General features: G+C 33.7%; 65 protein-coding genes and 5 tRNA genes (1 of these 70 only partly in view). 29 read left to right on the top strand and 41 right to left on the bottom strand.

The genetic code is table 11. From position 1 onward, the window contains the following. Positions 1-527: the 5' portion of a DUF177 domain-containing protein gene (locus tag MVE07_RS10545; RefSeq protein WP_297457402.1), read on the bottom strand. 10 nt of this gene lie to the left of the window's left edge; 527 of the gene's 537 nt are visible here — the first part of the coding sequence; it begins with the start codon at positions 525-527; the stop codon falls past the left edge of the window. A gap of 146 nt (positions 528-673) precedes the next feature. On the opposite strand from MVE07_RS10545, the gene MVE07_RS10540 reads away from it, so the two are divergent. Further along, a complete protein-coding gene (locus MVE07_RS10540; RefSeq protein WP_297457400.1) occupies positions 674-1156 on the top strand; it encodes a hypothetical protein in 483 nt (160 codons plus the stop codon). Between the two features lie 13 nt (positions 1157-1169). After that, a complete protein-coding gene (gene dcd, locus MVE07_RS10535; protein WP_297457397.1) occupies positions 1170-1712 on the top strand; it encodes a dCTP deaminase in 543 nt (180 codons plus the stop codon). Here dcd and MVE07_RS10530 read toward each other — a convergent pair. Genes MVE07_RS10530 through MVE07_RS10505 form a run of 6 tightly spaced genes read right to left on the bottom strand, consistent with a single transcriptional unit; the run spans position 1709 to position 8154 of the window. Beyond that, positions 1709-3118 carry a prolyl oligopeptidase family serine peptidase gene (locus MVE07_RS10530; RefSeq protein ID WP_297457395.1) on the bottom strand — a complete coding sequence of 470 codons (1410 nt, stop codon included), beginning with the start codon at positions 3116-3118 and terminating at the stop codon, positions 1709-1711. The two genes, dcd and MVE07_RS10530, sit on opposite strands and share 4 nt — an antisense overlap. Positions 3119-3131: 13 nt before the next feature. After that, positions 3132-3506, bottom strand: a complete 375-nt coding sequence (locus MVE07_RS10525; protein ID WP_297457392.1) for a RidA family protein — start codon at positions 3504-3506, stop codon at positions 3132-3134. 2 nt (positions 3507-3508) lie between these two features. Beyond that, positions 3509-4234: a 1-(5-phosphoribosyl)-5-[(5-phosphoribosylamino)methylideneamino]imidazole-4-carboxamide isomerase gene (hisA, locus tag MVE07_RS10520; protein ID WP_297457389.1), complete on the bottom strand. Its 726-nt coding sequence runs from the start codon at positions 4232-4234 to the stop codon at positions 3509-3511. Between the two features lie 8 nt (positions 4235-4242). Next, positions 4243-5829 (bottom strand): AarF/UbiB family protein, encoded by a 1587-nt coding sequence (locus tag MVE07_RS10515; RefSeq protein WP_297457384.1) that lies wholly within the window; start codon positions 5827-5829, stop codon positions 4243-4245. Next, positions 5822-6913: an FAD-dependent thymidylate synthase gene (thyX, locus tag MVE07_RS10510; protein WP_297457382.1), complete on the bottom strand. Its 1092-nt coding sequence runs from the start codon at positions 6911-6913 to the stop codon at positions 5822-5824. Before thyX ends, MVE07_RS10515 begins: the two co-directional genes overlap by 8 nt. Then, positions 6913-8154, bottom strand: a complete 1242-nt coding sequence (locus tag MVE07_RS10505) for an HDOD domain-containing protein (protein ID WP_297457377.1) — start codon at positions 8152-8154, stop codon at positions 6913-6915. Before MVE07_RS10505 ends, thyX begins: the two co-directional genes overlap by 1 nt. Before the next feature lie 39 nt (positions 8155-8193). Here MVE07_RS10505 and MVE07_RS10500 point away from each other — a divergent pair, with 39 nt between their 5' ends. The 5 genes from MVE07_RS10500 to MVE07_RS10480 all read left to right on the top strand — a co-directional run bounded on the left by MVE07_RS10500 (position 8194) and on the right by MVE07_RS10480 (position 11350). Further along, complete coding sequence (locus tag MVE07_RS10500) at positions 8194-8757, top strand: O-acetyl-ADP-ribose deacetylase (protein ID WP_297457374.1); 564 nt, start codon at positions 8194-8196, stop codon at positions 8755-8757. Then, complete coding sequence (locus MVE07_RS10495; protein ID WP_297457371.1) at positions 8747-9526, top strand: restriction endonuclease; 780 nt, start codon at positions 8747-8749, stop codon at positions 9524-9526. Before MVE07_RS10500 ends, MVE07_RS10495 begins: the two co-directional genes overlap by 11 nt. 32 nt (positions 9527-9558) lie before the next feature. Next, on the top strand, positions 9559-10836 hold the full coding sequence (locus MVE07_RS10490) for a pitrilysin family protein (RefSeq protein ID WP_297457368.1): 1278 nt from the start codon (positions 9559-9561) through the stop codon (positions 10834-10836). Next, positions 10837-10910, top strand: a tRNA-Arg gene (locus MVE07_RS10485). Between the two features lie 185 nt (positions 10911-11095). Continuing rightward, positions 11096-11350, top strand: coding sequence for a hypothetical protein (locus MVE07_RS10480; protein ID WP_297457364.1), 255 nt, complete (start codon positions 11096-11098; stop codon positions 11348-11350). 156 nt (positions 11351-11506) lie between these two features. On the opposite strand, the gene MVE07_RS10475 is transcribed toward MVE07_RS10480, so the two are convergent. The 3 genes from MVE07_RS10475 to bioF all read right to left on the bottom strand — a co-directional run bounded on the left by MVE07_RS10475 (position 11507) and on the right by bioF (position 14361). Next, positions 11507-12892 carry an MBL fold metallo-hydrolase gene (locus MVE07_RS10475; protein ID WP_297457361.1) on the bottom strand — a complete coding sequence of 462 codons (1386 nt, stop codon included), beginning with the start codon at positions 12890-12892 and terminating at the stop codon, positions 11507-11509. A 100-nt stretch (positions 12893-12992) separates the two neighbouring features. Further along, the gene (locus MVE07_RS10470) at positions 12993-13229 is read right to left on the bottom strand and encodes a hypothetical protein (RefSeq protein WP_029520524.1); all 237 of its coding nucleotides are present in this window, start codon (positions 13227-13229) and stop codon (positions 12993-12995) included. Further along, entirely contained in the window at positions 13222-14361 is a 1140-nt protein-coding gene (gene bioF / locus MVE07_RS10465) for an 8-amino-7-oxononanoate synthase (protein ID WP_297457358.1), read from the bottom strand. The genes MVE07_RS10470 and bioF overlap by 8 nt, the downstream gene beginning before the upstream one ends. Before the next feature lie 103 nt (positions 14362-14464). On the opposite strand from bioF, the gene MVE07_RS10460 reads away from it, so the two are divergent. Further along, positions 14465-16507 carry an EAL domain-containing protein gene (locus MVE07_RS10460; RefSeq protein WP_297457356.1) on the top strand — a complete coding sequence of 681 codons (2043 nt, stop codon included), beginning with the start codon at positions 14465-14467 and terminating at the stop codon, positions 16505-16507. On the opposite strand, the gene hisH is transcribed toward MVE07_RS10460, so the two are convergent. The 6 genes from hisH to tig are packed head-to-tail and all read right to left on the bottom strand — an operon-like array spanning position 16479 to position 21709. Then, a complete protein-coding gene (hisH, locus tag MVE07_RS10455; RefSeq protein WP_297457353.1) occupies positions 16479-17099 on the bottom strand; it encodes an imidazole glycerol phosphate synthase subunit HisH in 621 nt (206 codons plus the stop codon). The two genes, MVE07_RS10460 and hisH, sit on opposite strands and share 29 nt — an antisense overlap. Beyond that, the gene (gene trpA, locus MVE07_RS10450; RefSeq protein ID WP_297457350.1) at positions 17096-17866 is read right to left on the bottom strand and encodes a tryptophan synthase subunit alpha; all 771 of its coding nucleotides are present in this window, start codon (positions 17864-17866) and stop codon (positions 17096-17098) included. Before trpA ends, hisH begins: the two co-directional genes overlap by 4 nt. 39 nt (positions 17867-17905) lie before the next feature. After that, complete coding sequence (yihA, locus tag MVE07_RS10445; RefSeq protein ID WP_297457347.1) at positions 17906-18496, bottom strand: ribosome biogenesis GTP-binding protein YihA/YsxC; 591 nt, start codon at positions 18494-18496, stop codon at positions 17906-17908. Between the two features lies 1 nt (position 18497). Further along, positions 18498-19727 (bottom strand): ATP-dependent Clp protease ATP-binding subunit ClpX, encoded by a 1230-nt coding sequence (clpX, locus tag MVE07_RS10440; RefSeq protein ID WP_297457344.1) that lies wholly within the window; start codon positions 19725-19727, stop codon positions 18498-18500. 7 nt (positions 19728-19734) lie between these two features. Continuing rightward, on the bottom strand, positions 19735-20346 hold the full coding sequence (gene clpP, locus MVE07_RS10435) for an ATP-dependent Clp endopeptidase proteolytic subunit ClpP (RefSeq protein WP_297457341.1): 612 nt from the start codon (positions 20344-20346) through the stop codon (positions 19735-19737). Further along, positions 20333-21709, bottom strand: a complete 1377-nt coding sequence (gene tig, locus MVE07_RS10430; protein ID WP_297457338.1) for a trigger factor — start codon at positions 21707-21709, stop codon at positions 20333-20335. The genes clpP and tig overlap by 14 nt, the downstream gene beginning before the upstream one ends. A 576-nt stretch (positions 21710-22285) precedes the next feature. On the opposite strand from tig, the gene MVE07_RS10425 reads away from it, so the two are divergent. Beyond that, entirely contained in the window at positions 22286-24061 is a 1776-nt protein-coding gene (locus tag MVE07_RS10425; protein WP_297457335.1) for a S8 family peptidase, read from the top strand. On the opposite strand, the gene MVE07_RS10420 is transcribed toward MVE07_RS10425, so the two are convergent. The 7 genes from MVE07_RS10420 to lnt form a co-directional block, all read right to left on the bottom strand. Further along, entirely contained in the window at positions 24062-24730 is a 669-nt protein-coding gene (locus MVE07_RS10420) for a CDGSH iron-sulfur domain-containing protein (protein WP_297457334.1), read from the bottom strand. 81 nt (positions 24731-24811) lie between these two features. Further along, positions 24812-24895, bottom strand: a tRNA-Leu gene (locus tag MVE07_RS10415). A 5-nt stretch (positions 24896-24900) separates the two neighbouring features. Further along, positions 24901-24984, bottom strand: a tRNA-Leu gene (locus MVE07_RS10410). A gap of 26 nt (positions 24985-25010) precedes the next feature. Next, entirely contained in the window at positions 25011-25430 is a 420-nt protein-coding gene (locus MVE07_RS10405; protein WP_297457331.1) for a hypothetical protein, read from the bottom strand. Positions 25431-25487: 57 nt separating this feature from the next. Then, positions 25488-25563: transfer RNA gene (locus MVE07_RS10400), tRNA-His, on the bottom strand. A gap of 80 nt (positions 25564-25643) precedes the next feature. Continuing rightward, positions 25644-26153 carry a hypothetical protein gene (locus MVE07_RS10395; protein WP_297457328.1) on the bottom strand — a complete coding sequence of 170 codons (510 nt, stop codon included), beginning with the start codon at positions 26151-26153 and terminating at the stop codon, positions 25644-25646. Further along, positions 26129-27646: an apolipoprotein N-acyltransferase gene (gene lnt, locus MVE07_RS10390; protein ID WP_297457325.1), complete on the bottom strand. Its 1518-nt coding sequence runs from the start codon at positions 27644-27646 to the stop codon at positions 26129-26131. Before lnt ends, MVE07_RS10395 begins: the two co-directional genes overlap by 25 nt. 74 nt (positions 27647-27720) lie before the next feature. Here lnt and MVE07_RS10385 point away from each other — a divergent pair, with 74 nt between their 5' ends. Continuing rightward, complete coding sequence (locus MVE07_RS10385; protein WP_029522887.1) at positions 27721-28008, top strand: ferredoxin; 288 nt, start codon at positions 27721-27723, stop codon at positions 28006-28008. Here MVE07_RS10385 and MVE07_RS10380 read toward each other — a convergent pair. The 5 genes from MVE07_RS10380 to fetB form a co-directional block, all read right to left on the bottom strand. Further along, positions 28005-29276, bottom strand: coding sequence for a M48 family metalloprotease (locus MVE07_RS10380; protein ID WP_297457321.1), 1272 nt, complete (start codon positions 29274-29276; stop codon positions 28005-28007). The two genes, MVE07_RS10385 and MVE07_RS10380, sit on opposite strands and share 4 nt — an antisense overlap. Then, a complete protein-coding gene (locus tag MVE07_RS10375) occupies positions 29276-30133 on the bottom strand; it encodes a YicC/YloC family endoribonuclease (protein ID WP_297457318.1) in 858 nt (285 codons plus the stop codon). Before MVE07_RS10375 ends, MVE07_RS10380 begins: the two co-directional genes overlap by 1 nt. A gap of 10 nt (positions 30134-30143) precedes the next feature. Then, positions 30144-31226, bottom strand: a complete 1083-nt coding sequence (locus MVE07_RS10370) for a VIT1/CCC1 transporter family protein (protein ID WP_297457315.1) — start codon at positions 31224-31226, stop codon at positions 30144-30146. After that, on the bottom strand, positions 31219-32352 hold the full coding sequence (locus MVE07_RS10365; RefSeq protein WP_297457312.1) for a glycosyltransferase N-terminal domain-containing protein: 1134 nt from the start codon (positions 32350-32352) through the stop codon (positions 31219-31221). Before MVE07_RS10365 ends, MVE07_RS10370 begins: the two co-directional genes overlap by 8 nt. A gap of 65 nt (positions 32353-32417) precedes the next feature. Then, positions 32418-33155 carry an iron export ABC transporter permease subunit FetB gene (gene fetB / locus MVE07_RS10360; RefSeq protein WP_297457309.1) on the bottom strand — a complete coding sequence of 246 codons (738 nt, stop codon included), beginning with the start codon at positions 33153-33155 and terminating at the stop codon, positions 32418-32420. A 77-nt stretch (positions 33156-33232) separates the two neighbouring features. Here fetB and MVE07_RS10355 point away from each other — a divergent pair, with 77 nt between their 5' ends. Further along, the gene (locus tag MVE07_RS10355) at positions 33233-33958 is read left to right on the top strand and encodes a CsgG/HfaB family protein (protein WP_297457306.1); all 726 of its coding nucleotides are present in this window, start codon (positions 33233-33235) and stop codon (positions 33956-33958) included. A 14-nt stretch (positions 33959-33972) separates the two neighbouring features. Beyond that, entirely contained in the window at positions 33973-34407 is a 435-nt protein-coding gene (locus tag MVE07_RS10350) for a hypothetical protein (protein ID WP_297457303.1), read from the top strand. Here MVE07_RS10350 and lpxB read toward each other — a convergent pair. Next, positions 34370-35536, bottom strand: coding sequence for a lipid-A-disaccharide synthase (gene lpxB, locus MVE07_RS10345; RefSeq protein WP_297457301.1), 1167 nt, complete (start codon positions 35534-35536; stop codon positions 34370-34372). The two genes, MVE07_RS10350 and lpxB, sit on opposite strands and share 38 nt — an antisense overlap. Before the next feature lie 120 nt (positions 35537-35656). Between lpxB and MVE07_RS10340 the strand changes: the two genes are divergently transcribed. Then, the gene (locus MVE07_RS10340) at positions 35657-36322 is read left to right on the top strand and encodes a Rad52/Rad22 family DNA repair protein (protein WP_297457299.1); all 666 of its coding nucleotides are present in this window, start codon (positions 35657-35659) and stop codon (positions 36320-36322) included. Positions 36323-36846: 524 nt separating this feature from the next. On the opposite strand, the gene MVE07_RS10335 is transcribed toward MVE07_RS10340, so the two are convergent. The 12 genes from MVE07_RS10335 to MVE07_RS10280 form a co-directional block, all read right to left on the bottom strand. Continuing rightward, a tRNA-Pro gene (locus MVE07_RS10335) sits at positions 36847-36922 on the bottom strand. Further along, positions 36913-37218 (bottom strand): HU family DNA-binding protein, encoded by a 306-nt coding sequence (locus MVE07_RS10330; protein WP_297457297.1) that lies wholly within the window; start codon positions 37216-37218, stop codon positions 36913-36915. Before MVE07_RS10330 ends, MVE07_RS10335 begins: the two co-directional genes overlap by 10 nt. A 33-nt stretch (positions 37219-37251) precedes the next feature. After that, the gene (locus MVE07_RS10325) at positions 37252-37770 is read right to left on the bottom strand and encodes a gamma carbonic anhydrase family protein (protein ID WP_029520498.1); all 519 of its coding nucleotides are present in this window, start codon (positions 37768-37770) and stop codon (positions 37252-37254) included. A gap of 117 nt (positions 37771-37887) precedes the next feature. Next, positions 37888-38352: a PIN domain-containing protein gene (locus MVE07_RS10320; RefSeq protein ID WP_297457292.1), complete on the bottom strand. Its 465-nt coding sequence runs from the start codon at positions 38350-38352 to the stop codon at positions 37888-37890. Beyond that, a complete protein-coding gene (locus tag MVE07_RS10315; protein WP_297457289.1) occupies positions 38327-38539 on the bottom strand; it encodes a hypothetical protein in 213 nt (70 codons plus the stop codon). Before MVE07_RS10315 ends, MVE07_RS10320 begins: the two co-directional genes overlap by 26 nt. An 18-nt stretch (positions 38540-38557) precedes the next feature. Next, the gene (locus MVE07_RS10310; RefSeq protein ID WP_297457285.1) at positions 38558-39043 is read right to left on the bottom strand and encodes a 6-carboxytetrahydropterin synthase; all 486 of its coding nucleotides are present in this window, start codon (positions 39041-39043) and stop codon (positions 38558-38560) included. Between the two features lie 12 nt (positions 39044-39055). Then, positions 39056-39835 carry a dihydroorotate dehydrogenase electron transfer subunit gene (locus MVE07_RS10305; RefSeq protein ID WP_297457282.1) on the bottom strand — a complete coding sequence of 260 codons (780 nt, stop codon included), beginning with the start codon at positions 39833-39835 and terminating at the stop codon, positions 39056-39058. Positions 39836-39942: 107 nt separating this feature from the next. Beyond that, entirely contained in the window at positions 39943-41652 is a 1710-nt protein-coding gene (sdhA, locus tag MVE07_RS10300; RefSeq protein ID WP_297457278.1) for a succinate dehydrogenase flavoprotein subunit, read from the bottom strand. Between the two features lie 106 nt (positions 41653-41758). Beyond that, the gene (locus MVE07_RS10295; protein WP_297457275.1) at positions 41759-42241 is read right to left on the bottom strand and encodes a DsrE/DsrF/DrsH-like family protein; all 483 of its coding nucleotides are present in this window, start codon (positions 42239-42241) and stop codon (positions 41759-41761) included. 21 nt (positions 42242-42262) lie between these two features. Continuing rightward, complete coding sequence (rseP, locus tag MVE07_RS10290; RefSeq protein WP_297457272.1) at positions 42263-43597, bottom strand: RIP metalloprotease RseP; 1335 nt, start codon at positions 43595-43597, stop codon at positions 42263-42265. Beyond that, the gene (gene dxr, locus MVE07_RS10285) at positions 43590-44711 is read right to left on the bottom strand and encodes a 1-deoxy-D-xylulose-5-phosphate reductoisomerase (protein ID WP_297457269.1); all 1122 of its coding nucleotides are present in this window, start codon (positions 44709-44711) and stop codon (positions 43590-43592) included. Before dxr ends, rseP begins: the two co-directional genes overlap by 8 nt. Continuing rightward, positions 44711-45316 (bottom strand): thioredoxin family protein, encoded by a 606-nt coding sequence (locus MVE07_RS10280; RefSeq protein WP_297457267.1) that lies wholly within the window; start codon positions 45314-45316, stop codon positions 44711-44713. Before MVE07_RS10280 ends, dxr begins: the two co-directional genes overlap by 1 nt. Positions 45317-45390: 74 nt before the next feature. Between MVE07_RS10280 and glmS the strand changes: the two genes are divergently transcribed. From glmS to MVE07_RS10200, 16 genes are all read left to right on the top strand, one after another. Further along, entirely contained in the window at positions 45391-47202 is a 1812-nt protein-coding gene (gene glmS, locus MVE07_RS10275) for a glutamine--fructose-6-phosphate transaminase (isomerizing) (RefSeq protein ID WP_297457264.1), read from the top strand. A 75-nt stretch (positions 47203-47277) separates the two neighbouring features. Next, a complete protein-coding gene (locus MVE07_RS10270) occupies positions 47278-47598 on the top strand; it encodes an Ada metal-binding domain-containing protein (RefSeq protein ID WP_297457260.1) in 321 nt (106 codons plus the stop codon). A gap of 41 nt (positions 47599-47639) precedes the next feature. Beyond that, positions 47640-48959 (top strand): nucleotide sugar dehydrogenase, encoded by a 1320-nt coding sequence (locus tag MVE07_RS10265; protein ID WP_297457257.1) that lies wholly within the window; start codon positions 47640-47642, stop codon positions 48957-48959. After that, on the top strand, positions 48959-49261 hold the full coding sequence (locus MVE07_RS10260; RefSeq protein ID WP_345781552.1) for a nucleotidyltransferase domain-containing protein: 303 nt from the start codon (positions 48959-48961) through the stop codon (positions 49259-49261). The genes MVE07_RS10265 and MVE07_RS10260 overlap by 1 nt, the downstream gene beginning before the upstream one ends. Next, complete coding sequence (locus tag MVE07_RS10255) at positions 49258-49713, top strand: hypothetical protein (RefSeq protein WP_297457251.1); 456 nt, start codon at positions 49258-49260, stop codon at positions 49711-49713. The genes MVE07_RS10260 and MVE07_RS10255 overlap by 4 nt, the downstream gene beginning before the upstream one ends. Before the next feature lie 58 nt (positions 49714-49771). Beyond that, positions 49772-50944 carry a nucleotide sugar dehydrogenase gene (locus MVE07_RS10250; RefSeq protein ID WP_297457414.1) on the top strand — a complete coding sequence of 391 codons (1173 nt, stop codon included), beginning with the start codon at positions 49772-49774 and terminating at the stop codon, positions 50942-50944. A gap of 139 nt (positions 50945-51083) precedes the next feature. Next, positions 51084-51356 carry a hypothetical protein gene (locus tag MVE07_RS10245; protein ID WP_297457248.1) on the top strand — a complete coding sequence of 91 codons (273 nt, stop codon included), beginning with the start codon at positions 51084-51086 and terminating at the stop codon, positions 51354-51356. Positions 51357-51362: 6 nt separating this feature from the next. After that, the gene (locus MVE07_RS10240) at positions 51363-51698 is read left to right on the top strand and encodes a hypothetical protein (RefSeq protein WP_297457245.1); all 336 of its coding nucleotides are present in this window, start codon (positions 51363-51365) and stop codon (positions 51696-51698) included. Beyond that, the gene (locus tag MVE07_RS10235; protein ID WP_297457242.1) at positions 51698-52018 is read left to right on the top strand and encodes a nucleotidyltransferase domain-containing protein; all 321 of its coding nucleotides are present in this window, start codon (positions 51698-51700) and stop codon (positions 52016-52018) included. The genes MVE07_RS10240 and MVE07_RS10235 overlap by 1 nt, the downstream gene beginning before the upstream one ends. Continuing rightward, positions 52015-52188 carry a hypothetical protein gene (locus MVE07_RS10230; RefSeq protein WP_297457239.1) on the top strand — a complete coding sequence of 58 codons (174 nt, stop codon included), beginning with the start codon at positions 52015-52017 and terminating at the stop codon, positions 52186-52188. Before MVE07_RS10235 ends, MVE07_RS10230 begins: the two co-directional genes overlap by 4 nt. Positions 52189-52407: 219 nt before the next feature. Next, entirely contained in the window at positions 52408-52611 is a 204-nt protein-coding gene (locus MVE07_RS10225) for a DUF2281 domain-containing protein (protein ID WP_297457235.1), read from the top strand. 3 nt (positions 52612-52614) lie between these two features. After that, the gene (locus tag MVE07_RS10220) at positions 52615-52806 is read left to right on the top strand and encodes a hypothetical protein (protein WP_297457233.1); all 192 of its coding nucleotides are present in this window, start codon (positions 52615-52617) and stop codon (positions 52804-52806) included. Further along, positions 52803-54092 carry a flippase gene (locus MVE07_RS10215; RefSeq protein WP_297457230.1) on the top strand — a complete coding sequence of 430 codons (1290 nt, stop codon included), beginning with the start codon at positions 52803-52805 and terminating at the stop codon, positions 54090-54092. The genes MVE07_RS10220 and MVE07_RS10215 overlap by 4 nt, the downstream gene beginning before the upstream one ends. Next, positions 54085-55227, top strand: a complete 1143-nt coding sequence (gene glf / locus MVE07_RS10210) for a UDP-galactopyranose mutase (protein WP_297457226.1) — start codon at positions 54085-54087, stop codon at positions 55225-55227. The genes MVE07_RS10215 and glf overlap by 8 nt, the downstream gene beginning before the upstream one ends. Continuing rightward, a complete protein-coding gene (locus MVE07_RS10205; RefSeq protein WP_297457223.1) occupies positions 55224-56006 on the top strand; it encodes an ABC transporter permease in 783 nt (260 codons plus the stop codon). The genes glf and MVE07_RS10205 overlap by 4 nt, the downstream gene beginning before the upstream one ends. Positions 56007-56017: 11 nt before the next feature. Beyond that, a partial coding sequence (locus MVE07_RS10200; RefSeq protein WP_297457220.1) for an ABC transporter ATP-binding protein occupies positions 56018-56742 on the top strand: 725 nt, incomplete at its 3' end.

Raw genomic sequence — 56742 nt, 5'->3', positions numbered from 1 at the left:
TTTTCCAGAAGGGTTTGGAGTTTTGCGAAAGGAGACATTTCTCTTTTTAATTTTTTCTCACAATCACATGGATTTTCATTTTTGTTTGCACCGCATATTGGGCAGATGCCCTGGCAATTTTCATCACAGAGAGCTTTCATCGGTGTTTGAACAAGTATTTCTTCCCTTAAAAGCTCTGATACATTAAATTTTTCTTCATCCTCAAGATACCTTGCTATTAAATCGTCTTCGTGGAGCTCGCCACCTTCAAGTTTCTTCTTAGAGAGGAAAATATTACTTGTTCCTTCTAAGTTCATGTTAAAAGGCTCAAGGCATCTGTCACATTCCATCTGGATATCGCTTTTTATGGACAAGGATACAAGATATCCATCTTTTTCTTTAAAAATAAACATATGCACTTTTACATCTTTTTCTTTTGAAGAATATTCTTCAGGTAAATCTAAGCTATCAAATGGGACAGAAAAGTCCCTTTCAATATAATCCTCATTCTTAAGCTCATTTTTTAAATTTATAAATAACTCAGACACTTTCCTCACCTCTCTATATTAATTTTTCGGCTTTAATTTATGCTGTAATAATTTTATTGCAATAGGAAAGAAATTTAAGTGAAATGATTTGTCATCAGGTTTGAGACTTATCAATTTAATTATAAATCAATTTAAGGGGATTGATTATGAGATTCTCAAAAATTTTACTTATTTTTTTAGTTTTCTCAATTTTTGCATTTGCAGGAAGTTATAAAGATTTGTATCCTCTGCTTGTTGATATCTCAGGATGGGAAGCAGAAAAGGCTAAAGGGGGAGAGTTTGTATCTCCTCAAGGAAAAATAATTTCTGTTGAGAGAAGCTATCAAAAAGGTGAAAAAAGTTTAACAGTTACAATCTTAAAGGGTCCAGTAGCTTCTGCAATGGGTTCAACTTTTGCGTATGTTCAGGAAATAGATACTCCGGAAGAATATGTAAAAGTGTTCAAAATTGGAAAATATAAAGCAGGTCTGTCCCATAATAAAAGAGATAATTCAGGTAGTATAGTAGTTATCTTAGGAAATAGTAGCGTTATAAATATGGAATACCACAACATATCTTATAAAGATGCTGAGGAACTCATCAAAAAATTTCCTCTGGACAGGATAGCCCATAAGCTATCCCAGTTGTGATATCATAATACTTATGATACTGAGTGATAGGAAAATAAAAGAGCTTTTAAATAAAAAAGAACTTGTAATAGAACCTCTTGATGAGGTTCAGATACAGCCTTCTTCTGTTGATTTAAGGCTTGGAAACGAATTTTTAATCTATCCTGAGGAAATTGAAATCCTTGATGTTAAAAATCCTGACCTTGGAAATCAGTTAAAAAAAGTAGTTGCAGATGAGGAAGGATTTATTATTCAACCAAAACATTTTATACTTGCAACCACCCGTGAATACGTAAAACTACCTGATTATCTGACCGCCTTTGTTGAGGGAAGGTCTTCTCTGGGAAGATTAGGGCTGTTTATAGAAAATGCAGGATGGGTTGATGCCGGTTTTGAGGGGAATATAACACTTGAGTTTTATAATGCAAATTCAAGACCTTTAAAAATCTATCCGGGGATGAGAATTTGTCAGCTTGTTTTTGCCAGAATGGAAACCCCTGCAGAAAAGCCATACAGAGGGAAATATCAGGGACAGAGAGGCACAACGGCCTCCCGTATTTATATGGATAAAGATTAAGGTTGTGTCATCTGCCAAGGCGGAGTTCCGCATTTATCCTGTCCGTATTCATTTACACATAAAGAATAAATCAAATAGTTATATGCAGGTGTAGCACAGTGTGGATGGTCAAGTTGACCTGTTCCAAATAACTCTTCAGGATTTACAAACTCTGTAGTTACCCCATGATTTTTGAAATTTTCATAAGTAAGATATGAAAGCTGGTAAGGTAGTATGTTATCTCCCTCACAATGGACAAATGTTACAGGAAATTCCGGAACCCAGTTATCAACATTATTATTTCTCAGGTCTGTTCTGAATGGATTATTTCCATTGGTGAGAAAATCTTGAATCATATTTTGTTTGAATAAGTAGGATACTTTAAAGTTAGGAATAATACTTGGATTTGAGCAATAAGCAGGAGGAGGATTTATTATTCCGCATACGGTAACTAACATATCTTTGTAAATAGTTTCTCCATCTTTAGTCTTATCAAAATATAAGGGTATTTTCTGGTCAAATGGAGGATTTACAAGGTCTGAAAGTGTTATATTGTCATATGTTTCTGCATAAGAATAAGCAACATCTGCTATAAATGGAGGAAATGGCATATTTTCTTGCTGAAGTAGTAATAAAGCAAGTGTTTCTAAGTTATATGTTCCACCCATAGGGAAAACAGCTTTTACCTTAAACCTTTGATTTGTTTCCTGTATTTTCTTGGCTGTTGCTAAAGTTGCATATCCACCTTCAGAATATCCTGTTAGATAAACCTCTCTTTTAACTGCTTCTCCGTTTTGTTCTGCATAATCTATAGCTGCATTTATAAGGTCTATTGCTGAATTTGCAAGGGAATTGGCTATCATATATGGATGGTAATGGTCTTTTGAAACACCAAATCCTATATAATCAGGCATAACTGTTACAAATCCAAGTCTACCTGTATAACTGAGGGCTATTACTGTTTCAGGATTTATCTGTGGAAGAGTACCCTGTGGATTTTTCAGATAAGCTACAATTTCCTGTATGTTTTTAGGAATCACATTAGAAGGGGCTTCAGTATCCAGAAAGATAGTTCCATGCTGGTCTGATACAATAGGTGCTGAATAAAGGTCTTTTATTGCCGGGTCTTCTACCACAGGTAGCAGCATTACTCCTGAGGCTTTTACTCTGTTGCCTTTATCATCTGTTGTCCAGTAAAGCACTTTATAGATTTTTGCTCCGAATTTGGCTATTTGCTCCTGTGCAGCAGTAGGTTGGATATTCCTTGCAGCCAGTAAGATTGTATTCACGCTGTTACTATCAAGTGTGGCTACTTCCTGAGCATGAATAAGAGTAGACTCTTTTTTACTACTTGTATCATTATGACAGCTCATAAATGATAAAACAGCAAACACCAGAAATAGAAAAGAAAAATACCTTTTCCTCATAACTCCCTCCTTTTTATATTCCTGCGATTACTTCTATTTCTACCAGAGCTCCTTTTGGCAAATTACTTACCTCAACAGTAGCTCTGGCAGGTTTATGTTCTGTAAAATATCTGCCGTAAACCTCGTTTACCTTCTCAAAATCATTTATATCCTTCAGGTATATTGTCGTTTTTACGACATGGTTCATATTAAGTCCTGCCTCTTCCAAAATAGCTTTTATATTTTCCATTACCCTCTCTGTTTGCTTTTCTACACTTCCACCGATAAACTCCTGTGTTTCAGGGTTAATGGCTATCTGGCCGGATACAAACACAAAACTTTCATATTTTATAGCTTGTGAGTAAGGGCCTATAGCCTTTGGTGCTTTGTCTGTTTCTATTATTTGCATTTTTAGTCCTCCAACTCCTCTAATTTTATTTTTCCTTCATAAAGGGCTTTACCTACAACAACACTGTAAACCCCGTATTTTTTAAGCTGATATAATTTTTGGACATCTTCAATACTTCCAACTCCACCTGACGCAATTACAGGATGCTTAAGGTTCTCTGCCAGTTTTTTTGTTCCTTCAATATTGGGACCTACCATAGCCCCGTCCCTGTTAACATCTGTGTATAAAAATCCCCATATATTAAGCTGGTCATACTGCTGAGCAAACTCAAGGGGAGTATACTGGGTTTTCTCAAGCCAGCCTTTTATTGCCACTTTGCCGTCTTTGGCATCTATTCCAACCACCACTTTATTAGGAAAGGCATCAATTATTTTCATAAATTCATCTTTATTGGTATATGCAAGGCTGCCGATAACTATTCTCGCTACGCCTATATCAATCATTGTTTTCGCAGCCTCAAAACTTCTAAGACCTCCCCCAAACTCAACAGGAATAGAAACTGAAGCCACAATTTTCTCAACTATTTTGTAGTTTTTCGGTTTTCCTTCAAATGCACCATCAAGGTCAACAATATGAAGATGCTTTGCCCCTTTTCCTTCCCATTGCTTTGCCACAGAAACAGGATCATCTCCGTAAATGGTAACAGCATTAGGATCCCCTTTGAAAAGTCTCACAGCTTTTCCATCTTTTATATCAACTGCAGGTATGATAAAGGATTTCAGCCCCATATTTCCTCCTAAAATCTAAAAGCTCTGTATAAAGATATTATTCCTGTTATAAAAGCTAAAATCAAAAAGATTAATCCTGTTGTTTCCTTTTGGACACTATAAAAAAGGGCAGAAGCTATTAAAAGTCCCACAAATAGTATTGCAAAAGCTATTTTGCCTGTCTGGAGTTTATAAAAAGTCTGGAGTTCTTCTAAATCTTTAAAAACAATCTGGAAGGTCATTCTTTCCCTTAGAATTAGCCTGTATAAATGTTCAATCTTAAAAATCAGGTAAAAGTATAACTCTGCTGCATCCCTAACTTCTGATATTTTTTCAAAAATATAATCCTTAGTGGGAGTTCCTATGAAATTTCTAAGTCTTTCTGTCGGATTAAATGCCGGGTCAAGCTTTCTTACTGTGCCTTCAAGGTTTAAGGCTGCTTTTCCCAGATAAGCTACATCATTAGGCAGTCTTAATCTGTTTTCCCTTACAAACTCAATAATATCCTCAATCATTTCTTTCAGGTCTATCTCTTCAAGCTTTTTGTTGTGGTATTTTTCAAGGAAAAACTGCAGGTCTGTTTCAAATGTGTTGAAATCTGTATATGGGGTAAACATGTTAAAGCCTTCATAAAACTGAATTGCAAGATTCAAATCCAGTGTAATAACGGCAATGATATAATCAAAAAAGTATTTTTTCTTTGTTTTGGAAAGAAAGCCAATCATACCAAAATCAACTGCTACAATGGTGCCATCGTCTAAAACGAATAGGTTTCCCGGGTGAGGGTCTGCATGGTATACACCATCTTTGAAAACCATTTTGAAATATGCATCTGTTAATCGTTTTGCCAGTTCTACCCTGTCAAGACCTTTTTTATCAAGGGTTTCTATATCAGATATTTTTGTTCCTTCTATGAACTCTGTTATCAGGACTTCAGGGGTTGATATATCGTAGTAACACTTGGGAATTTTAAAACCTTCATAATCTTTAAAGTTTTCTTGAAATATTTTTATATTCTGGGCTTCAATAGAAAAATCAGCTTCTTGAAGTGTAACCCTTCTAAACTGGTGTATTACTCCTTTAAGATTAAAATCCTTAACAGATGGAAAATGTTTTTCCAGAAAATTTACAACCATTTCCATAAGCTGGGCATCAAGTTCTATTAGCTCTTCAAGTCCAGGTCTTCTTACCTTAACGGCAACCTTATCCCCATTTTGTAAATATCCGGTATGCACCTGTGATATTGATGCTGAGGCAAGAGGCTTAGGGTCTATATCAGAAAATATTTCATAAAGTCTATCTCCGTAATTTCTTTTTAAAATTTCCTCGATAATTTCAAAATCTATCGGTGCAACTCTGTCTTGGAGCTTTATCAACTCATCTATTATGTAAACAGGAACAATGTCAGGTCTTGTGCTGAGAATCTGCCCCAGTTTTATAAAAGAGGGTCCCAGTTTTTCCAGTGCTTCCCTGATTTTTCTGGGTTTTACCCCCGGTTCAACCTCAAGACCGAAAAGGAGTTTAAAATATTCATAAATATTATAAAAACCTAATTTTGAAAGGGTTAAGGATATCTCTTTAAATCGCTTAGCCAGTTTTATTTTTTTCTTAAACATCTATTCCCTGCTCATTGAGAAGCTCTTTCATCTGCCTTGCTACTTTCTGGATTTCCCATTGGGCATGGGGGTCTGTTCTTTTTGTTATGAAATCTTTTATCCAGCTTAGTGTTCCAGAAACAACTATTGTTGTTTTTCTTCCATGGGGTAATATAAATCTGGCATCTTCCCTTTTTATTTTGCCATTATAAACAGCAAAATCATAAACAGCCTCAGAAAGCTGGTCTGTAAGGAGAAATAAATCCTTAAGGGATATATCCTGTTTATTTTTAAACTCTTCTAAAAATCTATTTATACGCTCTACAGCCTGAGATTTCAGGCTTTCTTTTGCGTCGCTGTTGTTTATCTGCTCTTTCAGGTATGAGATGATAGATAAAAAGCTATCTTTTAGATTGTTTCCATTAACAGAAATTTCAGACTGCTCAACAGATGGAGGAATTATAAGCAAATTCTGGTCTTCCCGAACATACCTCTGGCTTCTCTGGCTGTAATTTAATGCTGTATGTCTTACAAGCTGATGGGTCATTGTTCTGGAAACATTGTCTATATAAAAAACTGCATAGCCGTCATATTCCCTGAGCAGTCCTATAAGGGTGGTATTTTCCCTTTGTCCAAGTGGCTGTATCGGTATATCAAACTCTGCCATTTTCTCAAAAGTTTTAAAATATTCATCTTCGCTTTTTTCCAGCATGTCTTCAAGGTAATGTCTCAGGGAAACCCCAATAACCGTTGGATATTCAGGATTGTAATAGGATTTAAATTTCGTTGCGGCAATTAAAGTGGCAAGTACCCTTGCCTTTTCTTCTTTTGGAAGATTTTTTACTGTAGCCGGTATATATTTGTTTATCAGTTCTTCAGGTAGTTGGGACAAATCCTTATAGGCAAAAGAATGTCCAAAAACGCTAAAATGCTTATAGTTTCCAAGCTTTGACAAAAATTTTGCCCTGTCTTCACGGCTAACTACCCGTGGGTCGTTTAGCAGATAATTTAAGTCCCCTGAGGAATAGCATGTTCTTGCCCCTATAGCAGTAAAAGGAATACTCTCCCTGAAATCCTCCAAAGAAAAAATTTCTGTTATTAGCATCAATTTACTCCTTTTAAGACCTGTCTTTTTATATTTTCAACAAAAAATATTGCTTTTTCTTCTGCTTTATAAAAATCCTTTAGGCTAATATTTTTCTGTTTTAGGTTTTCTTTCAGTTCATCAAATTTTTCCATTTCCAGTAGATAACATAATTTTAGCATTTCTCCCAGATATCCTTCCTCATTAATAAGAGCTTTTTTGATTTCTTCATCAATATTAAGGTCTGAGAGAACCTCTTCTTTAGGTAATCCTAAAAGAACATCAAGCAAAGATAAAACCCCTGTTAAGAATGCCATTTCTGATAGATTATTATCTTCAGATTTTAGTTTTGCTAAGGTTTCCAGTAATTTTCCCCTCAAAAGTGCCGTTTCCAATAATGGACTGTCTATTCCTCCGATTTTTGCGTCTGCATAAAGCATTAACAACACCCACATTTTTAGGTGGTGTGCCCCAAGCATCATAATGGCATGTCTTATATTTTTAATTTTTGATTTCAAAGAAAAATAAGCAGAGTTTACAAATTTCAGGAGATTATAGGTCATATGAACATCGGCTTTTATTATATTTTCTATTCTATCTATTGATGGGTTTTCTGTGTTAAGTTCTTTTAAAAGATTTAAAAGTGTAACTTCATAAGGGTCAAATCTTTTGTGGGAGATTATCATAGGTTGGGCAAAGAAATAACCTTGAAATAAATCAAAACCCATATGGTATGTTTTATCAAATGTTTGATAGTCTTCTACTTTTTCTGCGATAAGTTTTTTGCTGTATTTTCGTAAGAACTCTACTGTTTCTTCTAAATCTGTGCTATATGTTTGGAGAAGGTCTATTTTTACATAATCTACATAAGGCAATAGTTTAACGCTATCAGAAGTAATTAAAAAGTCATCCAGGGCAAATTCAAATCCTTTCTCTTTAAGGTCTTTTATTCTTTCTATTATTTTTTCATCGGCAGGGGTGTTTTCTAATATTTCTAAAACAATGTTTTCTGATGGTATAAAATCGAAAATATCATAAAAAAGCAGATCATAATTCACATTAATAAATGTTTTTTTGCCGGAAGAAAGTTTCTGTATGCCTATATTATTGAAAATATTAATCAGCACCCGTGAAGTTGCCACATTATCGCTTTCTATCTGTGCAAAATCCTCAAAACTTTTCCTGTAAAGGATTTCATAAGCTGCTATTTTCTTTTTTCTATCTAAAATAGGTTGCCGTCCTATGAATATAAAATCTTCCATACAGCTAACCACTTTTTAAAATTGATATAATTATAATTGATGGAAGAAATCAAGTTAGGCAATACAAAAATAGTTTTAAAAATAGGAGATATCACAGAGGAAGATACTGACGCAATAGTTAATGCTGCAAATTCCACCCTTATGGGTGGTGGCGGTGTTGATGGGACTATTCATAGGAAAGGGGGACCCCAGATATTAGAGGAATGTAAGAAAATTCGTCAGACACAATATCCTGATGGACTGCCTACAGGAGAAGCAGTTATTACTACAGGCGGAAATCTAAAAGCAAAATATGTGATACATACTGTTGGTCCCATTTGTGGTGGAAAATTCAATGATACAAAAAGTAAGCTTCTATATAATGCATACTACAATAGTCTTAAATTAGCTAAAGAAAATGAAATAAAAACAATTGCTTTTCCTTCAATAAGCACAGGTGCTTATAGGTGTCCTGTAGATGAAGCCGCAAGAATTGCATTAAAAGCAGCTGTTGATTTTATTAAAAATGAAAACTTTATAGAAGAGATTAGATTTGTTCTCTTTACTCCGGATATTTATGAATATTACAATCAAGCATTGAAGGAAGTTTTGAATGAAACCTGATATCGTTGATATATCTATAGTCCTTATAATAGCCGGTATTGTCAGCTATTATATCTATCTAAGATACAGAGAAGAAAAAAAGAAAAAGGAGGAGCAGCTAATCCCAACCCTTAATTATTACAAAGATAAGTTCAGCAAAGAAAAGGTAGAGTATTCAGAGAAAGCAAAAAGATTTCAGGAAAAAATTCAGGAATATAAGAATAAACTCAAAGAGATAAAAGAAAGCATATACAGATACAAATGGAGTGAAGATGAAAAACAACTCCTCAGAAGGCTAAAAGGAACAGATTTTGAATGGACATTTACAGAACTACTTAAAATTCTGGATTTTAAAGTATACGAACCACCTGTTTATAAAGACCATAATATAGATTTGTTGCTAAAGGTTAATAATAACCTGATTTGTCTTGATTTCGTTGATTACCAGCAGGCAAAAAAGATAAATGAGAGATATATTGATACCTTAATAGAAGGTAAGGAGAAATATAATTGTCAGGGTATATGGATTATAAGTAATGGATTATTTGACCAGAGAATAAAAAATTATATGATAAATAAAGGAGTCCAATTTTTTGAGTATAATCAAATTATAAAATTTTTCCCGTCTATACGAATTGTTGAAGATTTTTACGAAACGGAGACAAAACTGAATAATTATGAATTACTACACAAGGAAACGGCAGATGAAGTAATAAGAAGGGATACATGGATTAAAGAGGTGGAGGAGAAACTACAAGAGGCTTATCAAAAGCAAAAGGTGGAAAAATGAAAAGGATATTAATAATTTTTGTGGGGTTAATTATGAGTGTAGCTATTGCAAAAGCGGACAAACTGCTTGAGGAAAAACATATATATATAGAAAAACTGGATAATGGTGCAACAGCAATAATAAAAGAGAGAAAAGATACACAGGCAGTTGCACTACAGGTATGGTTTGGGGTTGGTTCTGTATTTGAAAAAGATAATGAAAGGGGATTATCCCACTTCCTTGAACATATGCTTTTTAACGGAACCAAATATACAAAACCTGGTGAAATAGAAAAAGAAATTGAGAAAAAAGGCGGAAGCATAAATGCAGCCACCAGCTATGATTTTACTTTTTATCATATAGAAATAGCAGCACCGTTCTGGGAAGAATCTCTTCAATATCTTTATTACATGACTACAGCTCCCACCCTTTCCCAAAAAATGATAGAAAAGGAAAAACCTATTGTTTTAGAGGAGTTAAACAGACATCTGGATAATCCAAAAAGTGCTTTATGGGATACTTACAACAAGCTTGCATATAAAGTAAGCAATTATAAGCATCCGGTAATAGGATATAGAGAAACAATAGAAAAATTTGATGAACCACTTGTAAAACATTATTTCTATTCGTATTACGTGCCTTCTAATACTTATATTGTAGTGGTTGGAAATATAAATAAAGATGAGGTGCTTAAAAAAATAAAAGAAACATTTGGAACAGTAAAAGGTAAATACTACAAACCACCTAAAGTTCCTCTTGAACCTCCTCAAAAAGAAGTCAGAGAAAAAATCCTTAGAAAACCTCAAATAACAAGGGCTTATGTTGCTATAGGATGGCAGGCACCACCTATAAAAGATAAAGATAGCTATACAGCACGGGTTCTGGAAGAGATTTTTTCAGGTGGTAGAACATCTGTTCTTTATCAGAAGCTCAGAGAAACAGGTTTGGTTCAGGCAATTTATGGCGGATATTTATCTCATAGGGGAACAAGCCAGTTTATATTCTTTTTTGTAACGGAGCCGGAAAAGGTTGACAAGGTAAAAAAAGAATTGTTCAAAATAATAGATAACTATAGGAAAAACGGTATTCCAAAAGAACTTGTAGAAAATGCAAAAGAGAAAATAATAAATAGTGAAGTTTTTTCCAGAGAAGAAGTTGTTCATGATGCAGAAGCACTTGGATATGCAGCTTCTGTTGCCGGTGATGTAAAATATGATATAGAGTATCTGGATAATATTAAGAAGGTTACAAAAAGGAAAGTAGATAACTATCTGAAAAAATATTTCGGTGACAATAACTACACAGAAGTTCAGCTCTTACCTGAAAAATAAGTCCCCGTAGCTCAGAAGGATAGAGCGCGAGATTCCTAATCTCGAGGTCGGCGGTTCGAATCCGCCCGGGGACATTTTAATAATTTCAAAAATACATAATTTCCTTCAACTTGTTAACCAATAACAGAATTGTTATATTTATTGCAACATAACTTATTGACAATAAAAAGGATAAAACTTTGTAAATAATATGTATCCAGCCTTTAGTTAAACTTTGATTTTTAAGAATTAACCTACTAAGAAATTATGAGAAAGAAAAATGAGTAAAGACCAGAAAGAACTTGAGTTGAAGAAATTAGAGATTGAAAAACTGAAAATTAAAGAGGGATTATTTAGAACTTTGATTATAATTATTCTAACTGCAAGTGCAGGATTAGGCACTTTGCATCTTAAAATATTTGGAAGTAAATTCAATAAAGAATTGTATGTATTTTTATTATTCGTAATTATTGTAGTTTCCATATTTGCTTTATGGTTATGGCTATCTATAAGAAAGAAATTAAAGGAGATTTAATATGTTCTTAGAAATTTTACTTTTTATTACAATGTTAATAGTTTTATTAGTTTTCGGCACAATGGCATTCTTGACAATGAAGGATTACTTTGAGGAAAGAAAACAGTAATTTATAATCATCAGAAATTAAACCAAGGGGCATTTACCCCTTGGAATTTATCTCCCACAAACAAGAGGAGATTTCTTATAATTACTCCATCCTGTAAAACCGCCAGCAAGAACAGATATATTTTCAAATCCAACTTTTTCCAGTAAACTTGCAGCCAGTGCACCTCTTGGTCCTAAACCACAGTAGATAATTATCTCTTTATCTTTATCTTTATCAAGTTCAATATATCTTTCTCTAAGTTCAGGTAAAGGAATATTTATAGAGTTTTCTATCTGGCCACTTCTAAGTTCAGATTTTGACCTTACATCTAAAAGAAGAATATTTTCATCATTAAGCCTTTCTTCTAATGTATCAGGAGATATGGCTTTAAATGATTTTATTGGCTTTCCTGCTTTTGTCCATGAAAATGTATGATTTTCAATATATCCTACAATATTATCTATACCAACTCTTCTCAGCTTAATAGCTATATCGTCAACTTCATTGCTGTTGTCTATAACAAGTAAAATCTCTTTTTCGGGGTCAAGTATCCATCCAGCAAATAAAGAAAATGGCATAAATTTGTAATCCATACTTAGAGAATTAGGAATATGACCTCCAATCCATGTGAGATAATGTCTTGTATCCAGAACAATTCTATCATCATCTATGAGATTTTCAAACTCTTTAACAGATAAAGGTTTTGGAGAACTAAGTTTAGAAAGGAACATTGCACCTTCTTCATTTATCTTAGAGCATCTTTTAAAATGGTCTGGTGCAGGTGGCATTCCTTCAAGAAGACTTTTTATAAAATCCTCTTCTGAAAGGGATAAAAGTTTATTGAATCTTTTTTCATATCCAATGGTAGAACTTCTTTTTGTGGATAATGCCTTACCACACAAAGTTCCTGCTCCATGTGCAGGATAAACCTCTACAAAATCAGGTAATCCCATAAGTTTTTGTAGAGAGTTGTATAATGCTTTTGCAAGTTCCTCTTTTTTATCTGGGAATAAATCAGGTCTTCCAACATCACCAACAAAAAGTGTATCCCCTGTAAATACAGCAACAGGTTCTTCTCCACGGGACAAATCTGTAAACACATAAGATACATGTTCAGGTGTATGTCCAGGTGTATCCAGAACATCTATTTTTATGTTTTCTATCTGGATAATATCCCCTTCCTGAACAGGAATATGTGCCCTTTTGCTTTCTTGTTTGGCTGGAAGATATAGTTTTGCTCCTGTTTTTTCTGAGAGTTCATAGTGTCCACCTATAAAATCAGCATGAAGATGTGTTACCAGTATGGCTTCAATTTCTACTCCCAGTTCTTTTGCCTTCCGGATGTAATCATTCACATCTCTTTTAGGGTCAATCACTATAGCCTTTGTTTGACCTGCAACTAAATATGATATATGGGATATTCCATCTCCAACAAAAAATCTTTCTATGAGCATTACTTCTTACCTCTATGGTTAGTATTTACTAACCAATATAGACAAAAAAAAGAGGGATAAGTATGAGAAATATCAAGAATTATTTTGAAGCAAGGGAAATTTATCTATTAAAAAGGTCTTCAAGAAGTGCTATTTCCATCTTGTTTTTGATATCTTTAAGGGATTTTACAAAATATTTTTCTGCTTGTTTTTGTATCTCATCCATAGTTCCCTGAAATACTATTTTTCCTGTGTCTTTGTAGATGGTCATTACGTATATTTCTTTTTCATAATCATATTCCAAAACTACTTTTATACCTTTTTCACTTTCAAATTCTTCTATTATTTCTCTACCCATCGTAGTTCTCCAGAATTTCTTTTAAAGAGTTTACCAAATAATTTATATCGTTTTCGGTATGTTTGTAGGAAATTGTAATTCTAAGTCTGGATGTTCCTTGTGGCACTGTTGGTGGACGGATAGCCTGAACAAAGAGTTTTCTTTTAAGTAATTTGTCTCTGATATAAAGGGCTTTTTTTTCTTCTCCTACAATTAAGGTAAGAATAGGAGTTCCGTAATAGGTCAGATTTATACCTTTTTCTTTTGCCTGTCTGTAGAGATACTCTGATAGTTTTAATATTTTTTCTCTTCTAAAAGGCTCTTTTTGTAATATTTTTAGGTTTGAAAGGGATATAAAATTCTGGACAGGAGACAAAGCTGTTGAGAAAATCTGGGTTCTCATACGGTTTATCAGGTAATCAATTAGAGTTCTACTTCCGCAGATAAATGCTCCATAGCTACCGATTGCTTTTGATAAAGTTCCCATTTGAATTATATTCTCATCAGGTTTCAGACCAAAATGGAAAACTGTCCCTTTTCCTTCTCCGATAACGCCTGTAGCATGGGCATCATCAACTATTATTACAGCGTTATATCTATCGGCAAGAGTTTTTAGATGGTCAAAAGGAACAATATCCCCTTCCATACTAAAAACGCCATCTGTAATGATAAATCTAAATCCTGTTGTTTGCTCTCTTTTAAGTTTATCTTCTAAATCATTCAGGTCATTGTGTTTATATATAACCCTTTTCGCCTTTGAAAGTCTTATTCCATCTATGATTGAAGCATGATTAAGCTCATCAGAAAATATAATATCTTTTTCTGAAGTTATTGCCTGTATCAGACCTGTATTTGCAAGATAACCACTGCCTACCACAAGACAGCTTTCTGTTTCTTTAAACTTTGCAAGTTCTTCCTCAAGCTGCTTTTGGGTCTCTGTGTATCCTGAAATAAGGGTAGATGCACCACTGCCAAGGGCAAGATTTTTTATTTTTTTACAAAGTTTTTCTTTTGTTTCGGGATTATCTTTTAATCCAAGATAATCATTTGAGGAAAAATCAATAATATCTGCAGGTAGAATATACCTTTTTCTGTATAAGTTTTTATCCTTTATCCCATTAAGCTGTTTTTTTAAAAAATTATTAAATTCCATGCTTATCTCTTAAAAACTATCTTTGTGCAGAATTTTATCACAGGGATTAATATAATATTACGGGGATATTTTTATAAAACTATAAAATCATGAGGTTTAGGAGATGAACTACCTTACTATCATTCAAAAATATCTGCCTGATATTTTAGAAGAATTAAAAGAAGATATTCTAAAGGAAAAAGATAGCTTAAAATTTCTCGGAACAGAAGATGACCTGAACAAAATTATTCAAAAACAGGAAGAGCTGGTTAGAAAATATCTGCTTGAGTTTCAGGGAGAGGATGTTTTAGAACAATGTGAAGAATTTTATAATGAGGTTGACCTTCCCTACGTAATAATAAAAAGCAACTTTGATAAACTTAAGAAAAAAGTAATCCAAAAACTTATAGACGAGGGTTCAGATGAGGAGCTAATATTTAATGTCAAAAAATATATAGAAAAACTGGCAAATGCCATCGCTAAAGTTTATATCAAAAAGGATATCCAAATTTTAAAAGAAGTAGAAAACTCCCCATTTGTTAATTATGTTCTTTACAGATCTAATTTAAACTGGATAAAACAGATAGTAAAAGCTATAGAAAAGGATAATATGGATTATTTTCCCCTTTATTCCCCAAAAGATAGTGAATTTATAAAATATCTGGAATATCCTGAATCCATAATGGTATGTATGGATGCAAATCTATGCTCATATCTGGAAGAACTTCATAAACTTATTTTTAAGACAGCCTATTCTTTTTATGTGTTTTACTCAAAAGGTAATTATGCAGAAAGTTATCTTGCAGAAAAAGATTTTATAGAACAGGCTTTTAAACTTATGAAAACTATTTCTGAGTTGTATTTCATAACCTTTTCCGACCTGGAAACAAATTTCTTTAACCTGATTAGCTATCTGGCAAGCTCGGATAAAAGACAGTTCGTTTCTATTATTGATATTCAAAACCTGAAAACCTTAAACAAAATCTATGGAGAAGAAACCGTCACTCAGGCAATAGCCGAAATAGAAAAACAGATAAATGAACTTCTTAAGGATAAGCAGGATAGAACTTTATTTATAAGAGGAGTAACAGCAAACTTCTATATGTTTAATACCGATTACACCCATAAAGAAATAAAAGAGCTTATTTCTCAGATTACAAAAATAGTAAACAAAAAATTAGTAATTAATGATAAAGAGATAGAAATCAAAACAATTATAGGCACACTGGAAATAGAACCTTTCTCTGAGATTACAGGTGAAGAAGTCAGAAGAATATTAGCTTATCTAAAAGAAGAAGCTAAAAAAAGAGAAAAGAAAATGCTTCTTGTTCTGGATGAAGAAGAAAAAACAGAAATTCTCAAATGGATTAATCAAAGATACCAGAATGTTAATTTCATCAAAAACAGTATTTTCAGCAAAAATATAGAACTGGTCTTCCAGCCTGTTATAGATATAAAAACAGGAAAAGTGGAGTTTGTGGAAACCCTTGTAAGAATAATAAATGGTGAAGGAAGATTAATTCCGGCAGGGATATTCATTGATTTAGTTTACGAGCTTGGACTGATATCCGAGCTGGATACTATAGTTTTAGAGCTATTAAAGGAAAAACAGGATACTATAAGCAGAATAACCCAGAATGTTCTTGTAAATGTTAGTTACAAATCTCTGATATCACAGAAATTTCAAAGAAAGCTGAAAGAAACAATTAAAAAACTGGATAAACTAAATCTTGTATTTGAACTGACAGAACAACAATTGATTGAAAATATATCAATTGTAGAGAAATTAAGGAAAGAAACAGGTCTAAAATTTGCTGTGGATGATTTTGGGGCAGGATATTCATCACTTAAAACTGTTGCTGACCTTGCAGAAAAAGATATACTTGGAATTCTAAAAATCGATGGAACGTTAATAAAGGATTTAGATAAACATGAAAATATCCAGAAAATAGTTTATATAATCTCTATTCTGTGTGAAAGCCTAAATTTAAAGGCTGTGGCAGAGTTTGTAGAAAATAAAGGAAGTTTGAAGGCTCTAAAAGATATGGGAATTCATTATGGACAGGGATATTATATATCTAAGCCAAAAATAATAGAGGAACTTATTATCGATGTCTTTTCAGACAAATACAAACAGATTAATGGTTTTTCTCCACAAAATATTTAAAGTTCTTAAGTAGCTGAAGACCTGCTTTCTGGCTTTTTTCAGGGTGGAACTGGACTGCCCATATATTGTCTTTCTGGACGGCTGAGCTGAATTCTACAGAATAATCTGTGGTTGCAGCTATGTCTGAAGTGTTTGAAGGAACAGCATAAAAGGAATGAACAAAATAATAATATTCCCCATTTTTTATATCTGAAAAAAGACCTTCTTCCTGTTTAATCCAGACCTGGTTCCAGCCCATATGGGGAACTTTAAAACCTTCTTTATTTTCAAATCTTACGACTTTACCTTTTAAAATCCCAAGACCTTCATGCTCTCCAAATTCATAACCATACTCAAAAAGTATTTGCAGTCCAAGACATATTCCCAGATAAGGTTTTCCTGCCTTTATTGATTTAATAACAGGTTCAAGGAGATTTAATCTATCAAGATTATGCATCGCATCCCCGAATGCACCAACACCGGGGACAACAATAGCCTTTGCATTTTCCACATCTTTAGGCTCAGAGGAAACCTTCACATCAAAACCGACTTTTTCAAGGGCTTTTGCAACACTCCTTAAATTACCCATTCCGTAATCTACTACGGTTATCATTCCAGACCCTCTTTTAGCTCTTTTACCAGATTTTTTATACCTTCAATATCTGCTTTTCCCTGTAGTTTTACAATAGCACTACCTACTATAACGCCGTCTGCTATTTTACTTAATTTTTGGGTATGCTCTTTTTTGGATACCCCGAACCCTACTGCAACAAATTTACCTGTTATCTTTTTAATCTGTTTTACCTTTTCTTCCAGTTCCTGCCATGGGAGTGTTTCCCTTTCTCCTGTAATTCCTGTAAGGGATACATAGTAAATAAAACTATCACTCATATCTCCGATTTTTTTAATTCTTTCCTCATGGGAGGTTGGCGCAAGCAGGAAAATCATATCAAGCCCGTTTTTATTTGCGATTTCCTTAAAACCTTCTGCCTCTTCCGGAGGAAGGTCAGGAACAATAAATCCATCTATCCCGCTATCCTTTGCCATCTGGCAGAATTTTTCATCTCCCATAACAAAGATAGGGTTGTAATAAGTCATCAAAATAAGCGGTGTATCAGGAAAATCCTGTTTTATTTTTTGTGTAAGCTGAAAGACATTAACAGGGGTTATTCCGTCTTTTACAGCTTTTTCGTGGGCCACCTGTATGGTTGGACCATCTGCAACTGGGTCTGAAAATGGAAGGCCAACTTCTAATATATTTGCTCCGGTTTCTATTAATGCTTTTGCCGTTTCATAACTTTTTTCCGGAGAAGGATAACCGGCCATAAAATAACAGATAAGTGGTTTTTTGTCTTTGAACTTACTTTCTATGAAACGCAACCTGACCCCTTTACTTTTGATTTTGGTAATATTTTATCATTATTTTTCTTTCACAAAATCAAGAACATAACTCATTAGCTCTTTTATACCTGTTTTTTCCTTTGAAGAAGTCAGGAAAACCGGAAAATCATTTGGCAAGCCAAGTGTTTTTCTGATGATTTTTTTTGCTTTTGCTTTTTCACTTTGGTTAAGTTTATCTGCCTTTGTTGCAACAACAATATAAGGAATTCCAAGACTCTCAAGCCATTCTTTCATCATAATATCCAGTTTTGTTGGTTCATGTCTGCTATCAACAAGCATTATCACAAGGGATAGGTTTTCCCTTGTTTGAAAATATGTTTCTATCATTCTTTTCCATTTTTGTCTTTCTGCTTTTGAAACAGCAGCATATCCGTATCCAGGAAGGTCTACAAAATAAACGTTATCATTAAGTAGGAAAAAGTTTATAAGCCTTGTTTTCCCGGGAGATGAGGATACTTTGGCAATATTCCTGTTGAATATTGCATTTATAAGTGAGGATTTTCCAACATTGGAACGGCCAACAATAGCTATTTCCGGGAAGTGAGGAGGCGGATAATCCTTTGGATTAACCGCACTTTTGACAAATTTTACCTTTTTGACAGTTGCCATTTTAACTTGCTTTTTCGTATATCAAAATTGGCTGTTTTTTCTTCAGGACAACATCTTTATCTATTACTACTTTTTTAACACCTTTTGCCTGAGGGACTTCATACATAACATCAAGCATAATTTCTTCTACTATTGCCCTTAAACCTCTGGCACCGGTTTTTCTGGCAATAGCTTCCCTTGCTATTTCTCTGATTGCATCTTCTGTAAACTCAAGCTCAACGCCATCCATTGCAAGTAGTTTTTTATACTGCTTGATAAGTGCATTCTTTGGTTCTGTAAGAACCCTTACCAGTGCATCTTCATCAAGTTCTTCCAATGTGGCAATTACAGGTATTCTTCCTATAAATTCAGGGATCAAACCGAATTTAATAAGATCTTCAACCCTTACTTTTGAAAGAATATTTCCTTCTTCCTCTTCTTTTGACCTGATTTCTGCAGCAAATCCAATGGATTTTTTACCAATTCTCTGTTTTATAATATCCTCAAGGCCTACAAAAGCTCCACCGAGGATAAAAAGTATATTTGTTGTGTCAAGCTGAATAAACTCCTGATGGGGATGCTTTCTACCACCTTGTGGTGGAAGGTTCGCAATAGTTCCTTCTAAGATTTTAAGTAATGCCTGCTGAACACCTTCTCCGGAAACATCCCTTGTTATAGATGGATTTTCACCGGATTTTTTGGCTATTTTGTCTATCTCATCTATATAAACAATTCCCTTTTGTGCTTTTTCTATATCATAATCTGCAGCCTGTAATAATCTCACAAGTATACTTTCTACATCTTCTCCAACATATCCGGCTTCTGTTATGTTTGTTGCATCTGCTATTGCAAAAGGAACATTAAGTATCTTTGCCAGTGTTCTGGCAAGCAGGGTTTTACCTGAACCTGTAGGTCCTATTAGCAAAATATTACTTTTTTCCAGTTCAACGTCGTCGTCTGAGTATTTCTCAGGGTAAAAAATCCTTTTGTAGTGGTTATAAACTGCAACAGATAATATTTTTTTAGCCCTTTCCTGCCCTATTACATACTCATCAAGTTTTTTCTTAATTTCTGCAGGTGTAGGAAGTTCTTTAAGCTCTTCTACAGGTTTATTTTCCAGTTCTTCTTTTAAAAGCAGATTACACTGGTTTATACAATCATCACATATAAAGATATTATCAGGCCCCGCAACCAAAACCTTTACTTCATCCTGTGATTTGCCACAGAATGAACATTTATGCAGTTCGCTCATACTTTACCTACCTTTTTTCTATTACTTTGTCTATCAGGCCGTATTCTTTGGCCTCGTATGCAGACATAAAATAGTCCCTTTCTGTGTCTTTTTCAATTTTCTTTATGCTTTGTCCTGTATGTTTTGCAAGGTATTCATTAAGCATTTTTTTCAGCCTAAGTATCTCTCTTGCATGTATCTCAATATCTGTAGCCTGTCCCTGAAATCCACCAAGTGGCTGGTGTATCATAATTCTGGAACTTGGGAGGGCATATCTTTTGCCTTTTGTTCCTGCAGAAAGCAGAAAAGCTCCCATTGATGCCGCTTGCCCCATACAGATTGTGCACACATCCGGCTTGATATAGTTCATAGTGTCATAAATAGCAAGCCCAGCAGTAACAACACCACCGGGGGAGTTTATATACATATATATATCTTTGTCCGGGTCTTCAGATTCAAGGAATAACAGCTGTGCGACCACAAGGTTTGCCACATGGTCATCTATAGGAAATCCAAGCAGGATAATCCTGTCTTTTAAAAGTCTTGAATATATATCGTAAGCCCTTTCACCCCTTGGGGTTTGCTCAATAACTATTGGAACTAACTGGCTTACGATTCTATCTAAATCATTTTTGCTCATCTACTTCCTCCTTTTTTTCCTTAGAAGATTCTTCTCTTTGCTCTTCTTGGGTTTCTTCGGCTTTTTCTTCCTGTTGCTGTTGTTTCATTTTTTCTTCGTATTCTTCTTTTGTCATTTCGATAATATTAGCCTTTTCTTTTAAAAGGTCAAGGACTTTTTTCCTGAGAATTGAGTAAACGATATTATTCATAAGATTATTTTCTTCAAGATATTTTCTAACCTGTTCAGGTGTTGTGTTGTAAGCTTTTGCCATTTCTTCAATTTCTTTGTTAACCTCTTCCTCAGAAACTTCTATACCTTCTTTTTCTGCTATTTTGTTTATAACAAACATAACTCTGACATTCTTAATTGCTGTCTCTTCAAGTCCCTGTGCTGCTGCAGCGAGCATTTCCTGGCTTGGTTTGATTCCGTAATTTTCAAGCTGTCTTGCGTAATCCTGAACCAGATATTCCAGTTCTGCTCTTACCAGTGAAGATGGAACTTCAAAATCATACTGTTTAGCTAGTTCATCAATTATTTTTTGCTGCAGTTCGGCTTCTTTTGCAATTTTTACCTGATTTTCTATTTGTTCTTTTATTTTTTGTTTAGCTTCTTCAACATTTTCGCCAAGACCTAATTTTTTAACGAACTCATCATCAAATTTTGGTAGTTTTTTCTTCTTGACCTCAAGGATTTTTACATTAACTTTAGCCTTGCCAAATTCCTCTCCCTGCTCGTTGTAAAGTGGAACATCCTCAACCTCTATTTCTTCCCCTGCCTTTTTACCTATGATTTTTTCTTCTATCTCAGGTCTAAGCTGTCCTGCTCCAATTACAACCTCAAGTTCATCCTCTTCCTCTTCTCCGTTATCTGCAATTATATGGTAATGGATTTTTACCATATCACCTTCTTCAACTTTCTTGTCTGTAACTTCCCATTCTGCGTTTTCATCTCTAAGCTTGTCTATGTAGTTTTGGACATCCTCATCTGTGATTTCATGTTTTATAGTTTCAATTGTTAATCCTTCGTAAGGCTTGAGTTCAAATTCAGGGGCTACTTCAAAGGCAACTTTGAATTTTAGAGTATCCCCTTTTAGCTCTATATCTCCAAATGTTATATCCTGTGAAACAGGTTGCAGATTTTGTTCCTCCAGAATTTTCTGGAGATTTTCCCCGATAAACTTTCTTGCAACTTCTTCCTGAAGTGCAGATTTGTATCTTGCCTTAATTACTGATGCAGGAACATGTCCTTTTCTAAATCCGGGGATATTAACATTTTTTTGGAACTCTTTTATGACGCTATCAACTAATTTTTTAATTTTGTCTCCTTTTTCTTCAATTGTAAGAGTTCTTACAAGTCCTTTTTCTTCAACTGTAACGCTCATTTACCTCTCCTTGCTTGATTTTTTTAGAAAATACAAACTTTTATTATATCAAATATGCGCTCCTGATTGCTCCATAAAAACAGGTTGGAAAAATAATGGAATAAAGTGCTGCTCCAGACGGATTTCGTATAGTAATACAGATATCCAAATAAAATAGACGGAAAAAATGTAAGTGCAGAAAATATGTCAGGTCGCAGAATAATGTGAGGAATAGCAAAAAGTATAGAGGTTAGAATTATAGATAGATGTATATTTAATTTTTCTGCAAGTTTATTCTGCAAAAAAGCTCTGAAAAATACTTCTTCTGCAAATACTTGTGGTAAAGTGTGGAGATATAGATTTGAAAAATTTATAAATGGTAAATAAACAGCAGAACTCAAAAACCCTATAAAAACAGCCTTGAAATTTCTCAGGCCTAAATATCTTTCGTCAAGTAATAAAAGGGGCAAGATTAATATCAAAAACTGTAAAAAAGAGAGAAAAACGAAAAATTTAGACAGTAATACCGATATAATAAGAAGAAAGTATAATAAAGCTACCTGTTTCATCCTTTAATTTTAAACGGAGGAAATTTTAATGAAAAGGGTATTTTTATTATTTTTTTTAATGGGATTTTTATATCAAAGCCATTCTCAAGAAGTTATCGTTTTTCTAAAGAATGGTATTAAACCTTCTTCTATTACTACCCAGTCAGTAGTTAAAAAACATAAAAACAGAATTGTTCTTAAAGTTCCTAATGGAAAAAAATTATCCGAGTTTATAAAAGAGCTACAAAAAGATCCTGATATTGCCTATGTCCTACCAAATTATAAGGTTTACCCACAGGCTATTCCTAATGACCCTTTATATCCGCAACAATGGTATTTGAAAAATATAGATATGGAAAATGCTTGGGATATAACTACTGGTTTAAATACTGTATATGTTGCTGTAATTGATACAGGAGTTGATTACACCCATCCTGATATAAAGGCTAATATCTGGGTTAATGAAGATGAGCGTAAAGGAGATGATGCAAATTGTAGTGATGGCGAGGATGACGATGGTAACGGCTACATAGATGATTGTTACGGATATGATGCAATTACGGGAAAAGGGAGTGCTATGGACTATGATGGTCACGGGACAAATGTTGCAGGGATAATAGGTGCCACAACAAACAATGGTATTGGCGTAGCAGGAATAAACTGGAATGTAAAAATAATACCTTGTAGATTTATGGCGAATGGTTCAGGAGATGTAAACGACCTTATTGAATGTCTTGAGTATATAAAATCCTTAAAAAACCAAAAAGGTTTGGATATCGCTGTAATAAACGGAAGTTACGGTTATACTGCCCCTGCTGATCAAACTTTAAATGTAGATTGCACTCAGTATCCTGATACAGAAAAATGCCTTATTCAGGATATAGGAGCAATTTTTGTTGCAGCTGCAGGAAACTATACCTCTAATAATGATATAAATAATTTCTTACCATGTAATTATTCTGTTGTCCTTGATAATGTTATATGCGTTGGTTCAGTAGATAGGTATGACAATATATCCTCTTTTTCAAATTACGGGGTGTCTACAGTAAATATTTTTGCTCCAGGAGGAGAAGTAAATAGTAATCAACTTATTCTTAATCTGTATAAATATACTAATGACGGTGATGACACAAATGATTATGCAGGCTTTGTTGGAACTTCCCAGGCTGCACCTCAGGTTGCAGGAGTTTTATCTTTACTCAAATCAATAGATTCCACCTCAAGTTCAAATGCAGAGCTGATTAAAAAAGTTATAGCTTCAGGGGATAATCTGTTATCACTTTCAGGTTATTCTGCATCCTGTAACAGACTTAATGCATACAAAGCCGTTTCCTCTCCTGATAATCTTCCTAAAATCTGCATAAATAAACCTATCACCCAGGATAATCAGAATTTCTACTACAAAGTTGGTTCAATAGAGACAGGAAATACTAAAGAATTTTCATTCAAAATAAAAAGCACAGGAACAGGTGCCTTAGATATAGGTAATGTATATCTTGATAAAAATTCTAAATTCAAAATAACTGGAGAAACTTGCTCTGGAGGATCTTTTAATTTTGGACAAATTTGTGAAATAAGGCTTTCTTTTAAATCTAATGAAGAAGGGAATTTTTCAGATTACCTGAATATAGAAACAAACACTAAATATAACACCATAAAAATTAAACTTTCAGGTTCAGTATATTCACCTAAAACTGATACCGGCGGTGGAGGTAGTGGAGGTTGTTCAATGGATACTACCGGAAATTACACATATTTTGAATGGATGATGCTATTATTCCTGTTATTCGCAGGTAGAATACTTCTAAACAGAAAAATTAGCTAATTAAAGTTTAAAATTTTTATCTTTGAATTTTATTTTGATGTGGGTGCCGTCACAAAAGGGTTTGTTGGCAGATTTCCCACATCTACAAAGGGTTACCCTGTTTCTGATCTCATAAATAGTTCCTTTTGAAGATTCTATAGGAATTCCCCCTTTTACCCAGATAGGTCCACTTACTCCTGCAAGATTGTCTTCTAATATGCTTATTTCTTTAGGAAACTCTGGTTCTATAGGGTTTCCCTCTTTATCGGTAAGAACCAGTCTGCCTGAGGGACAGTTCCATACTTCTCCCTTTATCTCATCTATAGCTTTCACTTCTTTAATATGTTCCCATATACCTTTTCCTTTTAAACAAAATCTTGCAGAAGAACATAAAGGTTTGTTATCAAGCAAATTAAAGTTTTTCCCTGAATAAACTTTTGCTAATTCAGCATAAGGAACATTTTCTGCTGTTTCCTCTCCATCAAATCCGGCTTTGTGAGAGCCATCGCAGAATGGTTTGTTTTTTGACATTCCACATCTACACAATGCATATTTTCCTTTTACCTGAAACTCCTGAACCTTTTTCCATTCCTGCGGTATGGTCATTTTGTATTTGACCATTATTTCCCGGAAAAGCGGGATATTCCCTGAGACAATATAAGGACCATTTTCCGTTATTTGAATTTTCATGATTTAACCCTGACATTTTTGCTGATAAGGATAAATATAAATGTTAATTGGAGATTGTCTATGATAATTTTGGAAATTAAGTGCGAGCGGGGGGAGTTGAACCCCCACGGCCTTGCGGCCACGGGATCCTAAGTCCCGCGCGTCTGCCAGTTCCGCCACGCTCGCATATATGCGGGTGGTGGGAGTCGAACCCACACGGGCTTGCGCCCACAGGATCCTGAATCCTGCGCGTCTGCCAATTCCGCCACACCCGCAGGTGCGGTCTATAATATATGCATTTTTATTTAGCTGTCAGCAGTATTCTAAGGACTGTTCCACCAAGTCCCTGTTTTATTTTAATAACAATCAGTTGCCTATCCCTTGAATATGCCACTGTAGTTTCTTCGCCGGCAACAAATAACTCTTTTTTCCAACCATTTTTAGGCATGTATTTATCAAAGAAGTATAGCAACTTTGAAGTGGATGCTTTTCCCACATAAACAAGATAAGCTCTTACAAGGCCTTTATTTTCATAAATCATAGACAAGTCTTGCTTAAGAGAAAAGTTTGAAGGCACAGGAAAAACATAATCACCGTATTTTACTGTAAACGGTTGAAGGACTTTAGGTTCTTGGGAAAACGCGTTTTGGGTGTTTACATTACAGCTAATAAACATAAATGTTGCTGCTACAAAGGAAAGGTATAAGAATATTTTTTTCATAAAAATAAATCCTCCGGATAAGTCCTGCATTTATATATTATAAACAATTACAGGAAATGGGGAGGGTGACGGGACTTGAACCCGCGACCCCAAGGGCCACAACCTTGTGCTCTGCCAGCTGAGCTACACCCTCCATAAGAGGCTAATATTATATGATTGTTTAATCTTTTTTGCAAGATTTAAGGGCTAAATTTTTGAGTTTTTCATATATTTTTATGCTCTAATATATTCAAATTTACATTTTTCATTTTCATAATCTCTCTCTTTCCACTGGACGCCTTTTGCTCCATACATATGCTTTGCAAATCCTTCAATAAATCCCCATCCTGCCCAGCATACAGAATGTTCTGTTGGTTTAAGGCTTCTATCATCAAGAATTTCATAAAACACACATTTGCAGATATAAGCGGCATTTTCTTCTCTTTCTACCCGTTCTGCAAAACCAAGCTCATTTAAGGCCTGTTCCATAACTTTCTCCCAATTTTCCTTTTGGTTTTGCTCCATCATTGTTTTAGCAACTTCCCTACCCAGCTGTCTCATTGTGGAAAATCCGCCTTTTTCACCAAATAAATCCTGTATTTTTTCTGCAAATGCAAAAACCAGTTGTCTACCTGATATGTCCTCTCCTAAATCTTTCAAAATCAGTTCAACAGCTTTATCACCAATAATATTTTTCGTAAGCTTAACCAGTATTGATATTACTTCTTCATTAATCTTTTCCACAGCTGGCTCCTTATCACAGAAATTAGTAATAAAAATATAATTAAATAACTTATTTGAATATAGTAATAATATTGGCTAAAGAAAGTTATATTTTCAAGTAGATAAACTTTATCTATTATTATTCCTTCTTTAAATAACCCTATGGAAGAACTTATTTTACCAGTTGGGGTTATAACTGCTGAAATACCTGTATTTGCAGCTCTGACAAAATATCTCCCTGTTTCTATTGCTCTTACCCGTGCCATTTCAAAATGCTGGTAAGGGGCTACTGTATTACCAAACCATGCATCATTGGTTGCATTTATTATTAGATTTCCCTTTTGGGAAAACGATGCCACAAATTCAGGAAATATGGCTTCAAAACAAATAAGAGGGATAATTTTGAATTCTTTGTATTCTAATACTTTTTGTTCTTCTCCCGGCATAAAATCATAGCCCTGTAGATAAGGGAATAAAGGTTTGAAAATTCCAAATGGAAAAGGGACATACTCACCAAAGGGCACAAGTTTAATCTTATTGTAATAATCAACTATATTGGCTTTTTCATCAAATAAAAAAATAGAGTTATGAAGTATTAATTTATCCCCTTCTTTGTAATAATTATCAAACCCTGAAACAAGGGGAACACCAATCTTTTTTAAATAATGTCTGAAATAAACATACAAAGCTCTTTCTGGCTTAAAAAGTGGATATGTTGGAATTGCAGATTCAGATAAAATAATCAGGTTAACATTTTGTTTAACAGCTTCCCTCATAAGTTTTAGATATTTCTGTGTGATTTCCAGTGCTTTCTCAGGGTCATTTTTTTTACTTTCATCTATATTTCCCTGAATAATGGCTATTTTTTTTGGGATACCTTCAGGTTGAAAGTTTTTAATCCTATTATTTCCCCAGCTATAAATAGCTACAAATATGGCAATACTAAAAATAACTAAAGACGCGGACACGAAGTTCCTATCACGGATAAACAGATAAATAACTACAGAGAAAAAAACAGCTAAAAAAGAAAGAAAATATATGCCTGTATAGGCTGTTATCTGCGCTATAGGGTTTATATAAGAAAGGGAATATCCTATCAGGTTCCATGGAAATCCGGTAAAAGGAATAAATTCTCTGAGGTTTTCCAGTAAGACCCATAAAAAAGGTGCTAAAAATATGGAGTATCTATAATCCCGCATCCAGTTTAAAAATACTGAAAACGGCACAAATAAAAATAATGAGAAGAAAATAGCAAACAGAATAAATAAAATTATCGCCACAAAAATATTAACATCTCCGTAGTAGCTTATAGCATAAGTAATCCAGTAAAAAGAAAAAATGCTAAAGGAAACCCCTGTAATAAGAGAATATAAAATGACTTTTTTAAAGGGCTCATTGTAAGACTGATAAAAAATAATAAAAAATCCCCCTAAAAATGCAAAGGGGATAAAATATCCCGGCAGGGAAAGTGCAAGCAGCAATCCCCCGATAAACGCTATTATAATATTTTTCATTGATTTATATCCTTTGAGAAATATCTTAATTCAATTATAATCTAAAACTGATAAACATAATAAGGAGGAAAAGTATGGGTAAATTAAAGGTTGTTGTTGATAGAACAATCTGTGAAGGAATTGGTCCATGTGCAGAGGAAACCAAGTATATTGAACTTGATAAAAGACATAAAGCTGTAATCCTTGAGCCGGGAAAACCAAAGGAAGAGGTTATGGAAAAAGCCCAGCATGTTAAAAGACAGGAAGTTATTTTAGACCTTACCCCTGAGGAAGAAGAAGAAATATTCAGAGCAGCAGAGGCCTGTCCTGTAAAAGCCATATTTATATATGACCCTGAAACAGGGGAACAGCTATATCCTTAATAACCTAACAACCTTTGCAGGCGTCTTTTGGCGTCTGCTTCCCATCCCCTTTTGCCATTTGTTAGTTTCAAGGCCTTCTCATAATTTTTAATAGCTTTGCTTATCTCTCCTAATGCCTCGTAATCTCTACCTAAGAAATAGTATGTGTCAGGAAAGTTTGGAATTAATACTTTTGCTTTTGTTAGATATTTTATGCTTTCTCTATATTTTTTAAGTTTAAAATACCCAAAACCTGCAAAAAAATGTGGTCTGAAGAACATCCCATCAATCTGGGCTGCTTTAACGGCGTATTTAACACCATCGGCATATTTTTCCTGCTTTAGCAAAATATAAGATTTTAAGGCAAGAGCAGCATTATTTTCAGGATACAGCTTTATAGCTTTGTCCACAAGGTTCAGTGCGGCTACCAAATTTTTATCTTTAATCAGCTTGATTTTTGCCTTTTTATACAGGTCATAGGAAGGTTTTGTTTTTTCTAGTTTTTTCTTTATGTAATGGAAACGGGGACTATCTTTTTTTAGAGGTTTATTTAAATCAAGTCTGGATATTATTCTTTTTGCCTGTTTTATTCTTGTGTCTGGTAATGGGTGTGTTAATAACCATTCTGGTTGATGAATTTTATCTAATTTTTTGAAAATGTAGAAAGTTTCTATAAGCCCCCTTGGATCATATCCTGCATTATATGTAAATCTAATTCCATATCTGTCTGCTTCGCTTTCCTGATCTCTACTCCATTTTAACGATAATAGCTGTGCCCCAAGACCGCCAAATTGCATAAGAACATTACCGTATTTTGTCTGATAAGCAAAAATAGCTGCCAGATTCATAAGTAAATTCATTCCATACATTTTTTCAAGAAATTTAGCATGGTGCCTTGCGTTTACGTGTGCAAGCTCGTGTCCCAGAACTCCTGCCAGCTGGTCTTCTTTATCAAGGGCAAGTATAAGTCCTCTATTTACAAAAATAAATCCTCCAGGAAGTGCAAAGGCGTTTATAACATCTGTATTGACTACATAAAATTTATAATTCAGTTTTCTTGGAGTATGTTTTGCTATTTCCTGTCCAAGCTGGGACACATACTCTTGAACTTCTTTGTCTGGATATCTGCCATCATTTTGTTCAATGGCCAGGGGAACATACATCTGGCCTATTTTTATTTCCTGACTTTCAGGCAGGAGGGTATACGTTTCCTTTCCTGTTAACGGGTCATAGGTTTTTGCACAGGAAACCAGTATGAAAGCTACTAATAAAAGTATTACTTTTCTCATTATTCTATATTCTGAATCTGTTGTCTGATTTTTTCAAGCTGGGTTTTCATTTCTACTGTGTAAGGGGAAAAATCAGGCATTTTGTTCCCAAGTGTGTTTATCTCTCTGTGCATCTCCTGACATAAAAAATCCATTTTTCTACCTACAGGCTGGTCTAATTTTATAAGCTCTTTGAACCTTTTTATATGGGATTTTAGACGAACTATTTCCTCTGTTATGTCCATTTTTTCTGCCAGGAGTGTGGCTTCTATAAAAGCCCTTTCTGAGTATTCTTCCCCAAGGAGTTCTTTTACTTTTTCTGTTATTTTTTCTTTTGCCTTTTCTATGATTTCATCTTTTTCTTTTTCTATCTTTTCAACGATTTCTTCTATTATTAACAATCTATTTTGTATGTCTGCTATGAGCTTTTCTCCTTCTTTTTTTCTTTCCTCTTTTAATTTTTCACAGGCTTCTTCTACCACTTCAAGAATTCTTTTTTTCAGTGCCTCATCTACTACTTCTTCCTCAAGCTCAGATGCAAGCCCTGAAACAAGGTCAAATATTTTATCATCAGAGGGTTTTAAACCAAGTTGTGAAAGCATCTGATTAACACTTTCAAGGGCAGTTTTCATATTATCAATATTCATCAATATCTTAGGTTTTGTATATTTGATATTCACATAAACCTGAAAACTACCCCTTTCAAAATATTTTTTTATGGTATTTCTTATATCCAGTTCAACAAAAAATAGAATTTCTCTAGGTCCTTTTATGGATATATCAATTCCTTTGTTATTCAGGGATTTTATACGAACTTCTATCTCATACTCATCAAAATTTTTTATTGCATACCCAAAACCTGTCATACTGTAAGGCATTCTATTCCTCCTATATTTCTATTCCAAATACAGACTGCATTATTGAACCAAAAATATATGCAATTCCGGCTGCTGTAAAGGCGGATATTACCATTTCTGCAATTTTTTTCTTGATACTGATTCCTGACAGGACAGAAATAACTGTTGCTACGATTGTCAGGGCTAAACCTGCAAATATTATTGAAAATGGCAGGGCTATATATGAGTTTGGTGCAAAAAAGTAAGGAATTACAGGGAAAAACACGCCAAACAGATAGGCAAATCCTGTAAATAGCCCTGATTTGACTTCATTTTCGTCTGTTTCCTCAATAAGCAGTTTTGATATGGCCTCCTTATTAAGCCCGATTTTATTGGCTATTTCTTCGGCTATCTCTTTTACAACACCTGAGGAAATCAGTTTTTCTTTGTATTCTTCAACTGCCCTTTCAGGTGCAACATCAAATATAATTTCCATCTGTTCTTTTTGTGCCTGATTTACCTGTCTCTGTGAGCGGACAGAAATAAAAGCCCCTATCCCCATTGAAAGTGCACCGGCAAAGCCAACAATCAAGCCGGATATCCCTACCATAATAGGATTATACAGATAAACAGCAGATAAACCTGCAACTGCCCCAAGTATCTCAACCAGTCCGTCATTCATTCCAAGAACAAAATCTCTGATATTTGAAACTCCTTTTTCATTAATCTGGCGGGCAAAGAATGTTTCATGTTCTATCTCATCTAAGATAATTTCCTTTAGTCTTTGTCTTTCTTCTGGGTTAAGGGTGGTCTGCTTGAGAAAATTATAATACTGCTTTATTGCTCCACTTTCACCAAGTTCAAAAAACGATATAACAATAACAGGGTTCATAAATTTTGATAAAAATTTCATAAATAGCAGCTTGGTTTTATTTACTGAAACTTCTGGAACAGCAGCATTTCTATTTTTCAGAAAATCACCCCAGAATTGGGCATGTTTTTTCTCCATCAAGGCAATTTTTTGTATTTTTTCTCTTATATCCTGCTTTTTAATAACTTTGCTGATTTCCATATATGTATAAAAATCATTCATTTCCATCTGGTAAAAATGTTGTGCAAGCTTTATCTCATCCATTCTTCCTACCTAAAACTCTGTTTATATTTTGAACATAGCACCTGAAAATTTTATCTGTTTCTTCAGATAAATTTATATTTTCCATTCTTTTGTTTAGCAGGCTGGAAATAATATCTTCCAATTTCTTTTCGTCCTCTGCCACAAAAATAATCTTATCTTTAAGCTGTTTTACTATATCATCTATTTTGTGATAATGCTTTCCTATAACCACCGGTTTATTTTCTAAAGCAGCCTCAAGAACATTATGCCCACCAATATTGGCTATTGTTCCACCGATAAAAACAAGATTAGCATATTTATAAAATCCAGAAAGCTCACCTATAGTATCAATAAGATAAATATCTTTTTCCATAATGTCAGACTCAGACCTTAACTGATAGCTGAAACCAGAATCCTCAATAAGTTTTTTTACTTCTTGTATTCTTTCAAGATGTCTTGGGGCTATAATTAGATAAAGGTCTGGATATTTTTCTTTTAGTTTTTTGAAAATCTGAAGAATTATCTTTTCCTCAGGGGCATGGGTGCTACCGGCTATCAAGATTTTTCCTTTTTTGTGAAATTTTATATCTTTTTTGCTTTTTGAGGAAATAAACTTTAAATCTCCACATAAAATAATTTTTTCAGGATTGTCAACAAAATCTTTCAAATATTGGTAATCCTTTTTTGACCGGACAAGGAACAAATCAATGCTGCTGAATATTTTTTTATAAAAAACTTTGAATCTTTTGTATTTTTTATAGGAGTCATCAGATATTCTGGTATTGGCTGATATAAACGGGATAAATCTATGGGCTGTGTTTACAAAATTAAACCAGAATTCCCCTTCAATGGATATAACTGCCACAGGATTATAGATTTTTATAAACTTTTTAAATAAAGAAGGAATATCAAATGGTAAAGCCCTTATGGTAGCATAAGGATACTGCTTTTTTGCGTAATCTATTCCCCGAGGAGAAAATACGGTTATAAGAATGTTATATCTATCCTTGTAATGCTCTATTAAAGGCTTCGCAACATTAAGCTCACCAACACTGGCACAATGGAACCATAGATTATTCTGCCCTTTGTCTGAATAAAGAACAAATCTTTCTTTTAGATTAAAGGTGTATCCTTTTTTCTTGGTCAAAAAAATATAAACAGGCAAAACAGGCACCAGCAACAAGATGTAAAAAAATGTATATAAAAACTGTATCAACCTTCAGTAACCGTCCTTATTATTTTTTTGTATCCAAAGTTTATAGAAAACAGTCCTGTAAACAGTGCCACAGCAACCATCATATACATTATAGCAAGCTGATAAGATACTGCTTCAAATGGGTCAGCCCCTGCAAGTAGCATACCTGTTGTTATTCCGGGAATATGAATAATACCCACCGTTTGCAGGGAATTCAGTATCGGAATTAATGAGGCTTTCAAAGACTCCTTCCTGATAAAGTAAAAAGCATCTTTAAGGCTGCCTCCCAATGCAACCACACCCTCAATAATATCCAGTGTGTTCCTTGTTTCTCCTTTCATCCGGTCAACTGCCAGTGTATAAACATTTAAGGAGTTTCCTATTACCATACCACCGACAGGAATTATCTGGTTTGGCTCAAAGGTTATAATGCCCATAAGCAGCAAGGAGGAAATCACTATAAAGGAAGATAGAAATATAACCTGAAAAGCTGTTAAAAATCCTTTATCAGCAAGTTTTACTCTCCTTTGCCCTGTCCATGCCGCAAAAACAACCATAAAAACAAGAATCAAAACAAGGGCTACCGGATTTTTTAGCTTAAAAATAAAAAACAGCAGATACCCAAGGGCAGCCAATTGAAGCAAAGCCCGTATAGAGTTAATCAGTATAGTTTTCTCAAGTCCTAATTTTTCCCTGTATGAAAAATACAGAGCAATAAGTATGAGAATATATGAGGCAAGAAATTTGTATTCCATTAACACCTCTACATTGTTTTATTCCAAAATGAAAAATAATATTATAACTATAAGCAGAATAGGATTTAGAGGGGGTTATGTTTAAAAAGATTTTTGTTTTATTGATTGTTTTGTTTGCTGCCGGATGTTCAGGGATAAAAAGCAATGTAGACACCACAAAGTTTAAAAATGTCAGATATGAAGGCCAAAAGGTTAGAATGGCTGTTCCTATAGTCCTGTGTAAAGCAGCAAAATGCAGTGAAAATATAGCCAGTATTACACAGGATTTGCTCATAAATGAACTGCTCCACACAAACAGATTTATAATGCTTGAAAGGGGATACGGCCTTGAGGAGATAAAAAAAGAGTTGCTTCTATCCCAGTCAGATATGATTGACATTAAAAAAGCCATTCCTACAGGACTACTGGAAGGGGCAGACATTCTGGTTATTGGAGTAATCACGGCAGTTGAACCTAAAAAAACTAAATTTTTTGTTCCGGCTCTAATCCCGTGGAAAGAAGGAGGCAGACATCACATAACAGGGGGAATTGCCCAGTATAAAGAAAGCTATATACAGATAATAGTTCGCCTTGTTGATGTCAGAACAGGTAGAGTTTTGAAATCCATAAAAGGAGAGGGTAAATGGAACTGGTGGAACCTTGTTTTAGGAGAAGGTGCATTTAAAAAAGGTGGTGTTATTGGAGGTATCTCGGTAGACCAGAGTATACCAATGGAACAGACGATACAAAATATGGTTAAAAAAATTGCAGCAGAAATCATAAAAAGTATTCCACAGGAGTATTACAGACATAATATTAATTAAAAGAGGTGATAAAGATGAGATTTTTAATTATTTTGCTTGGTATTTTTGGTTTTGCTTATGCTCAGGGAATTCTTTATTCTGAAAACGACAAAGTCATAATCCTTGGTAAAGATGTTTATTACGGGAAATTTTACTTTTTTAAAAAGCAGCCTATTAAAATGCTGAGTTTACCCGGTGATTTTGTGCTTAAAATTGACAGCTCAAAATGTCCCCTTGGATTTACCCTCGGAGAAAGAAAATATATTCGGGGATTTTACGATGTGAAACTGGTAGATGTTGAAAGGGAAAATAACTGTATCACCTATATTGGAAATATCCCAGAAAGGAAAGTAATCAAAGATATGACTATAGGCCAGATAATACTTACATACTGCGAAATAGATGATAAACTGGATTGTGATAAAGGTGTTATTACCTGGCAGCTTTATTATTTTCCCCAGCAGCAATAAACTGCCTGATAATATCCGCTGTTTTTTGAAGGGCTCCCGGTTGTCCTAATTTCTGTTTTACTTCCGTCAGTTCGGTTTTGGTTTTATTGTAAAGCTTTTTATCTTTTAGATATTTTATACTCCATTCTGCTATAGTTTGCGGATTGCAATCTTTTTGGAGAAGTTCCTTTATCACTTCCCTACCTGCAATAATATTAGGCAGCCCTAAAAAGTTTATGGAAACCAGCATTTTTCCAATAAAAAATGTTATCGGAGACACTTTATAAACCAGTAAAAACGGATTTCCTATAATTGCAGCTTCCAGCGTTGCAGTCCCTGAGGCTATTACAGAAAAAACAGAATGTTTCATAACTTCATAAGAAGGATTTTTTAGCTGATTGCCGGTGATTATACTAACAGGTAGATTTTTATATGTAGATACAATATCCCTTGCCAGATTTTCCATATTTGGCGTGACAGGAATAACAAAATGTAAATCCAGTTTTTCTTTTAGGATTATCTGTGCAGCCTGAAGCATTATAGGAAGAAGGGTTTTTACTTCACTTTCTCTGCTTCCTGGCAAAAGTCCAAATATCCTTTTATCTGAAGGAATTTCCAACCTCTTTTTAAATTTTTCTTCTGTAGTTTCGGATTTGACTATATCCAGAAGGGGATGCCCTACAAACTCAAGCCTGAAATTTTCATTTAAATAAGGTTTATAAATCTCTTCTTCAAAAGGCCATATAGATATAAGCAGGTCTGTATATTTGGCTATTTTGGGAATTCTACCTTTTCCCCATGCCCATACCTGCGGGGCAATAAAATAAACAGTTTTTATTCCTCTTTTTTTGGCTTCTTCAAGGAGTTTCAGATTAAATCCGGGAAAATCCACAACAACAAGTAAATCAACCCCCTTATCAAACTCTTTAACTGCTTTTTTAAAGGCCTGTTTTATTTTGAAATATTTTGGTAAGGCTTCCATAATACCGACAACGGATATATCCTCTAATCTCTCTACAGTTTTACACCCGGCATCACGCATTTTAGGCCCTGTAATACCAAGCCACTCAAATTCAGGAAGCAGTTTTATAAGCTGGGATGCATAGTTATCGCCTGATATTTCGCCAACACTAATAAAGACTTTTTTCAATTTTTCTCCACTTTAAAAATTTTTCACCTAATTATACTAATTTTGGAAAAACTTGCTTAAAAACAACTATTTCATAAATTGTAAGTCATTGAAAAATCTTGTAAAAGGAGGATTTATTCTATGGAAAGACTTTCCACTGAAGAAAAACAAAAGTTAGACAAGCAGCTAAAGGAGGTTGCAAAGAGGGTTAATGAGATTTTAGATAAATATGGAGAAAAGGCTATTCAGGAAGTCCCAGCAAGGGGAAGAAAGCTTGTAGGATATATCCCACAATTTTTAATTGATGCCCTGAATAGTATAACAACAATCTGGGGATATGACTACAAACTCATCTCTCTTGAGGAAAAAGAGGTCGTAAGGAAAAGCGGTAACAAAGAAAAGGTTTATCAGGCTACGGTAGAAGTTTCCCTATGGATTTTAGATGACAGAATAAGGAAAGTTCAGGTCGGTGGTGGTGAAAATGTAACTCCTGGAGATGCGATTAAAGGAGCTATCACAGATGCTATAGGAAAATGTCTTTCCCTTTATTCAATTGGCAATAAAGCTTACAGAGGGGAGCTTGAACTGGGAGAATTTAAACTATCTGCCCCTGAACCAAGAACCACACAACCTACAGAAAAACAGATTGAATATCTGAAAACACTGGCAAAGAAAACACAGATTGAGTTTCCTAAAATGGCAAAACAGATATTGAACAAAACGGTAAGAACAGAAAAGGAACTGAAGGAACTAACAGGTCAAGAAGTAAGCAGATTAATTGAGGCTTACAAAAGAATTGCTGTTTAAGTTGCAGGGGCTTTAGCCCCTGATTTCGTTTTATAATTTTTAGCTCTTATCGGTTGAAAACTCAGTTTTTCTTTACTTTGAGTTCACCTAATTCAAAAAACTGTTTAAATCGGAAGAAGACGATAAAGTTTTTTTATTTTAAAAACTCCAAAATCACTTTCCCATCTGAAGAGAAACGGTTTCTGGGTAAAACAATTACTATCCAGCCTTAAACAGGGATTTGAAATGGTGTATTCTTTACATTGGGGCGTTGCTAATCGTCCTAATGTGGCTGTATCTTTAGATATCAGTTACAAGCTTCCTAATTGTCTTAACCGGCCGCGGGGCTCCCATTGCCCCGGGTTTCAGTTAAGACAATAGCAATTATTTAGTAAGTTTAAATCTTTGGACGCCCACCCGTTTCCCTGCCCGTGGCGGGTCTGTTGCTGGCAGTTAAGCGGAAGCAGGGTTTCCAACCTGCCAGCACTCCCATTTTAAACCCTTATTCATAATTTTTTATATCTGATATTTAGAAATTCTATAAATGGTCGGAGCGAGCGGACTCGAACCGCCGACCTCTGGCCCCCCATGCCAGTGCTCTACCGCCTGAGCTACGCTCCGACTTTTTCTCCATTTAAAGCCTTTTGAAGTTTTTTACCCATTTTAAATGATACACCAAGTCTTTCAGGTATCAACTTTTCTTCTTTTGTTTTAGGATTCCTGCCTATTTTAGGTGCTCTTTTTTTAACAACAAACGTTCCAAATCCTGATATTTGTATTTTATGTTCATCCTCACCGTTAACTATTTCGTCTGCTATCAGCTCAAAAACTCTATTGACAACATCTGCAATATCTTTTTTTGGCAAGCTGACATTTTTATTCTCTATTATCCAGTTGACTATATCAGCTTTTGTCATTTCTAACCTCTTTTTTGTTTTTAAGGAAAAGTATTATAACTCATTTAAATAAGAATTTTTATACATGATATAGTTTTGATAGGATTTTTCAAGCCATTTTAATTCATCTTCTGTTAGCTTTCTTTTGAACTTTGCCGGTGCTCCTGTCCAGAGGGATTGGGGTTCTATTTTTTTGCCTGGAGTGACAAGTGCTCCTGCTCCTACTATACTTTCCCTTCCTACAACCACTCCATCCATCACAGTAGCAGACATACCTATTAGACATCTGTCTTCTATAGTGCAGGCATGGAGCATGACGTTATGGCCTACTGTGACTTCTTTTCCGATTATTGTTGGATATTTTTTGTGGTCAACATGGATTATTGTTCCGTCCTGTATATTTGTTCTATCTCCAATCCTGATATAGTTAACATCTCCCCTTATTACCACGTTATACCAGATTGAACAATCCTCTCCTATCTCAACATCTCCAATAATAACTGCATTTTCGGCTATAAAGGCTGAAGGATGTATTTTAGGATACTTTCCCTTGTAAGGCTTAATTATTGCCATCCTTACCTCTCCTATGTTTTTTTAGAAATCTATATCCTATTACAAAGTAAAGGGCTGTCATAGAAGCCATTATTAAGACCACAACAAGTATTGATGCAAGTTCCATTTATGTTTCCTTTACTTTATATCTTCTGCAGAAGATATAATTTTAATTTTCTTTAAATCTAAATTTTTGAAATCAGTATCAAAAGTTATGATATTGTTAATTTTGTTATCAATACATAGTGTTAACAAAAGAGCATCTTTAGGAAGTAGCCCATACTTTTTACATACTTTCATAAATGTCTCATAGGTTTTCTGTGTAGTGGGTAAAATTTCAAATGATGACTTTATTATTGTTTCTATTAAAGGAATTATTGTTTTATAGTATTTTTTTGCTATTTCAGGATTGTTTTTGAGTTCCCAATAGGACTTTCCTGACAAGTGTCTTACAAGAATATATAAAATCTCTTCTAAAGTATCTATTGTTATGTAATATTCATTTGTATTTTTTTCCCGTATTGTTTCTATTATTTTTACAGCTTCAGGTATGTCCTTAAAATATTCAATGAGAATATTACTGTCTACCATATATTTCTTCATATAATTCTCCAACAAGTTCTTCCGCTGATTTTTCTGTTCTCAATATCCCTCTTAGCTTTTTAAATGCTTTTTCTGCTTGTTCTTTGTTTTTCAGTTCTTTTATTAGTTTCTCCACTTGCTGTGAATTCAAAGATGTCTTTATTTTTATTTCCTTTTTATCATTTGTTTCAATTATAATTTTACCCATGACAAATTCCTTATTTATCTAATCTTCCTTATAAACAGCCTTACCTGTTTCTGTTTCCCAGACTGTAACAGATACAACTTTAATATCTTCCAGCAGACCAGCCTCTTCAAGTTTTTTCTCAAGGAATTTGTAAATAAATCTGGCTATAGCTTCAGCCGTTGGGCAAAAATCAACAACAAACAGCTTTAAAAATCCAAAATGTTCTTTAAAAGTTGGAAATAACGGGTCATTTTTGTCAATAATAAATGAATGGTCTATCTGATTATCTATCAAATCTTTTAATGCAGCCTTTATATGATAAAAATCTATAACCATCTCCTGTTCATTTAGAGTATCTGAACCTACGGTTACTTCCACTTTATAACTATGTCCATGAATGTTAAGACAGGGATTTGGAGGGATTTCTTTTCCCATTAATTTTGCGCCTTTACCGGACATAAGATTTTGTTTCCATACCCTATGACCGGCTTCAAATTTAAATCTTTTTGTTATTTCATATCTCATAACTTTCTCCCTTTAAAACTTTATTTTATATCCATCAAAAACAGGTCCTTCATAACAGACCCGTATATAGTTATCTTTTTCAATATCTTTAATTACACATCCTATACATATTCCAAACCCGCAGGCCATTTTGCTCTCAAGGGATAGATATGCAGGGGTATTATGTTTTTTAGCAACATCCATAACAGCTCTCATCATTCCTTTTGGACCACAAACTGCTAAGGCTGTGTCCGGTTTTTCATTTATCAGTTTATCTAAATCCCTTGTTACAAGGCCTTTTTCTCCATAAGAACCATCTTCGGTGTATATAATTACATCATTTTCAAAGCTATTTTCTTTTATCCAGTCAAGCATTGAAAGCTGTTCCTTTCTTCTAACGCCGTATATTGCTGTAAAACTTTTTCCCATTTCTCTAAGTTTTTTCATAAACAAGGATAATCCTGCAAAGCCTATACCACCACCGACAATAACATAATGATTATAGTTATAAGGGAAAAAGTTTTTTCCAAGAGGTGCAAGGACAGATACCTGCTCACCTTTTTTTAGATAGGTTAATACTTGTGTGCCTTTACCGTAGACATCATAATAAAGGAGAACCTCATCCCCTTGGATATCTGCAATTGCAAAAGCCCTTCTCATCATAGGGTCATACTGGATATCTGAGGTGGCTCTTACCATAGCGAATGAGCCTGCAGGGGCGTCTTTAAGCTGGGGGGCTTTAATTCTAAGAAGATATGTAATTCCTGAGATATGTCTGTTTTCTAAAATTTCGTATTTTTCATCAAATATCAATATTTATCCCTCTAAAAGTAATTACTGGAATTATTATCTCAAAATTAAATGGTGATTGAAAAGGGATATAAATGAAAAAAAATCCCCCGAATCGGGGGATTTGATTTTTAGTATTTTCTTTCCTGTGGTTGATATTTTGTAATTTTTACTTCTGTATATTCAATTTTTGGACCATCTTCTGTGTAATAAGCAAGGGAGTGTTTCAGGAAGTTCTCGTCATCCCTTTCAGGATAGTCTCTTCTTGCATGGGCACCCCTTGACTCTTTTCTCATTTCTGCTGTAATAGCTATAACTTCAGCAAGGTCAAGGAGGTATCCAAGTTCAAGGTAATTTATCAGAGCTGTGTTAAATAATTTTCCACTATCTCCAGGAGCAAGATTTTTATACCTTTCTTTAAGCTCTTTTATTTTCTCAATGGCTTCTTGCATTGGTTTTTCTTCTCTAAAAATACCAACTTTATCCCACATTGTTTGAGCCATTTCCATTCTAATATCGTTTATATTTTCTGTGCCTTCTTTCTTAAGCAGCTCTTCTACTTCTCTTCTTGCTCTTTCTTCTTCAGCCTTATAGTTGTATGTTGTATCTTCAGGTTTGTTTCTTGCATATTCTACTGCAGCTGCACCTGCAGGTTTTCCAAATACAACAATATCAAGAAGTGAGTTTCCACCGAGCCTATTTGCACCGTGAACAGAAACACAGGCACATTCACCAACAGCGAATACACCTTTAACAGGTGTCATTGAAGTTTTGTAATCTTCTACATGGATACCACCCATTGAGTAGTGAGCTGTTGGTCTTACCGGAATTGGCTCTTCAATAGGGTCAACACCTTCAAAATCTATTGCCAGCATTCTAATCTGTGGAAGTCTTTCTTTGATCTTTTTAGCACCTAAGTGTCTGAGGTCAAGATGGACATAAGCCATCATTCCTTCACCCCAGCCTCTACCTTCAAGGATTTCAGTTTCAATAGCCCTTGCAACCATATCCCTTGGAGCGAGTTCCATTTTATTTGGGGCGTATCTTTCCATAAATCTCTCGCCTTTGTTATTTATAAGATAACCACCTTCACCCCTTGCACCTTCTGTAACAAGAATACCTGTTGACCTTAATCCTGTTGGGTGAAACTGGACAAACTCCATATCCTTAATTGGAATTCCTGCTCTGTAACAAAGGGCAACTCCGTCTCCGGTAGAACCAATAGCATTAGAGTTTCTTACCCAGTAAACCCTTGCGTATCCACCGGTTGCAAAGATAATGGCTTTTGCTTTTATAACATGAACTTCTCCGCTTCTTATATCTATGGCAACAACACCTTTGGCTTCACCGTTATCAACTAAAAGCTCTTTCACAAACCATTCATTTAAAAACTCAACATCCTTTTTGAGACATTGTTCGTAAAGGGTATGAAGTATTACGTGTCCTGTTTTATCAGCTGCATAACACGTTCTTGGGAATCCTGCACCACCGAAAGGTCTTTGTGCTATTCTTCCATCTGGAAGTCTGGAGAATGGAACCCCTAAATGTTCAAGTTCATAAATTCTTTTTGGAGCTTCATTACACATAAACTCAATTGCGTCCTGGTCTCCCAGATAGTCAGAACCTTTTACAGTATCAAATGTATGAACTTCAGGACTATCTGATGGGTCAACGTTTGCTAAGGCTGCATTTATTCCACCCTGAGCTGCACCTGTATGTGAACGGGTAGGATAAACTTTTGTTACAACTCCAACTTTTACATCTTTTGCTTTACTTGCTTCAAGGGCTGCCATTAATCCACCGCCACCGGCACCAACAATCAAAACATCGTAATTTAACATAATCTTGCCTCCCAAAAGCATTTCTTAGAGAAATTATTATAAACTATATCATAAGCCTTATATATATTTCTATAGATGGGGAAAGGTAAATAAAATCAAATAAGGCTTAAAAATTCATAACTATAGGTTTTTCTGCCTGATTTACAAAATTTAAAAATGTTGCAGCTCCTGCTGGTTCTTCTACTCCGTCAATAAGGTCTTCTTTTTTATATCCAAATAGCTGCATTGCAGTTTTACAAGGATATAGTTTTACTTCAAGGTCTATTGCCTGTTGAACGAGCTGTTCTATGGAAGGAATTTTATGCTCTGCCATCATCTTTTTCATCATATTTGTTGCAAAATCCATCATACCTGGCATAACTGTTAAGATTTGCGGCACTGGAAAAGGCATCGGCATAGCAGGATTACCTATTGGAGACACTTTAAGCTGTTTAATCTTTTCTTTATGAATTACATTTAGTCCGTAAAAACTAAAGAATATACCTGCTTCCATACCCATGGCCGCTGCAGTGTTTGCCAGAATAAAAGCAGGCATTGCTTTATCAAGAGTTCCACTAAGCAGTATAATTCCTACCCTTGTTTTTGCCATCTTTGCTCCATCTTTTTTTATCTATTGTAGAACCCTTAAAATATCGTTGAAAATAGCAAATATCATAATTACGCCGATAATAGCAAAGCCAACATAAGCTAAATACTCTTTTGCTTTTTCAGGTAAAGGCCTTCTGATAATTGTTTCAATAAGCAGAATAAAAATCAGTCCACCATCAAGAACAGGTATAGGTAGCAGGTTAAGATAACCAAGCTGTAAGGATATAAATCCTGAGAAAAATAGATAATTCCCAAGTCCGCTTTCCAGTGCTCCGCCAGAATATTTAGCTATTGATATAGGACCTCCAAGGTTATTTTTAATCTCTTGAAGTGATTTTTTTCCTGTAACAATATCTTTGAAAAAGTCATACAGGAGAACACTCATCTCCATATTTTTCTGAATACTTTTCTTAAAGGCTTCCACAAAGCCGTATCTTTTAATTTCTGCTTCATAAACCGGTGCAATTCCTATGACATATTTATTTAATTGTTTATTAAATTCAGGAATGACCTGAACACTGAATACCCTTTTCCCCCTTCTAACCATAAGGGTTACTGGCTTTTTATCTTTTATCTTGGATAAGACATTAACAATTTCATACCAGCTTCGGACAGGTTTTCCATTTATTGCAAGAATTTCATCCCCTTCTTTTAGTCCTGCTTTGGCAGCCGGGAAGTCAGGTAAAATTTTACCTATCTTAGGAGGTATTAACGGGGATATACCTATTGATTGCTTTGTTATATTTTCAGGAATTTCCATAGGAATTGTTATTTTTTTACCGTTTCTTATCACTTCAAGGTTTACCTTCATACCGGCTTTCATGGTAATCTCAACAGTGAACTGTTTCCAGTTTTTGATAGGCTTCCCATTTATAGCTACAATTTTATCAAATGGTTTTAATCCGGCTTTAGCTGCAGGAGAGTCAGGAACAACGTAACCAACCACCACAGGTTCTTTCATATATTTAGGTTCAAAAACTCCTACCATATAGGCAGCTGCAACCAGAATAACAGCAAGGATAATATTGAACAAAGGTCCTGCAAATGCGATAAGCATTTTTTGCCATCTTGGCTTTGCTGCAAATGAGCGGGGGTCTTGATATGCTTCTTTTTCTGTTTCCCCTTGAATTGGTTCTGTCATAGAGTCTTCACCATACATTTTTACATAACCACCAAGGGGAATAGCAGCTATCTGGTAAACAGTTTCTTTACCTTTCCATTTGAATATCGCAGGTCCAAATCCTATGGAGAAGACCTCAACTTTTACCCCGAACATACGGGCAAATATAAAATGCCCAAACTCGTGTATAGTAATTAAAACACCTAACATTATCACGAATGCCAGTAAACTAAGCAATTTTGCCTCCTGTTTTTTGGATTAAATTTTCAAATAAAATTTTTGTTTCTTCTATGATTGATATAACATCTTCATAATTTTTTGGCGCAGGAAAATCAGCTTCCTGTAAAACATTATTTACAACCTGTGGAATTTCTGTGAAATCTATTTTTTCTTCTAAAAATAGTTGAACAGCCATTTCATCTGCAACTGTAAGCACTATAGGATAAGCCCCCCCTTTTTTTCCTGCTTCTTTTGCTATTTTTAGCAGAGGGAATTTGTTTTCATCTGGTTTGTAAAACTCAAGATTTCCTGCTTCAAAAAGATTTAACTTTTGAACTCCGGTTTCCCATCTATCCGGATAAGAAATTGCATAGCTTATAGGTATTCTCATATCAGGATTTGATAGATTTGCAATAATACTGCCGTCTATAAACTCAACAAGACCATGAACAATGCTTTGGGGATGTATAACAGCTTCTATTTTTTCATAGGGAATATTAAATAAATAATGGGCTTCTATTATTTCTAAACCTTTGTTCATTAATGTGGCACTGTCAATTGTAACTTTTTTACCCATTTTCCATTTAGGATGGTTTAATGCCTCTTCTACTGTAATACCTTTTAGATTATTTCTCTTCCAGAATGGTCCCCCGGAAGCAGTTAAAATAACCTTGCTTACTTCTTCTTTTTTTCCGTTTTGTAAGCACTGAAATATGGCTGAATGCTCACTGTCAATGGGAATTATATCAGAGTATTTATCTTTCAGGATTTCTCCAAGACATATAATTGCTTCTTTATTTGCTGTAGCTAATTTTTTGTTGTTTTTCAAAAGCAAATAAGTGGGTTTTATTCCTGCTATTCCTGCAATTCCATTTATAAATAGGTCTATATCCAGGTTTGCAATTGCCTCAAGTCCTTCTTCTCCGCTTAGAACTTTTACTTCCGGTAAATTAGCACCTTCTTTTATATATACATATTCAGGTTGAAATTCCTGAATTTGCTTTAAAAGAGTCTCAGATAAACGGGAAGCTGCAAGAAGATTAACCTTTAGCTTGTCTGGATGTTTTTTGACTATATCCAGTGTCTGAGTTCCGATAGAACCTGTGGAGCCTAAAACTGCCAGTGTTTTCATCAGGATATAGCTCCAAAAATATGTCCTAAAATTTCATTTTCTTCTTTTAAACCGACAAACTCAGCCTTATCATTAATAACAACTTTAGGAACAGCTGCAACGTTGTATTTTATAGCCATTTCTGAAAACTCATAGCAATCAATAGCTGTAGCCGTAATGTTCTTATTTACCATTGCAAAGCTGAACATTTTTAATATTGTAGGCGGACACCATCCACAGCTTTTTGTTATAAATATTTTTATGTCAACAGGCTGGTCTATTTCTTCCAGAAATTCAACAGTTCTTTCTGTCAGGTCATACTCGTTTCTGGAAACCATCAATATTGTTTTTATAAAAGAAGGAAATTCTCCTCCATCAGGTTTTCCCATAAATCTAATTCCAAAGTCTATATCCTTTTGCCGAATTGATATACAGGGATATCCGTAACAATTAAGCCTGTCTGAAACCACTAAAGATATTTTTTCTGATAAATTAGAAATCTCTTTCAAAAGCTCTTCTATTTCATCAGAAACAGGTTTTTCATTTTTTCTTAGAATAAGCTGAACAGGTTCTATTAATTTTTCAAACTCTTTTTTAAGATTGTTTTTTACTTCATCGGAAAGCATTTTTCCTCCGAAAATTATATGAATTAAGTCTTTATTATAATATAGTTACAGCTGTAAGTTTATGGGGGAAAATTATGTGCGGAATTATAGGCTATGTAGGCAAAAGAAATGCTGTTCCGGTTTTACTTTATGGACTTCAAAGACTGGAATACAGGGGATATGATTCTGCCGGTATAGCAGTTATAGATAAATCTGGAGACAAAATTATTGTTGAAAAACAGGTGGGAAAAATAAGAGACCTTCAGGAACATCTATGGGGTAAAAAGATAGAAGGACATATAGGACTTGGACATACCCGCTGGGCAACCCATGGTGCTCCAACAATAGAAAATGCTCATCCACATACCAGCCAGAAAGGAACAATATCTATTGTTCACAACGGAATAATAGAAAACTATATGGAATTAAAAAAAGAACTAATGGATAAAGGTTATAAATTCAAGTCTGAAACAGATACAGAAGTCATAGCCCATCTGTTTGAGGATTTATATACAGGGGATTTACTGGAAACAACCTTTAAAGTAGCAAAAAGGTTGGAAGGTGCCTATGCAGTAGGGGTTATATCTACATATGAACCTGATAAAATTGTGGCAATTAAAAAAGGTAGCCCATTAATTATTGGTCTTGGTGAAGATGAAAACTTTATAGCATCTGATATCCCTGCAGTTTTAGAATATACAAAAGATTTTATTGCCCTTGAGGATGGGGAAATCGCTGTCCTGACAAAAAATAAAGTTGAGGTTTATTCAATAGATGGAAAAAAACTTGAAAAAAAGCCTTTCCATGTAAACTGGGACGTTTCTGTTGCTGAAAAGGCAGGATATAAACATTTTATGCAAAAAGAGATACACGAACAGCCTAGAACAATAGCAGATACAATTTCCGGATTTAACTCATCTAAAAATAATGAACTATTTGAAATATTAAAGGATACCAGTAGACTCTATATAATAGCCTGTGGAACATCTTATCATGCAGGACTTGTAGGTAAGTTTTGGATAGAAAGATTTGCCAGAATTCCGGTTGAGGTGGATTATGCCTCTGAGTATAGATACCGGGACAGGATTATAGATGAAAAAACTGTGGTGCTTGGTATAAGTCAATCTGGGGAGACAGCAGATACCAGATTTGCACTTTTAGATGCAAAAAAAGAAGGGGCAAAAACAATAGGTCTTGTTAATGTTGTAGGAAGCTCTTTATCCAGAGAGACTGATTATGTTTTATACACCTATTGTGGTCCAGAGATTGGGGTTGCTGCCACAAAAACATTTACAGCTCAATTAGTAAGTCTACTATTATTTGCCCTTGAAGCAGGATTAAGAAAAGGAACTATTTCACTTGAAGATTATGAATTTATCCATAATCAGCTTTTACATATTCCTTCAAAGGTAGAAGAAATCTTGAAAAAAGATAATGAGATTAAAGACCTCGCCCATAAATATATGAATGCAACTGATTTTCTGTTTTTAGGCAGAAATATAAACTATCCTATTGCTCTGGAAGGAGCTTTGAAACTTAAAGAGATATCCTATATACATGCAGAAGGTTATCCTGCAGGAGAAATGAAACATGGTCCAATAGCATTGATAGATGAGAAACTGCCTGTAGTTTGTGTAATTCCAAAGGATAGATTTTATGAAAAGATGTTTTCTAATGTTCAGGAAGTAAAAGCCCGTAAAGGAAAAGTTTTATCTGTGGCCACGGAAAATGATAAAGAGATAAAACAGGTTTCAGATGATGTCATTTATATTCCAGAAACAATAGACCCGCTGTATCCAATTCTTACTATAATTCCTTTACAACTGCTTTCTTACCATATAGCAACCCTTCTTGGAAAAGATGTAGACCAGCCAAGAAATCTTGCCAAGACAGTAACCGTAGAATGATTTATACTTAAATAATTAAAAGTTATTCAAATATATATATTGGATTTTGTTTTGAGGGGGAGGGGTATGTGGTTTTTGATATTTTTATTTATTATAGGTAGCGCTTTCGCTTTTGAAAAAACAATAATAGAAAACAAGGGTAACTATTATAAAGTAGAGACATATCAAGAATACATTCCCAAAAAGCATTATCACAAACGGCATAAGAAAAGAAAAATCCATACAAAGAAGAAAACCCGTAAAAAAGCTCCATATTATGTGGCAAAACCCAGAGGTAAAGTTTTTCACAGACCTGACTGTAGATTTGCCAGAAGAATAAAACATAAAATTATTTTTAAAAGCAGAAGAAAAGCCTTAAAGGCAGGTTTGCGTCCCTGTAAAGTCTGCGACCCATAATATATAGTAAAATAGAAAAAAATTCTTTTGAGGGTTAATCTTTGAAAATCTCAGAGTTTACAAAAGGGAACAAAGAGAAAATAGCCATAATAGGCCTTGGATATGTAGGACTGCCTTTAGCAGTTTTGTTAGACCAGAAATTTAATGTAATAGGCTTTGATATAAACTCTCAGAGGATAAAAGAACTAAAAGAAGGCTATGACAGAACCAGAGAAGTAGAATCAGAAAAACTTAAAAAGTCTAATATAGAATTTACAGACAATCCTGAGAAAATATCAGAGGCAAAAGTAATAATAGTTACTGTGCCAACACCAATAGACAAGCACAACATACCAGACCTTAGACCAATCAAATCAGCTACAAAAACAGTAGGCAAATACATGCAAAAGGGTTCAATAGTTGTATATGAATCAACAGTATACCCGGGACTAACAGAGGAAGAATGCGTTCCGATATTAGAACAAGAAAGCGGCCTAAAATGGAAAAAAGACTTCAACGTAGGCTATTCACCGGAGAGGGTAAACCCGGGAGATAAACAACACACAATAGACAAAATTACAAAAGTGGTAGCAGGAGATACACCAGAAACGACTGAATTTTTAGCCAGGTTATATGGGAGTGTAATTACAGCAGGAGTTCACAAAGCCCCAGACATAAAAACAGCAGAAGCAGCCAAAGTAATAGAGAATATTCAACGGGATTTAAATATAGCCCTTATGAATGAATTGTCTGTATTATTTAATAAATTAAAAATAGATACAAAATCTGTCTTAGAAGCAGCATCAACAAAATGGAATTTCCTTAGATTTGAACCGGGGTTGGTGGGTGGCCACTGTATAAGCGTAGACCCATATTATCTGACCTTCAAAGCCCAGGCCATAGGACACCATCCGGAAGTGATACTGGCAGGAAGAAGAATAAACGATTATATGGGCAAATTTGTAGCAGAAAACACAGTAAAGAAACTAATAAAAGCAGGAAAAGCAGTAAAAGGAAGTAAAGTCCTGATATTAGGACTAACCTTTAAAGAGAACATATCAGACATAAGAAACACAAAAGTAATAGATGTCTACGAAGAGCTAAAAGAATATGGGATATATGTTTACATACATGACCCATTTGCATATCCGGAGGAAGTTAAAGAGGAATATGGAATAGAGTTATTAGACAATATAGAAAAAGAAGCTCCTTATGATGCGATAGTAGTAGCAGTAAAACACAGACCATTTATTGAGGAATTAGATTTTAAAAAATACAAAGAGCTGATGAGAAAAGATGGAAAGCCTGTTTTGATAGATATAAAAGGTTTATACAACAAAGAAAAGGCCATTAATGAAGGATTCCTTTATTGGAGATTATAATGGCGACTACTCCAAAAGTAAGACTTTCCCCTGAAGAGCTGAAAATTATAAAGGAAACCATAAAAAAATATGATCCTGAAGCAAAAATTTTTATTTTTGGAAGTAGAACAGATTTAACTAAAAAAGGTGGAGATATTGATATTCTTGTTATTTCTAAAAAAATTGATTACAAACTAAGAAGAAAAATCCGGGTAGATTTATTACTTCAATTAGGAGATAGAAAAATAGATTTAATTATTACAGATAATCCTTATAAAACAGAATTTACAAAAATTGCATATAAATACGGGGTTGAAATTTGAAAGCAGAAGAACTTAAAAAAATATTTTGTGACAACTTAAATTTATTTAATAAAAGTATAGAATGGTTAAATAAATCTTATCAAAAGGCAAAAAATATAGATTTGGAGAAAAATAATCTATCAGAAGATGAATTAGAAGTCCTTGAAACTTTGTCAAATAGATTTTCCCGGGCTGTTGATATTTTAATTAATAAAGTCTTGCGAAGTCTTGATTTATTAGAATTAGAAGACATAAATAGGAAGATAGATATAGTGATAAGAGCTGAAAAAAGAGGTTTTGTTGATGATTATAGACTTTTAATAGAGCTTAAAGATTTGAGAAATGAACTTGTTTATGAATATATACAGGAAATGCTTATAGAAAAATTTAAAGAAATAATTGAAAAAACACCTATTCTGTTTGATACGGCAGATAAAATTAATAGGTATTCAAAAAAATATAATTATTGTTGAACAAAAAGATAAAATTAAAGTAAAATTAATGCCTTAATTTTTCCTGGAGGTTATTAAACTGAAAATAGCAGTTGCAGGTGCAGGATACGTAGGATTATCAAATGCAATCTTACTTGCCCAGCATAATAAAGTTGTAGTAAAGGATATAGACCCTAAAAAGGTAGAACTTATAAATAAAAAAATTTCCCCTATCATAGACAAAGATATAGAAGAGTATCTAAAAAATAAACCTCTAAACCTTAAAGCCACACTTGACCCGGAAGAAGCCTATAAAGATGCAGAATTTGTAATAATAGCAACTCCAACAGACTATGACCCGATAACAAATTATTTCAATACAAAATCAATAGAAGCTGTAATAAAAGAAGTCCTTCAAATAAATCCGCAGGCTACCATGGTAATAAAATCAACAATCCCAGTCGGATATACAGATGAAATAAAAGAAAAATTTGGCATAGATAATATTATTTTTTCTCCAGAATTTTTAAGAGAAGGAAAAGCCCTATATGATAATCTTTATCCTTCCAGAATAGTTGTTGGAGAAAAGTCTGAAAGAGCAAGAAAATTTGCAGAGTTGCTTCTACAAGGTGCAAAGAAAAAAGATGTTCCAGTTTTATTTACAGGTTCAACAGAGGCAGAAAGTATAAAACTATTTGCAAACACATATCTGGCAATGAGGGTGGCCTTTTTTAACGAACTTGATACTTTCGCAGAAAGTCATGACTTAAACGCAGAAGAAATTATAAGAGGTGTATGCTTAGACCCAAGAATAGGTATGCATTACAATAACCCATCATTTGGTTATGGTGGATACTGCCTGCCTAAAGATACAAAACAACTGCTTGCCAACTACATGGAAAAAAATATTCCACACTATCTTATAAAAGCAACTGTTGAATCAAATATAGCCAGAAAATATTACATAGCCGAACAAATTCTCAAAAGAAATCCCAAAATCGTAGGTGTTTACAGACTTACAATGAAATCTGATTCTGATAATTTTAGAGAAGCTGCAGTTATAGACATTATTGAATATCTCAGAGCAAAAGATGTAGAAGTTGTAATATACGAGCCATTAATTGAGGAAGATAAATTTATGGAATTTAAAGTAATAAACAACCTTCAAGAATTTAAAGAAATTCCAGACCTGATAATAGCAAACAGATATTCAGAAGAACTTGACGACGTAAAACACAAAGTTTATACACGGGATATTTTCAGGAACGGCTAAAACTTAACTTAAAATACAGGAATATACTCTCTAAATTTCGAGGAGTAGACTCCTTAAATTTCAAAACTTTTTCGGATTTGTTTTCCAATCCGAAATCTATAATATTATTTTTATAAATCTCAATAGTCCGGTGAAAAAAATGAGTTTAGAAATCCAAGAAAAGAAGAAAAAAGGCAGAAAAAGAGTCCCTAAAGAACTTATATATGAGATGAGATATGGCAGTCCCATTTATTACAGGGATTATGACAAAGTAATTGCGGGGGAGAAAACTCTGGAGGAAATTATGGGGAGTAGTAAATTACAGGCATTTATAATTGCTTTAATATTAGGGTATTTATCCTCAAAACTTGACAGGAAAAAATATTTGGTCTTGACTAACGAAGCTGGCTTCCGATGGGCACCACGAACATAGAGAAATTTGGATATTGCTATCTTTGACAAGAAAAAACTTTTTAGAGAAGGGATTAATGATAAATGTGCAAAAACTCCTCCAGAGGTTGTAATTGAAGTTGACTCAAAAGCAGACTTAAGAAAATACGGAGATTTTATGAATTATATGAGAGAAAAAACACAGGATTTATTAAATGCCAGAGTAAAAAGGGTTATCTGGTATACAACATTTGACAAAAAAGTAATGGTTGCAGAAAAAGGCAAAAGATGGTTTATAACAGATTGGAACGACACAATAGAAATAATAGATGATATTAAAATAAACCTTAATGAGCTTTTTAAAGAAGAAGGAATAAAAGAGTAATGAAAACAAAAGAATTTAAAAATGTACGTCTTACAGAATACGAACTGAAGGCTATCAGAGATACTGTTAAAGAGGTCTTTGGGAATAAGGCAAAAGTCTGGCTTTTTGGCAGTAGAGTCAATCCAAATGCAAAAGGCGGTGATATAGATATTTATATTGAAGTTCCAGATACTAAGAACTGGTTAGATAAGAAGATTACTTATTTAGTCAAACTGAAGAGCAAAATTGGTGACCAGAAAATAGATTTGATATTAAAATCCTATAACTGTCAGGAAGAGATATGTATTGAAGCAAAGAAAAAAGGGGTAAGGCTGATTTGAATGCTGAACTTAAATACAAAAAATCTTATGAAGAAACCAAAAAACATTTAGATAGATTAAGAAAAGCATACAAAATCTTAAAATCAAAAAAATTAATGCCTTTTGATAAAGAAAAAGTAGAAGAAATCCTAAAAGATGAATATTTACCGATGCAAAGAAAATCCAAATAGCCGAAAACAAAACTCCATGGATAATTGTAGATTTTAACTATGAATTTGAAATAATCGATAATATTAAGATCAATTTAGAAAAGCTCTTGAAAGAGGATATTGAGCATAAATAATAAAGAATTAAGAAACTGTTCGCTTTAAAAAGGATATAAACCTTGAAAAGCCTATTTTATATATTAAAATTATGATTAAATACTTCACCTAATAGGTAGTTTAATTATGATGAACGAAGATTTAAAAATAGATATTTTGCCAGAAGAAGGTAAAAAAGAACTTATGGATTTTTATGAGTTCTTATTGAAGAAATATGGAATTTCCGTATCTAAAAGAAAGAAAAACTTATCTGAATTTGCAGGAACCCTTGAAAAACTTCCAATCAAACCGGAAGAATATCAGAAGATAACTAGAGGAGAATGGGATTAATCTATGCATAGTCTTTTTTTTGATACTAATGCTATTCTCTATTTTTTATCAGATAAAAAAATTAAAGGTGCTTCTTTAGCAGATATTGAAATAGCAATCTTTTTTATTACAGAGATAGGACTTCTTTGCTATCCTAATCCTTCTGTTGAAAATGTAATAATTTACGAGGAATTTAAGAGAATTTACGTAAAATGATAAATAAAATAAAAAGACTTTTTAATACAGAAGATAAAAAGAGGCTTTTATCTAATTTTTTATCCCTTTCTATTTTACAGGGAGCTAATTATATTTTGCCTTTGATAACTTTACCGTATCTAGTGAGAGTTTTAGGCCCTGAAAAATTCGGTCTTATTATGTTTGCACAGGCTTTTATTCAGTATTTTATAATTCTTACAGATTATGGTTTTAATTTGTCTGCAACACGGGAAATATCAATTAACCGTGATAATAAAGATAAGATTTCAGAGATATTTAGTTCTGTAATGATTATAAAGTTTAGTTTAATGTTAATTTCTTTTATAATATTAACCCTTATTGTTTTTTCATTTGAAAAATTTAGAAAAGAGTGGTTAGTGTACTATTTAACGTTTGGTATGGTGGTGGGGCAGGTATTGTTTCCGATATGGTTTTTCCAAGGTATAGAAAAGATGAAATATATAACTTTTTTGAATATATTAGCTAAATCTATTTTTACAGTTGCCATTTTCATTTTTGTTCACCAAGTTTCAGATTATATCTATGTCCCCTTATTAAACTCTTTAGGCTTTATAATAGCCGGTATTTTAGCCTTATGGATAGTTTTTAAGGATTTTGAAATTAAATTTACTAAAGCATCTTTTGAATCTCTGATTGACCAATTAAAAGAAGGATGGCATATTTTTGTTTCTACTGTTGCTATAAGCTTATATACAGTATCAAACACATTTATTCTTGGAATATTTACTAACAATACAATTGTAGGTTATTACTCAGCAGCAGAAAAGATTGTTAGGGCTGTTCAAGGGTTGATTATTCCAATATCTAATGCTATTTACCCGTATATTAGTAAGCTTGTTAAAGAATCAGAAGAAAGAGCTGTAGAATTTTTAAGAAAACTTACTGTTTTTGTGGGAAGTTTTTCTTTTAGTGTGTCTATAATTTTATTTATGTTTACAGATTTAATTGTAATTACATTTCTTGGGAAAAAATTTGAAAACTCAATAATTGTTTTGAAAATTTTATCCTTTTTACCTTTTATTATCTCGTTAAGTAATATTTTTGGGATACAAACTATGCTGACTTTTAATTATAAGAAAGCTTTTTCAAGGATACTTATTTCTGCAAGCGTCTTAAATATTTTGTTAGATTTTATCCTAGTCCCTTTTTATAAACATATAGGAATTTCTTTCGCTGTATTAATTTCAGAAAGTTTTGTTACAATTTCTATGTTTATCTTTCTATATAAGAAAAATATTAAATTATTGGAGGGAAAAATTGTTTAATTATATAGTAATTGGTGCTGGATTTGCAGGTTCTGTTTTAGCAGAAAGAATAGCTAATGTTTTAAATGAAAAAGTTTTAGTTATAGAAAAAAGGAATCATATAGGTGGTAATTGTTATGACTACAGGACAAAAGATGGGATAATAGTTCATAAATATGGCCCACACTTATTTCATACAAATTATAAAGATGTTTTTGATTACTTATTAAACTTCACGGAATGGGATATATATCATCACTATGTATTGGGTTTCATAGATGGTAAAAAGGTTCCTATACCTTTTAATCTTAATACTTTATATGAGGTCTTTCCTCCTTCTTTAGCTAAAAAATTAGAAGAGAAACTGCTCTCAAAATATAAATATGGAGTGAAAGTTCCTATACTTGAACTTAAAAAAGAAAACGATAAAGATTTAAAATTCTTAGCAGAATTTGTATATGAAAAGGTATTTAAAAATTACACGGCAAAACAGTGGAATATGAGGCCTGAGGATATTGACCCTGAAGTTACTGCGAGAGTTCCGGTTTATATAAGTAAAGACAATCGTTACTTTACGGATAAATATCAAGCTGTTCCTCGTGATGGATATACTAAAATATTTGAGAATATGTTAAATCATCCAAATATAAAACTTATGTTAAATACAGATTTTAAAGAAGTCCTAAAAATTGATTTTGAAAATAAAAAAATATATTTCTTAGGACAAGAGTTTAAAGGGAAACTTATTTTTACTGGAATGATTGATGAATTATTGGATTTTAAATATGGATTTTTACCTTATAGAAGTTTAAATTTAAAATTTGAAATCTATGATAAAGAGTATTTTCAAGAAGCCCCTGTGGTAAATTATCCAAATAATTATGATTTTACAAGAATAACTGAATTTAAGCATATTCATCCGATAGAAACTAGGAAGACTGTTATATTAAAAGAATTTCCTAAAACATATAGCCCAGGAACAGATATACCTTATTATCCAGTTTTTACAAAGGAAAATAGGGAACTTTACAATAAATATAAAGAAGAGGTTCAACAACTTGAAAATATAATTCTTGTAGGGAGATTAGCAGAGTATAAATACTATGATATGGATGATATTGTTAAAAGAGCTTTAGAAGTATTTGGGGAATTATGAACAATAGTATAAGAAGCACACTAAGATATTATATAGATGTTTTGTTTGTCTTAATATATAAAGAATGGATCGTCAAATATAAAGGAACTTTGTTAGGATATGTATGGTCTATAGCTCACCCTCTCGTATTGTCTATAGTTTTTTATATAGCTTTTAAGATAGCTTTAAAAATTCCTATTGAAAATTATACATTGTTTCTTATTACAGGATTATTTGCGTGGCAATGGTTTATGAACTCTGTTATGGTTAGCGTTTGGAGTTTTGTTGCAAATGCTAGTATTATAAAAAAGACCACTTTCCCAAAATTTTTATTACCTTTGTCAATAAATATTCTGGATATGATACATTTTATAATATCTATACCTGTAATAATTGTTTTTCTAGCAATATATCATCAGAAAGTATTTTACTTTAGTTGGTTTTATGAGATTCCCTTGGTTCTGTTCTTACAGTTAATACTTGGTTTTTCTGTTGGACTAATATTTGGAACTTTAAATGTTTTTGTTAGAGATATAGATAGATTAGCATCGTTATTGTTAACATTGGTTATGTATTTAACTCCCATTTTTTACAAAATACAAATGGTTCCTCAAGAATACAGAAGCTATTTTTACTTAAATCCGATGGTTCATGTGATTGATTTGTGGAGAGATATTTTTATGAGGGGAACTATTAATTCTTTTAATTTAATCTGGGGGAGCATTGATATTTTAATATTTTTGGCAATATCTATTGCTATATATAAGAAGCTACATTATAAATTTGCAGAATACTTATAAGGTGTCGGTTTATGGGAGAAGTTATTATAGAGTTTCAGAATGTTACAAAAATTTATAAGCTTATTCAAAATGTTTCCTATAAAGAATTATTATTTTCAGTTTTTTCTAAAGAAAAAAGGAAAAATATTAAAAAAGAATTTATTGCTTTGAAGAATATATCTTTTTCTGTAAAAAGAGGAGAAACGGTAGGTATTATAGGAAGAAATGGAGCAGGAAAAAGCACTTTATTAAGTTTGTTGGCTGGTGTAATTAAACCTACTTCAGGGAAAATAATAGTAAAAGATAGAGTATCTCCCTTACTTGAATTGGGGAGTGGCTTTCATCCTGAGTTAAATGCATATGAAAATATCAGATTGAATGGAGTTTTGTTAGGAATACCTTTGAAATTTATTAAAAATAAAGTTGATGATATTATTAAATTTGCAGAACTGGAAGAATTTGCTGATCAACCTATAAGAACATATTCCAGTGGTATGTTGGCTAGATTGGGATTTTCTGTAGTTACTCAATTAAATCCTAAAATTTTATTGATTGATGAAGTTTTAGCAGTAGGAGATGAACGATTTAGAAGAAAATGTATAGATTTAATGTTGTCATTTAAAAAACGGAATATAACAATGTTATTCGTTTCGCATAACTTACACGAAGTTGAATTGCTATGCGATAGAGTAATTTGGATTGAGAACCATGAAATAAAAATGGATGGGGCTACCGCAGAAGTAATAGAGAAATTTAG

The sequence above is a fragment of the Persephonella sp. genome (assembly GCF_027023985.1).
Taxonomy (GTDB): Bacteria; Aquificota; Aquificia; order Aquificales; family Hydrogenothermaceae; genus Persephonella_A.
The sequence above is the reverse complement of the archived record's forward strand: the minus strand, read 5'-3'. Positions and strand labels throughout refer to the sequence as shown.

Excerpts from the sequence above, each read along its gene's own strand:
- MVE07_RS10540 (WP_297457400.1), top strand. The coding sequence starts at position 674 with ATGAGATTCTCAAAAATTTTACTTATTTTTTTAGTTTTCTCAATTTTT.
- dcd (WP_297457397.1), top strand. The coding sequence starts at position 1,170 with ATGATACTGAGTGATAGGAAAATAAAAGAGCTTTTAAATAAAAAAGAA.
- MVE07_RS10530 (WP_297457395.1), bottom strand. The coding sequence starts at position 3,118 with ATGAGGAAAAGGTATTTTTCTTTTCTATTTCTGGTGTTTGCTGTTTTA.
- MVE07_RS10525 (WP_297457392.1), bottom strand. The coding sequence starts at position 3,506 with ATGCAAATAATAGAAACAGACAAAGCACCAAAGGCTATAGGCCCTTAC.
- hisA (WP_297457389.1), bottom strand. The coding sequence starts at position 4,234 with ATGGGGCTGAAATCCTTTATCATACCTGCAGTTGATATAAAAGATGGA.
- MVE07_RS10515 (WP_297457384.1), bottom strand. The coding sequence starts at position 5,829 with ATGTTTAAGAAAAAAATAAAACTGGCTAAGCGATTTAAAGAGATATCC.
- thyX (WP_297457382.1), bottom strand. The coding sequence starts at position 6,913 with ATGCTAATAACAGAAATTTTTTCTTTGGAGGATTTCAGGGAGAGTATT.
- MVE07_RS10505 (WP_297457377.1), bottom strand. The coding sequence starts at position 8,154 with ATGGAAGATTTTATATTCATAGGACGGCAACCTATTTTAGATAGAAAA.
- MVE07_RS10500 (WP_297457374.1), top strand. The coding sequence starts at position 8,194 with ATGGAAGAAATCAAGTTAGGCAATACAAAAATAGTTTTAAAAATAGGA.
- MVE07_RS10495 (WP_297457371.1), top strand. The coding sequence starts at position 8,747 with ATGAAACCTGATATCGTTGATATATCTATAGTCCTTATAATAGCCGGT.
- MVE07_RS10490 (WP_297457368.1), top strand. The coding sequence starts at position 9,559 with ATGAGTGTAGCTATTGCAAAAGCGGACAAACTGCTTGAGGAAAAACAT.
- MVE07_RS10480 (WP_297457364.1), top strand. The coding sequence starts at position 11,096 with ATGAGTAAAGACCAGAAAGAACTTGAGTTGAAGAAATTAGAGATTGAA.
- MVE07_RS10475 (WP_297457361.1), bottom strand. The coding sequence starts at position 12,892 with ATGCTCATAGAAAGATTTTTTGTTGGAGATGGAATATCCCATATATCA.
- MVE07_RS10470 (WP_029520524.1), bottom strand. The coding sequence starts at position 13,229 with ATGGGTAGAGAAATAATAGAAGAATTTGAAAGTGAAAAAGGTATAAAA.
- bioF (WP_297457358.1), bottom strand. The coding sequence starts at position 14,361 with ATGGAATTTAATAATTTTTTAAAAAAACAGCTTAATGGGATAAAGGAT.
- MVE07_RS10460 (WP_297457356.1), top strand. The coding sequence starts at position 14,465 with ATGAACTACCTTACTATCATTCAAAAATATCTGCCTGATATTTTAGAA.
- hisH (WP_297457353.1), bottom strand. The coding sequence starts at position 17,099 with ATGATAACCGTAGTAGATTACGGAATGGGTAATTTAAGGAGTGTTGCA.
- yihA (WP_297457347.1), bottom strand. The coding sequence starts at position 18,496 with ATGGCAACTGTCAAAAAGGTAAAATTTGTCAAAAGTGCGGTTAATCCA.
- clpX (WP_297457344.1), bottom strand. The coding sequence starts at position 19,727 with ATGAGCGAACTGCATAAATGTTCATTCTGTGGCAAATCACAGGATGAA.
- clpP (WP_297457341.1), bottom strand. The coding sequence starts at position 20,346 with ATGAGCAAAAATGATTTAGATAGAATCGTAAGCCAGTTAGTTCCAATA.
- tig (WP_297457338.1), bottom strand. The coding sequence starts at position 21,709 with ATGAGCGTTACAGTTGAAGAAAAAGGACTTGTAAGAACTCTTACAATT.
- MVE07_RS10425 (WP_297457335.1), top strand. The coding sequence starts at position 22,286 with ATGAAAAGGGTATTTTTATTATTTTTTTTAATGGGATTTTTATATCAA.
- MVE07_RS10420 (WP_297457334.1), bottom strand. The coding sequence starts at position 24,730 with ATGAAAATTCAAATAACGGAAAATGGTCCTTATATTGTCTCAGGGAAT.
- MVE07_RS10405 (WP_297457331.1), bottom strand. The coding sequence starts at position 25,430 with ATGAAAAAAATATTCTTATACCTTTCCTTTGTAGCAGCAACATTTATG.
- lnt (WP_297457325.1), bottom strand. The coding sequence starts at position 27,646 with ATGAAAAATATTATAATAGCGTTTATCGGGGGATTGCTGCTTGCACTT.
- MVE07_RS10385 (WP_029522887.1), top strand. The coding sequence starts at position 27,721 with ATGGGTAAATTAAAGGTTGTTGTTGATAGAACAATCTGTGAAGGAATT.
- MVE07_RS10380 (WP_297457321.1), bottom strand. The coding sequence starts at position 29,276 with ATGAGAAAAGTAATACTTTTATTAGTAGCTTTCATACTGGTTTCCTGT.
- MVE07_RS10375 (WP_297457318.1), bottom strand. The coding sequence starts at position 30,133 with ATGCCTTACAGTATGACAGGTTTTGGGTATGCAATAAAAAATTTTGAT.
- MVE07_RS10370 (WP_297457315.1), bottom strand. The coding sequence starts at position 31,226 with ATGGATGAGATAAAGCTTGCACAACATTTTTACCAGATGGAAATGAAT.
- fetB (WP_297457309.1), bottom strand. The coding sequence starts at position 33,155 with ATGGAATACAAATTTCTTGCCTCATATATTCTCATACTTATTGCTCTG.
- MVE07_RS10355 (WP_297457306.1), top strand. The coding sequence starts at position 33,233 with ATGTTTAAAAAGATTTTTGTTTTATTGATTGTTTTGTTTGCTGCCGGA.
- MVE07_RS10350 (WP_297457303.1), top strand. The coding sequence starts at position 33,973 with ATGAGATTTTTAATTATTTTGCTTGGTATTTTTGGTTTTGCTTATGCT.
- MVE07_RS10340 (WP_297457299.1), top strand. The coding sequence starts at position 35,657 with ATGGAAAGACTTTCCACTGAAGAAAAACAAAAGTTAGACAAGCAGCTA.
- MVE07_RS10330 (WP_297457297.1), bottom strand. The coding sequence starts at position 37,218 with ATGACAAAAGCTGATATAGTCAACTGGATAATAGAGAATAAAAATGTC.
- MVE07_RS10325 (WP_029520498.1), bottom strand. The coding sequence starts at position 37,770 with ATGGCAATAATTAAGCCTTACAAGGGAAAGTATCCTAAAATACATCCT.
- MVE07_RS10320 (WP_297457292.1), bottom strand. The coding sequence starts at position 38,352 with ATGAAGAAATATATGGTAGACAGTAATATTCTCATTGAATATTTTAAG.
- MVE07_RS10315 (WP_297457289.1), bottom strand. The coding sequence starts at position 38,539 with ATGGGTAAAATTATAATTGAAACAAATGATAAAAAGGAAATAAAAATA.
- MVE07_RS10310 (WP_297457285.1), bottom strand. The coding sequence starts at position 39,043 with ATGAGATATGAAATAACAAAAAGATTTAAATTTGAAGCCGGTCATAGG.
- sdhA (WP_297457278.1), bottom strand. The coding sequence starts at position 41,652 with ATGTTAAATTACGATGTTTTGATTGTTGGTGCCGGTGGCGGTGGATTA.
- MVE07_RS10295 (WP_297457275.1), bottom strand. The coding sequence starts at position 42,241 with ATGGCAAAAACAAGGGTAGGAATTATACTGCTTAGTGGAACTCTTGAT.
- dxr (WP_297457269.1), bottom strand. The coding sequence starts at position 44,711 with ATGAAAACACTGGCAGTTTTAGGCTCCACAGGTTCTATCGGAACTCAG.
- MVE07_RS10280 (WP_297457267.1), bottom strand. The coding sequence starts at position 45,316 with ATGCTTTCCGATGAAGTAAAAAACAATCTTAAAAAAGAGTTTGAAAAA.
- glmS (WP_297457264.1), top strand. The coding sequence starts at position 45,391 with ATGTGCGGAATTATAGGCTATGTAGGCAAAAGAAATGCTGTTCCGGTT.
- MVE07_RS10260 (WP_345781552.1), top strand. The coding sequence starts at position 48,959 with ATGGCGACTACTCCAAAAGTAAGACTTTCCCCTGAAGAGCTGAAAATT.
- MVE07_RS10245 (WP_297457248.1), top strand. The coding sequence starts at position 51,084 with ATGAGTTTAGAAATCCAAGAAAAGAAGAAAAAAGGCAGAAAAAGAGTC.
- MVE07_RS10235 (WP_297457242.1), top strand. The coding sequence starts at position 51,698 with ATGAAAACAAAAGAATTTAAAAATGTACGTCTTACAGAATACGAACTG.
- MVE07_RS10225 (WP_297457235.1), top strand. The coding sequence starts at position 52,408 with ATGATGAACGAAGATTTAAAAATAGATATTTTGCCAGAAGAAGGTAAA.
- MVE07_RS10220 (WP_297457233.1), top strand. The coding sequence starts at position 52,615 with ATGCATAGTCTTTTTTTTGATACTAATGCTATTCTCTATTTTTTATCA.
- MVE07_RS10215 (WP_297457230.1), top strand. The coding sequence starts at position 52,803 with ATGATAAATAAAATAAAAAGACTTTTTAATACAGAAGATAAAAAGAGG.
- MVE07_RS10205 (WP_297457223.1), top strand. The coding sequence starts at position 55,224 with ATGAACAATAGTATAAGAAGCACACTAAGATATTATATAGATGTTTTG.